Source organism: Methanoregula sp. PtaB.Bin085, from assembly GCF_002067035.1.
Taxonomy (GTDB): domain Archaea; phylum Halobacteriota; class Methanomicrobia; order Methanomicrobiales; family Methanospirillaceae; genus Methanoregula.
Genome location: NZ_MVQB01000047.1, coordinates 1 through 40,652 on the forward strand (window position 1 = coordinate 1; position 40,652 = coordinate 40,652).

The window sequence follows — 40,652 nt, forward strand, 5'->3', positions numbered from 1 at the left end:
GAAGGACTCCGCAAAAAACTCAAATTTGTTACGGTCGTTTCGGCTCTTCGTTCTTTCAGCTGACCACGGGTTGGTTTTGTTGTTGACTATCCAAAGTTCATGGAGGAATATTTAGAGAAGTACTGAGATTAGGAATGACGAAAAAGGTAATCATCGAAATAATAAAACACAATTAAGCGACACTTCGTCGGAAAAATTTCGCATTCTCAAAAGTTCATACGTATATTCAAAAAATATTTTTTATTAACACGTACTAACGTCGTGAGATTTCATACGTATATGACAAACCAGTGCACGTAAAAGATGGGGAAATTCAGCCAGACAATACAAATGTGATACTCAGACAATGCACACGCCCCAGTGCTCAGAATCATATCAAAACATGCCTATCCTTGCCAGGAACAACAAATGTATGCTGTGAGTAAGTTGGAAGCCATATATGACCGAAAAGAATGTATGTACAAAATTTTTGTTTATATATCCATATACGTACTTCGACGTAAAATTTCATATTTATAAACAAGTTCATGTTTTATATGCACGTATTCATCTTTACACATTTTTGTTGCCGTGTGTTATGATTATACTAAAACATGATGTATGATCTCTTTGGTGTATTCTAGTATCGCTACAATACATTACTTTTGATTTTAAAAGACCATCTCATAATGGCAAAAAAGATGTGGAATAAGTAAGTCAAAATTCCTTTAAGCGGATGTTTAAAAATAAATTTTTCAAAATTTTTAATCATAACGATTTTTCTGGTAAAAAGGTTATATTAAATTTAATGAGTCTATATCCACAAGGATTTGATGTTCAGCAAATTTGTCTAAATGGTCATATGATTACAGATTCTTATCAGAATGATCCATCGTCACGCAAACAATTTTGTCCTCTCTGTGGTGCAAAAAAAATAACTTCATGTCCAAAATGTAATTCAAAAATTAAAGGAAGAGAGTATTTCTTAGAAAAGGGAAATTATGGGGTTGATGTAACTTCAATTGGAGCAATAGTTCCAACATTTTGTGAAAGTTGTGGAGATCCATTCCCATGGAGCGAGAAAATAAAAGAGGTAGAAACTGATTCAAGAAATATTCCAATAATCTTACCTGCAATTCAAGATAGTTTAAAAAGATACAAACAACTCTATCCCCCTCCAGAAAAAACGGCTTTCATAATGATGCGATTTGGAGCAACTGCCCAACATAGGGAAATTCTCGACGTAATCACAACAGCATTGAAAAATAATAAAATAAGTGGGCTTCGAGCAGATTCCTTGATTTTTCATGAGGATTTGTATTACAATATATTGACTTACCTACACGGTTGCGACTTTGGAGTCGCTGTTTTTGAAGTCATTGAAGATCCCGAATATAATCCCAATGTCGCATTTGAAGTTGGATTTTTAAAAGCACTTGGTAAACCGGTTTGTCTATTAAAAGAGAAATCACTAGAGAAGTTACCGACTGATCTTATTGGTAAAAATTATAACGAATTTGATATCAACGACTGCGAAAAATCGATTCAAGATGAATTGAATTATTGGATAATTAGTAATGGATTCTGATGATTGAAGAACAATTATCTGAAAATATCTCTAATGCTATTCTAACTGTAATTGGTTACATTAACATTTATCGATAAATTATCTGAGACTATTGGAGATACAAGAGCCACTCCTTTATATTTCGGGAATAGTGGGAGCGGTTCATAGCTTCCAATTAAGACATATTGTTTATCTGAATTTAATATCGTTGAAAATTGTCCATTTTGATCAGTCACTCCTTTAGAAACTAGGGGATCATTACCGTATTTGACTGCAAAGACCTCGATAGTTACTCCCTTTATAGGTTTACCATCCCACACACTTCCTGGTGCTTCCGCATACGACGTTATTGTAATATTACTCTGATTAAATCCATGTTGTCTCAGCAGAGATGTGTTTTCAGAAATAGGGTACATGTATGCAATTTTTTCACTGTCGTTTTTTGAAATGTAACTGGCAAGATCATTAGAACGAACAGGTTTTTCTTGTGTAAGATATCCCAAATCAAAAACCCACCATTGGTCATCGATTTCAATTTCAGGCATCATATGATCAAGCCCTTCAAAGATAACCATACGAGTGGGAAATTTTGTCGTGTCATTTAATAAGAATGCAATAGATTGGGTGAATTCTCCGCAATTGCCTTTTTGTTGAACAATAATCATTTTTTGATAACCGTCGAGGGAGTTCATATAGAACTCATATAAAGGAAGAGAGAAGGGTAGACATCCGGCATTTCTATTGGGTATATAAGATCCAACCTTACCATATGTCTTAATTAAAAGTTGATAATATTGTTTTGTTAAAGACCAAGATGCCGTTAGCTTATCATTAGAATGAGTTTCTAGTAGATTGGTGTATGTTTTCGAATAATAGTCTTGAGTTTTTGCGTATTCAAAATGTAATCCAGATATAAGTGAAATTTGGAAAACTAACCAAATCACTAAGAAAAGAATAAACACTTTAATGATCGCCGTCGGTTTATTTTCATTCTTGGAGATGTAGTTGAATCCAACGTATGCCCAGATACATATTATCAATGTGAAAATTGCTGTAATAATCTGAAAAATTAATGAGATCTCGAAAAATGGGATTGCTACTGCTATCATGTTCGAAAAAAGATATGCAAATAAGAACAAACCAATAACGGGTAAAAATCGGAACCATTTTTTTTTGTTCTTCTCATCCATCGACAACATTTTTTCTTGTGAAACAATATAGTTAACCGATTTTAACATCCCTCCAATGTTCTATGTATCTTTTATACACATTTTCCGGAAGGAATTGTTTGTAACTTGTCCAACTGATGGAGCATGTTCCATGTGACATAATAAAATTCTTGTTAGCGTCTATAAATCCTAACTCGTCACTCTTTTGCTCGAAAAATTTTCTTAAATCTCTTTGCTGAAGATTTCCTGCTGTGTGTTTCATGGTTATTGGATGATGCTTGAACCATCTCTGTAAGCCGAGATAATCAAAGACCAAATCGGTATCTGTTTTTCCATCGATTTCCTTCTCAATCAGTGGAATTATCACAGGATGCAACGGCACATAATGAGCCATTCGGATCTTATCTTGTTCTGCATTCACTGTTAGAACAGGTGGGTTTTGCTCTAATGCCATCTTGAATTGATTAACTGTTAAGCGCGACGCTGTTATGGTTCTTTGACCTGAATACGAAAGGAAAAGGATCAAAGACCGATAGTTTAGTTTCTTGGCATCGGATAACACTGAATCATTTTCTATCTCGCCTAATGCCTTTTGAATATCTTCCTGAACGATGATACGGGAGGTTAGCAATTTGATTGGATGTCTGTTTTTTGGCTTTTCAAATATTGAATGATAAGATAGAATCTTTGAATCCATCTTGAGTTTATAGAGGTAATTAAAGAAAGCGCGCGTGTAATTGAAACACTTTTCCAATGCCGAAATACTCTTACATTTGGATGTGAAGTATTCTGATAAATTCTCAAGGGTTTGTGTATTGATTACTCCATTAAGAGTTGACCATACCTCCGAACCTACTTTTTTGATGATGTTTACACTATTCCTTGTGATTCCCCTAGAGCGATACCTAACAAAACTGTTTAATTCCTCACGGGTAAAATAAACAGAATTTGGGTCTTGATTGTCAAGCCTGTCACGCAATCGACTCGGATTCGAATTCCGACCTGGGCGTAAAAGCGTTTTTCTGATTCATTTTTCCAAATCCTCTGTTGTCGTCGACAACGTGCGCTGTCCTTTGCATGACCTTGTCTCCAGATCGTGGTGCTGCGAAAACGTTACCGGATACCGGACAGGAATATCAGCACAAAGAGAATGACACAGCCGAATGCTGCAACGAGCCTCAGTCTCTCGTGATACGAGGCGAAGAATCCTGCGAGCCCACCCGTGAGAATAAGACCGGAATAGTATACTGCTGCATCCTTCAGCCAATCCCGGGACGCAGCGAATGAACCGGTATTGACAATTACGAGAATTACCAGGAGGAGCGGTGGCAGTATTCCGGTGACGATCGCCGTGATCCTGTTCTTCGTGAACCAGCCCGCGGCAGCAGCAGATACGGGAAATATGGCGACGAGTAATAAATGTCCAAGACTGGTCAGGAATTGCATGGGTTCCATGTTCAATCTCTCCCGTACAGCAGTTTGGTCAGCGTCAGGGGGTACCATCCTGTTTTATGAAGGGCACTCTCCCGGTTTCCGGGTTTTCATAGGATCCGAAAAAGGATGACATTCGTTATGCCAGTTTCCACGCCGACGTATGCTCGGGATCGAGCACAACCACCATGGCTGCCTTCGACAGGTCGATCGTTGCCGGAACCTCATAGATGAGGAACCCGTCGGCTGCATTGCTCTGGCCCGGCTGGAGGGACCCGGCAACACCGCCACGCCCGATCTGGTAGTCGTACTGGCCGACCCTGACGCTACTCACCGTCACATCCGATCCTCCAACGGAACCGTACGGGTAGGTCTTTCCGTCATAGTGGAGGATGAACTGGCCGGGTGAAGGTACAACGATATTCTCTTTTCCGGTATTTTCGAGCCGGACATACACGAAAACGAAGGTATTTCCTTCGCTGGCTTTCCGGGTATTGTAGCCATGCTGGGTGGCAAAGAGGGATTCGCCGGCCTCCTGCTGTGCCCGGGGACTGTTGTAGGTGGGTGAAGACCACTGGTAGCTCGAGCGGAGTTCTGCCTTGTACACGGTTGCCGTGCCGTTCCGGCCGGCAATGCCGAAGGGAACCTGTTCGTTCAGGGAAAGGGCGCCCGGATACAGCGTCGGTTCCGGGACAGGAGTGGTGGTCGTGGTGATGATGAGCGGCGCAGGTGTTGTCGGCCGGGGTTCCGGAGTGGTGCAGCCGCTGACGATGACAAGGAATGCAGCGATACAAAAAAGACTGACGGCAAATACTGGTTTCATACTCTGCCGGTGGATTTATAAGGGTAAAATTATTTTGGATCAGTTCCCGAAAAAACCGGACCTTTGCTTCTTTTACGGCACCTGGATACCGTAAATGCCGCCGCCTATCCACCACGTATCGTCAACTGGTTTCATGTACACGAGTTTCGGTACTGCCATGGAACTGTTTGCCGAGGTGTCCGGGAACATCACATGGGTGAACCCCGTCCCGCTCCGGACAGCGTTGATACTGACCTGCGTTATCTTTGCCCCGTTGGGATCGGTTTCGTTGAAGTAGTTCTTCCCGATCCCTTCCTTCCAGTACGGGTCTGCTAGGATTGTTCCGCTGAAGTCCTCTGCCCAGACAAAGAGGTCGCCATTGACAAACGATCCTTCCGGGTTGTTGATCTCGGCAAGCGTCTTCTCCTTCCCGTTGGTGTGTGCATAGGTGACCGCACGGTTCACCAGGTCGTAGAGTTCCGTGCGGGTATGGTTCCGGACAACAATCCCCGTGAGGTTGCCGTCGCGGAGCTGCTCGTACTCCGGCATGATGATCCCCGAGAAGATCCAGTACGTATCGTCCACGGGTTCTGCATAATCGATCCTGGGTGCATAGTATGTCTTCCCGTCTTTTGTCACTGCTGCAACCGTGTAGGAGAATCCCCCGCCGTTCCGTACCAGGTCGCGCATCTCCCGGATCGTACGTACGCCGTCAGGATCATGGTAATTGATCAGGTTGATGTGCTCGTTTGCCGTCTGCGGGCTGATGCCGTTTGCAAGGACCGTGCCATTGTAGTCGGCGGCGATCATGCTCAGTTCCCCGTCAATAAACTGCCCTTCCGGATCGTTGAAGGCCGGCAGGGCTTTTTCCCTGCCGTTTGCCCGGGCATACGCGACACCGTTCTTCACAAACGAGGTCAGGTCGCTGATCGTGTACTTCCGGGTTGCCGGCCCAATGACGGTCGAGGGATAGACCATGCCGGAGCCGGCGTATCCGCCGGCACCGATGTAATACGTTCCGTCGGCATCGGCAACAACCGAGAGCTTGGGCTCAATGACGTTGTTGTTGTTTGGGTTCGGGTAATCGTAGCTGACAAACCCGATCCCGTATCCCGCGGTCTCCTGCAGGTTGCGCACAAGGGTGATGCCATACCGGTCGGTCATGTTCCCGATATTCGTCCCGACGATCCCGTGCTCGAAGGGTTCGGCAAGAGCGGTTCCGGTGTAGTCTTCGGCGAAAATATAAACACCATCCTTCACGAACCCGCCTTCCGGGTTGTTGAAGGCGGCGACAGCCTTTTCCCTCCCGTTTGCACGGGCATGGGCAACTGCGTTCTTCACCAGTACTGTCAGGTCAGCAGGTGAGATCTTCCCGGCAGGTGCCGCAGGGGTGACCGGTGCTCCCGTCGTGACAACAGGCAGGGCGGCAGAACCATCCTTCTGTACTGGCCGGCTGCATCCGGCGGCGAGGAGAAGGCAGGCAGCAATCAGCAAAAGAGAGTATACATCCCTCGTTCTCATGGACGGATCATCTCGGCCCAATCGCATAAAAACGTGCCGGATTTCTCCTGAACCTGCCCCGGTACCCTGATGATATCCGTCCGTCAGTGTCGGAAGGTTCTCCCCGGACTACTGAAGGATTTATCGTCTATCCGTCGCAATCATTGTGCCATGATACCGAATCTCTGCATGTATGGCTGGGCAGGGTTCCTCATCCTTGCTGTTGTCATCGGTTCCGGATGCACCCAGTCCGCCCCAGGATCGGCAACAACGACTGTTCCGGTCATGACAGTGGCAGCACCTGAAACGGCTGTGACGGCGATACCAACGCCTTCCCCGCAGACTGCAACGAAAGAAGAGATGGTTGCGTTTGTGAAGGAAGCCGTTGCGTATGCAAAAGCGAACGGGAAGGAGAAAGCCCTTTCAGAATTTTCCGACAGGAACGGGTCGTTCTTCCGCGGGGTGCTGTATATTTATGCATATGATTATAATGGCACAACCATCGCCCATCCGGTGAACCCGGAGAAGATCGGGGTCAACCGCCTGCAGGAGCCGGATGCGGACGGCACCTGGTTCATCACGAATCTGCGGGAGGCGGCCTATAACGGCACGGGTTTTGCAACCTATACCTACGTCAATCCCGTCCACAACAATACGGTCGAGAGGAAACTCGGGTACGTGGAGAAGGTGGATGACACCTGGTGGCTCGGTTCCGGCATCTACTACGGGCCTGCGCACACCCCGTCAGTTGTCCCAACGCTCTGAAATCCGGAAATACTCCCCCTTTTCGGACAGGCTGCCGGTTATTCCACCCGGTATCCCTTTCGTTTCAGGAATGCCGCGATCCATGCTTCGGCCTCCCCGTCATCTTTCGGCCGTTCTTTCACCACCTGCTCCCAGACGGCCCGGAGGGCCGGGTCATCGGAATGGAGATCGAGCGTCCCGCGTACGGTCCCCCGGAGGCAACCTTCCGTATCCAGGATCCGCATCACCACGCAGCGGTAGAACTTGCACTGCGGCGGGCTGTCGCGGTGGATCGTGCAGCGGAGGAGGTTTCCGTCAGGGCGGAGGAAACGGCAGGCATGCGGATGCTGCCCCGGGAACGAATCGTCGAGGAAGATCGCCCGCTTGTCCTCATCGACCTGCGCCCGGAACGGGGTCCCGGTGGAGACCGATTCGCAGTCGAACGAGAACGGGCCGGTCTGGCGCTCGATCACGATATAATCGCCAAGGAACATGCAGCACGAACCACACTGCCGGCAGGTAAACGTCATGACCACCGGGTACTATGTGCGCCGGATGACTAAAATGAAGAGGGAACCGGTTTTCACGCGATAAGGGCCTCTGCCCGCAGCACCAGTCGTTTCAGGGTCTCGTAATCGGTATTGGTCCCGGACATGGTGATCTTCTCGAATACGTTCTTTTTCGTGAAGATGACGGTATACGTCACCGGATGTTCGGTATCGAACGGGCTGGTTTCCCGGAACGCGATACTCCGATCCCCGACCTGCGGGAACGGGATCTCGTACCGCGATCCCGGGGTCAGTTTTTGTTCTTTAAGATCCTCCTTTGCGAGCAGGTATATCCCGTTGATATCTTCGGACCGGAAGATGCTGACCGACTGCCGGATTCTCGTAATCTCGTTATTGTTGGCATTCCTGCGGTAATAAGAGACATAGTATCCCTGCCGCCAGCCGAGCTCGCGTGCGATCTGAGAAACATCATGGAGCGCCATAACCGTCCGATCCTGAAGGACATAATCGGAAGGAAGGTCGGATGGCTGGAGCGCCATGTCGGATGACTGTTCCGGTGGTACCCACGTTGGCTGCACGGTCGTGATCACGGTTGTTGGGACCGGCGTCGCGGCCGGCGTCTGTGGTTCGCCGGACAGGGTATCCAGGCAGCCAGCGGAACAGAGAAGGAATGTCACGACGAGGAATACAGTCCACGGGTGTTCCATACCGTACACCATTGCACAGGGTGTTTAAATTGTTACCGGTACCTCCCGGTTCGTATCATGCGGCCTGCCTGTCATCCGGTCCAAAAAAATGAAATCCGCCTCACCGGAAATCTGATAAATATCTTTTTCATAATCAAGGACAAACCACTACCGGAGAGCAGGCAGGACGTTGTATCATGGGCGACCCAGAACTCCGCAGTGATGAAAAAGTGCTTGTAAGGACGCCGGGGGTTTATGTCAAGTCTATCCCCTTCGAGGGTATCCTCACGAACAAGCGGATCATCCTGATCGACCGGGCAAAAAACCTCCTTCCCCCCAAGGAAATTCCCCTTGTCACGATACGGGAAGTTGAACCGGGAGAGAACGCGATCCGGGACCAGATCATGACCCTTTCGGTCATGGCCAAGACCGGGGAAACCCGGCAGATGATCCTGACGTTCTCCCGGCAGGCCGGCGGGAACCGTATCAAGGAGCGGGATGCATGGATAAAAATAATCCGGGAGCATGCCTCGTCTTCCTATGACCAGGTCATCCGCAAGGTGATCCCCGTATCAGAACCTGCCCCGAGAAAAGCCGAGCCTGCACCCTCTCCCCGGTATGAGGTTGTCCACACGCCAGTCCAGCAGACGCCGCCAACTCCGGCCTATGACCGCCTTGCCGGCAGCGGACTTGACGATATCAGCCCTCTCCGGAGGGTTGTTGCAACCGGTCCGGCAACCCCGGCCCCGGCACCTGCAGCACGGCAGCCCGAACCCCCGGCATCTTCGCTATTCTGTCCGAAATGCGGGAACCGCGTCCCGGCGGAATCTGTCTTCTGCAACCGCTGCGGATCGCCTGTCGCCAGGACTGCCCCTGCACCTTCTCCAGCGCCGGCAGCGCCTGCCATCCCTTCCATCCATACCACCCCCGTTTCCCGGATGCCGTCAACCCGGCCGATCGACGAGGAAATCCGGTCTATTGAACCGCTCATCGAGCGCTCCACGGAACGGGTGCCTGCCGATGCCCTCCGGATCACTCCGATAGAGCCCCGCATGAAGCACCCGCTGTCCTGGGACGACGAAGAAGAATCTGTGTCACCCTTCGAAGAACCCGCAGCACAGAGTAAACCGCCCGGCCTCAGTCCTGTTCCACCGACAGCCCCGGTCAAATCCTCTGAGGCAGCCGCCCCTTCACCGCTTCCTCAGTACAGTGATGCAGGTGACACCCCTCCCCCGCCAAAACCCCCCAGCCGGAGTTACATGCCTGGCAGGCAGACTATCCTCACCGCCGCAGGTGCCGTGGTGGTCATCCTGATCGTTGCGGCAGCAGCCTTCTTCGTCCTTCCAATGCTGAACAGCGGCGGGCTGCCCGGTACCGATGGATCAGGGCATGGTACACCCACGCCGACTTCATCCTCCTCGACCATCCTGAAACCCGGTACAGTTGTCGTCAAAGAGACGATTACTGCATCAATCCCGCCAAAAGGTATCTATGTCCATATCAATTATCTCGGAGGTTTCAAGGGCAGTTACGGCGCAACGGATTTCATAACTACGGTCCCGGGTAATTCCGGCGACCGGGTGTGGGAGGTTGAGAACGCGACCAACAGTACGGTGACTGCATCGTTCGAGAAACTTGACGGTTCCGGTCACCCGATCCTTGTCGAGATCTACCGGGACGGAACACTCCTCTCAAAGGGAAGTACCACGGTGGGACATGGCTCGGTAAGCCTGTCTGTGGACATGGTGACCGGCACAGCAGCAGAACCCGTAACCAGTGGTATCGGCAGCAGCACCTCAACGGTAACTGCTACCATCGCCACCACTCAGACGACCGTAGATGCATCTGTGTACGAAGCAGGACCGGCACCCGCGTCTCCGGCTGCCACGGCAACAACGGCAGCCACGTAATTTTTTTTTGAACATCCCGTACTGTATTCTGTCTATCTGCCCGAACCGGCATTGATCAGGTTGCGCACGTGTTTCAACCTGACCCTCTCACACGGAATCCGTTGTTCAGGCCAATCGCTCCTGACTCTCACTTCCCTCCATATTTGTCATTATCCTGGTTATCGCAGAGAGCGCCCGGCCAGGTTGCATATCCACAACCATGGCTTCAAGCTCGGCAGACTGACCCGGATACCCGTATGCCGGTCGGGGCCCCAAGCGATCCAACTGTTGGCGCGCCCTTGCATATTCTTGGTGTGCCGGATTCCCAGTACGGAAGATCGCTGACAATCCTGGAAAAAAGAGTATCTGCCGGAACAGCAGAGGAAAAAAGATTATTTCTTTTCAGAAGGTTCTGCCGGCGCGGTTACCGGCTGCCTGCCTTTTCTCCAGCGGTAGATACCGTACACGACTGCACCGAAGATGATGAGCGGGAGCAGGGTCAGGGCTATGACGATCATTCCGTAGATCATGCCAAAGAAGCCGGAGATCCCTTCATTGAGTGCGCTGATGAAGGACGGGCCCGACTCCCCGCCCAGCGGCTCGGGCTCCTGCAGGCTGACCGTGATGGTCGACAGGTCGATGCGGCTGTTCAGGTACCTGAGCCGGCCCTCAAGCTGGTTCAGTTGTGTCTGAACACGATCGATCTGCTGCTGGATCTCGATGACGTCGCTCACGTTGGTCGCCCTCTTCATAATCTGGTTGTACTGGGCCAGCTGGTTCTCGTACGAGGTCTTCTGTGCCTGGAGATCGACATACTCTTCGGTCACGTCCTGCCCCTGCGTGGAGACCGACTTGACGGTGCCTATTGCCTTGACACCGGCCAGTGTTGCATCAAATTCAGCAGCGGGAACCCGGAGTACGACCGATCCCGAAAGCCGTTTGTTGTACCCTTCCGATATGCTTGACGAAGAAACATACCCGTTCTTCGATACGACCAGGCTCTTGAGCGCCTCGACCGAACCGGTTACATCCTTCACTTCGATTGTGACGTACCCGGTCTTGATGATCTTCGTGTCAATGGCGCCACCGGCAACTCCGGATCCTGCAGACTCCACCTTTACGGAATCTGTAACAGAGCGACCCTCTTCGCTGACGAAAATGCTGTTCCCGCCTGCACGGGCATCCACACCCTTGTAGTAATCGGGTGCTGCCTGGGGGACCGGGACGGATTTCATTGCCCCGTTCGATGATGTGGATGTGCAGCCGGCTGCAAGTACAACCGCGATGCACATGACCACGAGTGCGATGACCTTGTAATTCATAGATAGAGCATCGCTCTTCGGAATATAAAAATAACATCTTGACTGCGAAGATTTTGGGAGTGAAAACCCGGGAAGGCTGCCGGTCCCGCAACTCCTGTTGCTGTAACCAGAAGGTTCTATCAACAAACCGTCGCGATTTTACACATTTAATATCGTCTCCACCGATCGTCTATGCAGTGTTCCGTTACCAGGTATATCGAAAAAGAGATTCCCTGAGGTTTCACGAGAATGCCTGACAAAAAAACTATACTCCTGTTTGTATCCTGCTGGCTGCTCCTCGCAGTCCTTACCCTCCCTTCCGGTGCATCGGCGGCTCCTGTTCCGCAGGTTGCTGTTGATGGGCCCGGATCCTCCGATGTGTTTCCCATCATGGAGAACCAGCCTGCGGTCCGGCAGGCACACCTTGTCTACCTCGCCGTCAAGGAAGAGGTCGGGATGCAGGCAACGATCCGGTATATCGCGGCCCGGAATGGATCGACAGGTACCTTATCTGACCTGATGGTGAAGACCGATACCTCGGTCCACACGCTCGGTTCTGCCGGTTCAGATGCAATGCTCGATGCGGAACTGGAGAACCTTCGAAGGATCACCCGCATGTTCCGCGAGGAGACCGACCGGCAGATGAATACAGTCGGGGGAAACCCGGTTGCCCTCAGGGCGGACATTGCATCTGCTGTAGCAGGCAGTCCTGAACTGCCACTCCTGATGGACAGGTACTGGACAATCCGTGAAAATACCGAACTTGCTGATTTTGACCTGCGGGTGAGCCGGGCCCGGGGAACACTTTCAACCCTATCGGAGAATGGACATGAAATTGCCCCAGCACAGAAGAAACTCGAGGAGATCGTCACCATGCGTACAGAACTTGCAGCAGCACTCCGGTCCAGGAATGATGCCGGTATCGAACTGGCACATAAAAAGATCCACACTGCATCAGTCGAATACGCCCGGATAATCAGCAGCACGAAAAGTACCGCTGCAGGTGATACCCGGACTGCCAGCATTATCGACCAGTGCAGCGGTGTGATGACCCGCTCCGGCATGATGAATGTCAACCTGGGGAACAACGGGGTCGATACAGCCCGTGCCGATGAACTGGTCATGCAGGGAAAGATCCAGATCCTTGAGGCCCAGAACCGGTCCCGTGTCAACAACAATACCGGCGCAAAGGAAACACTCATGGAATTCCGGAAGACCCTGCAGGCTCTGCGGGACACGTACCGGATGATCCTTGCACAGGAAGATCTCCCCCAGGCGACAGCCCAGGGTGTCCTCTCCGTGGCACAGTCGCTGGATATTACTGCAGCCGGAATCGCGGAACTGTAATACCCAGATCTGTATGAACTGACGGAGGTCATCGCGAGCCCGTGAGCGAGGGCATGGCAGATAAGGATTGTCCGGCAACACATTGTATCCGCATCAACGCAGCATTGCGGTAGATACCTGTCTTCATATATCATGGCGGCAGACCTTCCTCCTGCCGCCCCCGGTTACCCGATTCTTATTTTCCCGGTTCCACGAATCGTGGTTCAGGTTTTTTCCCGCCTGTTTCCAGGCAGGTGATCGCTCTTAAATACGGAAACAGGTGATAATTCAGTGAGAATATATGGCTGACAACAATGTCCCGAAAAGACCTGAAAATGCGGACGAACTGGAGAAGCAGGGGCTTTCCGAACTGGTCAGGACGCTCCATGAACACATGGACCCGGAGGTCCGGCAGTATGCAGCATACCTCCTTGGAAAGGCAAAGAATCCCCGGGCCATCCAGCCCCTCATCGAATCTCTTGCGGATTTCGACAAGTCCGTCCGCGAACAGGCAACGCTTGCCCTCTCCAATATCGGCAAGGCTGCAATCGAACCTCTTGCGGAGGCCATGAAGGAGCCGAAGTGGGAAACCCGGTATCGTGCAGCCGAGGCACTGGGAAGGATCGCTGACGAGAAAGCTGTCAGGCCGCTCATTGCCGGTCTCAAGGACAGCCGTGACCATGTCCGGTACATGGCAGCAAAAGGACTCCACCAGATCGGGGACTCGGACGCGGTCGAACCCCTGATCATCCTCCTGAAAGATGAGAATACCTATGTGCGGACCATGGCAGCTCATACCCTCGGTGCCCTCGGGGGAAAGAAAGTGAAAGCTGCCCTTCAGGAGGCACTTGAAACCGAACAGGACGAGAAAGTGAGAGCAGCCCTCTCCTCTGCACTGGAGTAATGACGGGACAGCCCGTGCCCCCGCTCCTGTGCAGTCTTTCCGGCCGGCATCTCCTTTCCCGGCACCTTTTTTCCGGCAAAAGAGATCCCTTTTTTAATAATAGGCATAATATCAGAATTACAGACCCGGAGATCTCATGAGTTTTGACCAGATGCTCTATCGTTCGGAAGATATGCAGCTGATGGAGGCGATAGAACACAACAATCTTGAATCCGTCCGCATGCATGTCTCCCGGGGTGCTGACATCAACTACAGGGGACAGCACGGTGAGACCCCCCTGATCAAGGCCATGTTCTGCGATGACTCGCGTATCATCCGCTTTCTTCTCGATGCCGGAGCTGATGTCAACCTTGCCACGGTCAACGGGTACTCCCCGCTCATGTTTGCATGCCTGCAGAATAATTTCGAGCTGGTCCGTCTGCTTTGCGGGCATCATGCCACGATCTCCTCCCATACCCAGGAAGGCTGGACCCCGCTGATTCTCGCATCCACGAACTCATCGGTGTTCTTCGAAAACATGGACCACCCGTTCTTCCACAACCTGATCGAGATCGTATTCAAGTACGCCCGCTACCATCCCGATTTCAACCCGGTCCATATCGTGAACCTGCTCCTCGACTGTGGGGCTGATCCCAACGAGTCGAATATTTTCGGCACAACCCCCCTGATGGCAGCGGCAAGCATGGCAAATTACCCGATCATCAAGTCCCTGCTCGCAAAAAAGACGGCTGTTGACCTGCAGGATACGGAAGGGAAGACCGCTCTGATGTACGCGGTGATGGCAACCATCGACGAACTGATCGACAGCCTGATCCATATGCGGCTTGTCAGCCACACGGTCACGTTGTCGGACTTCATGACCCCCCAGATGCTTGCCCAGATCCGGCCTCATTTCGAGCCCCAGAAAGAATTGTGCGTTAATTACCTGATCAATAATGGAGCGGATATCCGTGCGAAGGACAAGCGCGGGATCTCTGTCCTGACCCATGCAGCCCGGGCAGGGAACCTCAACGTTGTCAAGAACCTTGTCGGCAACGGCGCCAACATCCATGTAAAATCCCCGCGGGGAATCACTGCTCTGTATGCGGCATCGATCAATGGTCATAACGATATCGTGGAATTCCTGCTGTCACAGGGTGCCGAGATCGATGTCAAGCTTATCGATGGCGAGACTCCCCTCATGGCTGCGGTCTGGAGCGGGCAGGTCGAGACGGTGGCGCTTCTCATCCACAGGGGGGCCGACGTGAATGCAAAGAAGTTCACGGCATACAAGCCTTCCGGAGAGTCCAGCCTCGTCTGGGCAGCCCATCGTGAGCGGACCGAAAAGAACGAAAATTACGATAAGATATTCCAGTTACTCGCCCAGGCCGGAGCGGTCTGAACCTGCCGGTATGTCAGGGAATGGAACCGCAATTCTGCCTGCCACCAGTATTCCGGGGGACAATCGATGGATCCAGATATCAGGAACAGGACAACCAAACGCTCATTCTCGTTTTACCTGCTCTGCTCGATGATCATCCTGATCCTGTGTATCGTCGGGTTCCTGACAGTCAATGACTACCTGTACACCAAGGATAATTTCGAGCGTGAATCCCGTCTCCTGCAGGTACAGACCGAACAGAATATACGCGGGGCGCTCTTCTATAAGGACGCGACATCCACCCTTTTTGACAATATTCTGAATGACAAAATGGAGAACGGTCTGAGGTCCCTCGTGCAGGAATATGAACGGGCCGGACATGACCCGGACCTCATGAACCTGACCGCGATCCGCGACAAGCTCGGGCCGGATTACGATATTTATGTCATTGATGATGCCGGTGTTATTATCAAAACCACGTATGCACCCGAACTGGGTATGGATTTCAAAACCATACCGTCCTTTTACCAGTACCTGACCCGGATACGGGGCCAGGAGGGATTCTTTCCCGATCGGATCGTGCGTGAGATCGGGAGTGCCGGCAAATACCGGAAATACGCGTACATGCCCACCCCTGACCACCGGTATATTCTCGAGCTCGGGTTGCAGGGAAAGAACCTCATCATGATAACACCGGATGCTGACGAACAGAGCACCATTGCCCAGATAACCGCGGTCAACCCGTATATTGAAAATTTCCGTGTGTTCAATGCGGTGGGACGGAAGACCGATGACAATACGGTTCCCCGGGAGCCCGCACTGACCTACGTCAGAGAAGCGATCCGGTCACGTTCGAGCATCGAGGTACCCGACCCGGAGAACGCTCGGATCACCCGGTATCTCTTTGTCGATTTATACAACCAGCACTACGGATCCGATACCAGCCGGATCGTGGAGATCACGTACAGTACGAGGATGATTGACCAGGCACTTGCCCGTCTTGTGCTGTTCCACATCATCGTTGCGGTTTTTGCCATCCTCCTCGGGTGTATGCTGGCACTGTTCATCTCCCGGTGGGTAACCCGGCCGATCCAGGAGATCGTATCTGACGCAGACAGTATCGCACACGGGAACCTGGATCACCATATCAGGCCCATGGACAACAGCGATTTTGCCGTACTTGGTACGAGTATCAACACGATGGTGGATTCCCTGAATTCCGCGTCGCGCAAGATGAAGGACGACGCGATCTTCCAGAAAGAGATGATAACGCAACTGCCGGTCGGGATCTTCATCAAGACCGCCATGGATGGCAGGTATGTGTTCTGGAATAATGCCTGTGCCGAACTTTACCGCCTGCCCGCAAAAGATGTGCTCGGCAAGACCGACCGGGAACTTTTCCCTGAGGACCTTATTGCCACAATCGAGAAGGAGGACCGGCAGATCTTCCTGAACCGGAGCGAGATAAAAAACAAGATCATCTCGAACAAGTACCTGGGGGACCGCATCATCCACATGATCATCGTCCCGATCTTTGACTCGGGCGGTATACCGCTGTACATCCTCGGGATCTCCAAGGATGTCAGCCACGAGAATATCAATCTCAAGATGGACCTCCTCTTCAGCATCACCCGGCAGGATATCCTCGAGAACCTGGCCGTTATCATGAGCCACCTTGAACGGGCGCAGCTCAAGAACACGCACGATGATATGCAGAACTTCTTTAACAAGACCATCGACTCAATCGAATCCATACGCAACCAGATCGCGTACATGCGTGCCCTCCAGGAACTGGGGCTAGTCTCCCCCAAATGGCAGCTGGTCAGGCAGGCGTTCAACGATGCGGTCAGGCTCCTTCCCGACAACAACCTTGTCATCCGGGCGGAGGTGGGGGACCTGGAGATCTTTTCAGATCCTCTCCTGCCGAGGGTCTTTTTCACGCTCCTTGAGAACTCCCTCAGGAATGGAGGGAAAAAGGTATCCTCCATCAGCCTCTCGCTCCGGAAGGAAGACTGCACCCTCTTCATTGTATACGAGGACGACGGGTACGGTATCCCGGCACCGGAAAAGGAGAAGGTTTTTTCAACCGGGTATGAAGGCGGTTCCTGGCACGGTTTGTACCTGGTCAGGGAGATCCTCGGGTTTACCCGGATCACCATCCGGGAGAATGGTATCTTTGGCGGCGGTGTGCGGTTCGAGATCGAGGTTCCGGCTGACCGGTTCAGGTCCCCCCGGAATTAGCCCGTACCTTTTTCCGGTGCCTGTATACAATAGAACAAATAGAAGGACATCCCCATACGGATTATCCGATCACGGAGTTGTCAGAACCATGGCTGAAACCAAACTGTACGTGCTTGAAAAACTACCCTATGATCTCAGTGCGCTTGCGCCGGCGATTTCCGAACAGCAGCTGACGCTACACTACACAAAACACCACCAGGCTTACGTTACCGGGGCGAATGCAATCCTCGAGAAACTGGCAAAGGCACGCAGGGAGAACACGGACCTCGACATGAAGGCGACGCTGAAGGAGTTATCCTTCCATGTCGGGGGCTACCGTCTCCACGCCCTCTTCTGGGAGAACCTTGCCCCGGCAGGAAACGGGGGCGGGGGAGAACCGCAGGGTGCGCTTCTGAAGGCAATCAATGCAGAATTCGGATCGTCTGCCCGGTTTAAAAAAGAGTTCACCCAGGCTGCGCTGAGTACTGAAGGATCCGGGTGGGCTGTACTGACGTACTGCATGAAGACAAACCGTCTCCTCATCATGCAGATCGAAAAGCATAACGTCAATGTGATTCCGGGATACCGTATCCTCATGGCCCTTGATGTATGGGAACACGCGTATTATCTCGATTATAAAAACGATCGTGCAAAGTTCATCGAATCGTTCTGGACCATCGTGAACTGGGACGAAGTGAACAGGCGCCTTGTCTCGCACCTGAAACCGTAACAACAAAACGGCTGCCGGCAAAAAGAAACCGGTATTTTTTTATCGTGTCAACTGCCTTCCGATACTGACCGTGCGGAACCGGTTTTTGATGTTATCAGCATAGTAGATACCCGCAGACGATGCAGTCATCAGACCGGTATGGATCCGGGAGGGGACATTCTGGTACTGGTGAATGATACCGGAACGGAATTCTATTTCCAGGTTTTTCTTTGCCGCATCGTAACTGACCGAACGGAGGTTGCTGGACTGAACGAGTTGCCTTTCCAAAAAAGTCACCTATACTGGTAAGGCGGCTTCCATGATAAATGGGCGTGACAGATTTCGGACAATGACCGGACCTACGGGATCTCCCTTTGAACTCACCTGTTCACGGATCCAACCTTCAGGTATGCTTACCGTTCCCGGAATATTTTCTGAGTTTTCATCCATCCCGCAGGATAATATGTCCATTAATATCCAATTCGATGACCATCAGCAGTATGGCGGGAGGCTGTTCAGCCCGGTGAATGATTCCTCGAGAAGAGATCATTTGAAATTCTTCATGCCGATCCTTGCTGCAGATGCCGGAATTGTACGCTGTGTTTCCACTGCCGGTATACTGGCAGGGGAAAATCCCCGGTTCCCCGGGTATGTGCCCGAATTGGTCAATCCCAAACACCCGGCCGCCAATATCGGACTGGTCCGGTCAAACGACAGCCTGATCTCTGAATCAACCCGGATCAGCATGGATGTCCGGATCCCGGCACAGGAATACAAGTCAGGAAATAATCCTGCCGTTCCAGGCCGGTAAAATATCATTGTACTCCCGAGAATCGTGAATGCGATACCCGGTTACGATCCTCTCAGGCAGATCTTTGCAGGTTCGGGAAGCGATGAATCCGCCTTCCGCAACAATGCACTTGATCCCGCAGTCAGATCTATCGGAATGGGGGTGAGAGGGAATTTAAAAAAAACTGTTCCCTTGTCACGACGCGAGTAGAAGTGGAGGCTGTCTGGCTGACGACAGTGTTGCCGGTGCGAGAGGAGGCCGGGTGATGATCGCTGGAATACAATCCATGTACTCAGGCCTGCCTTTGTGCGGATGAAATGGCGGGAATCCTTGAAAACAAAACCTAAATAGAGATAACACTAACATCATGTAAGGATGCACGACGCTGCTGAGGTTGCCCGCCTGCTCGATATCCTCGGGAACCGGAACCGCAGGCGGATCATTGAACTGCTGAGGCAGAAGCCCTGTTTTGTCACCGAAATATCCGACACCCTGACCATTTCCCCCAAGGCGGTCATCGATCATCTTCAGATGATGGAACGGGAAGCTATCCTCGCAAGCCAGATCGATGAGCGGCGGAGGAAGTACTATTACCTGGCAAACGACATCCTTATCAATGTCAGTCTCAAGGAAGCACGTATTGTCAGTACGATGCCATCGGAGGATGACGAGGAAAACGAACAGCTGAGGAAGTCTGTCGGCATGCTCGGGCGCATGATACGTGCCCACGACCAGATCCTGGAAAACCTTGAACAGATCAATCACGACATTGAAATAAAAATCAACGATATTGCCCGCAACCATAAAGATTTATTCAGAAGCGAGCGAGAGATAACTGTGATAATTGCACTCTCCCATGACTCCCTGACGGTTCCGGAACTGGAACAGGCAACGGGAATTCCCGGAGGGGATCTCAGGCGGATACTCGCCCAGTTCGAACGTCGCGGGCTTGTGAAGAGGGTGCAGGATTCCTATACACTCCGAGGTGTTCATGCAGAATAATCCGAATGGCCCTTACGACGATGTATTCAGCAACCTTGCAAAGATTGTGGAAGACATTGTAAAGAGCATGCCGGAGAGCCAGCATGCCCGGATCATCGGGTATACCATCATCACCCGGCAACCTTCATCGGAAGACCCGCAGGTATTCCATTTCAATGCGCCGGACGACGATGACGAGATCCCGTACGAGGTGATGGAGTCCGACGACCAGATCTTCATCACCGCGACCCTGCCGGCAGACTTCAGGAATGCCCCGTATGCCGATATCGGGACCGATCATGTCAGAATATTCGTCGATGACCGGTCGGTAACCGTGATGCTGGACAGCATGGTCGACCGCATCCACAGCCATTATCGTATTCACCGCGGTATCATGGATATCACGTTAAAAAAGGTGAAAAATCCGGTTCAGTATACCCCCTCGGGAAATCCGGAATAATTCATTTTTTCAGAACTGGTAAGAAAATTGGATTTGATCAGGCCAGCTTCCAGATTCCGCTGTCCTGCGCATTGAAGGGTATGAGCACATAGGTCTCTTCCGGAACAAGCGACTGCGGGACCTGGTACACGATATAACCGTCGACAGCATTACTGGTCCCCGGGTAGAGGTAGGCAAGTTCCGTGCCATGCGAGAACCCGAAATCCTCCACGTACTCGTCGCCATTGAGCTTGTGATAATACATCACCTCTTTGACCTCGATGGGGGTTGCCTCCTCATCCGCACCCTTATCCGGCTTATAATGGCTCGTATCCTCGGTGTACGTTGCGCCGTTGTAATATACGGAGATCTTTCCCGAGTCAGGGAACCAGACCCGGTAATCGCCCTTGTTCTGCATCTGGACAAAGACAAAGAGGAATTTATTCCCGGTCCGGGGCTTTTCGACGTAATAACGGTTATCCTTGTCGTTATGCCATTCATACGTGTCGTTTATCCAGAATCTGTAGACCGTTGCTTCGCTGGCAACGCTGCCTGTACCGAATGCAAACCGTTCCTTCAGTTTCATCGCATTCGGGAACGGGTCTGGTTTCATGGTCGGTGGTACGGTCGTTGCCTGCGTTGCTACAGATGCAGCAGTTATCACGGGTGTCCTTGTTTCTGCCGTTGTTACCTGGCGTGGTGTGATGCCCGGGACAGCGCCGGTGCCGAAAAGGTTTGGAATGACAAAAACGTACACAACTGCCGCGATTATGAGGAGAATGATCCCTGCTGCAAGGATCGTTACCGGCACTTTTTTTCCAGCCGGGGGCGGCAAGGGAAGCGGTGGTGCTCCGGCGGCCGGGTTCTCCGGCAGAGCCGTGGCAGTTGTATTCGAAGGCGATGCCGGCTGAAGAATCGGTGCACCGCAGTTCTGGCAGAACCTGAGATCTTCGGATAGTGCTGCCCCGCAGGTTGTACAGAATTTTTGTCCCATGGTTTTCATCCCTGTACTGCATTGATTGGCAATGGATGTCCTGTATAAAGAACGTGAATGGTGTTATCCCAGTACCCAGACAGGCTTGCTCTGATCCGGCAGGCTGATGGTGACAAACGTGTTCTCTGGTCTGATGGATGCCGGAACCTCATAGATGATATACCCTTCAACCGCATTGCTCTCACCCGGGTTGATATATGCAAGCTTCTGGCCATGGGAGTACCCGTAGTCCTCGACAAGTTCGCTGCTGTAAACCTTCCTGGAGTACTCGATCTCAGCAATACGGGCTATCCTCGGTGTTGAATCGATGCTGTCCTTGGTGCCCTTCGGCAGCGGGTGGAGGGCATACGGCGAAATGAGGTCATTGCCGCTGATAACGTAGACATTCCCGTATGGCGGGAGAGGTGCCCGCTCCCTGCCCCGGTTGACCATGGCAAGGAATACGAAGAGGAACGTTTTCCCGGCCGGTGCTATCCGGGTATCATACTGCAGTTCGGCCGGGTTGTACCAGCGGTAGGTATCTTTGATCCAGATCCGCGTTATCGAAGCCTCGCTTGTCCAGGAAGTGTTCTTTCCAAACGTGAACGCCGCTTTCAGGGGAAGAGCATCCGGATATCGCGTGTCGCGTGCAGGTGTTGTCGGGAGGGGTGGGGTGGTGGTGACAACGGTTGTTGGTACTGTGGTCGTGATAACCGGGACTATTGGTGACGGGGTGGCTGCCGGCGCTGGTTTGCTCTGGTCAGCACACCCGGCACAAAAAAGCAGTGCAAGAACACAGACAACTGGAAGTATCCGAACCGGTTCCATACTTCAACCTTAACGCTCGTGGGTAAATAACGTGCTGGTCATAAAAAAGGATACCTGGATGCAGGAAGCCCCGCGGCACACAGGATATCAGGCTTTGACCGGCAAATCCGCTGGTGTCCACTGGGAGATGGCTTTTTTCCCGTCCCCCCGCTCGTGGAACTGCCGGAGCGATACGGTAATGTCCCGGGTAAAGGCGAAGTACCCGATCTGGGTATTCCTGCAGAGTTTCATGGCCATGTCCATCAGACCGCGGGGATCGGGACGGGCCTCGCCAAGCCAGATATGGAAGATATTGCCGCCATCGACAATGGGGAAGAATACGTGTTCGACTTCCATGCGTTTTGTGAGCGGGACGTTCGCGCCGGGCGCCACATGGGTACCGTTCGTATAATAGATCGGCAGGTCGCGGCTCCTGCCCAGCTGCGCAAGCCCCGCTTCCCGGTCACCCTTGACAACGGCCTTTGCAAAGTTGTGGTACCGCCGGTCGAGCAGGTCAGCGGTGGCAAACCGCTGGCCGGTTGTTTCGGCAGGAGTCCGGGCAAGCGCAATGGTCATGTTGTTCTTTTTCGAGAGTTCCTTCCCGTAGAGTTCCATCTCGATCATGGCCCTGACCGCGAGCTTGAAGGCGGCCTTGGATTCATGCATCTGTTTGCCGGTATGGTGCTGGACCATCTCGTTGACCCCGACAACACCGATAGTATACACCAGACCTTCGAGATCGACCGCCAGTGCCCCGCGTTCTCCGGTATTGGGATCCTTGGGGCGCTGCATGGCAAAGGGCATCCGGCTGTTGGCCCGGATCAGGTCCATCCAGCGCCGCTTGATCTTGAAGATCTCGACAGCAACATCCATCAGTTTCTTGAGTTCTGCGAAAAGGCGGGCATCGTCTCCCTCGGCATTGTACGCGGCCCGCGGGCAGTTTACCGAAACGACCTGCCAGGACCCCATGGAGAAGTGGCGGCCGTCTTCGAAGTACAGTTTCTTATCAAAGTCGGAATCCTTGTCAGCCACGGCAGAGAACTGGTAGGCACAGCACTGGTAACAGGAAATCCCCTTGCCTGCCCCCCGGTACACCGGGAGCTGGTTGTCGTAATACGGCGTGCCGAACTTGGATGCAAGTTCGAACGTCATCAGGTAGAGTTCCTGGTATGTAGGGAGATCAGGGTTATTCCGGTTGAACTCCTCGCGTTCATTCATGAAATCCGGCTCGATGGAGATCTCCGGTTTGGGGAAGTTGAAGGGCTTTCCCCAGTAGTCACCTTCCAGCATCACTTCCATGATGGCCTTGAAGAGTAACCGGACCTCGCGCTCGAATTCGCCATAGGTCCGTTTCGGTGCAGATTTGCCATCCCAGATCTTGCCCTTGTAGACACAGGGCTTGTCCTGCCAGAGCGTCGGAACACCCGGGCAGAGCTGGATGGATGAGAAGACCAGCTGGCCGCCGCGGGCCACCATCATCTGGGTCATCTCGTACACGAACATCTGGACCATCTGCTTGATCTCCTCGTAGGGCATTCCTTCCATGTAGGGCGCAAGGAAGGTGAGGAAGTTATAGTACCCCTGCCCGCCGGCAAAGTTTGTCTGGGCGGAGCCGAGGGCCTTGACCGCGTGAAGGATTGCCACTTCTGCCCGCTTTGCAGGCCCGGCAACCGATGCCTTGGTGCCGTTGCCGTCCGGCATAAGGCCGTAATAAAAGAAGTAGCGGAGATCCCAGTCCTGGCAGAAGGGGCGGGTCCCGAAGTATTCGAGGTCGTGGATATGCATCTCGCCGGAGAGGTGGTGGTCCGCGAGGTCGGGAGGCAGCTGGAGCAGGTACTGCTCCTTGGAGATCTTGTCTGCCTTTTTCTTGTGAGAGGTCTCGGCATTCTCCTGCAGGTTCGCATTGTCATGCGCTTCGAAGCCTTTACCCACATCGATCAGGTGCGCGTCATAGACAGGTGTACCGACACGGGTTGAGACATTGCGGTACTGAACCATACCTTTCTCGAGGAGTGTGATATTGACAATCTCGCGGATGAGGGGTCCGGAGAGTGACTTGAGGCCCATATTCTTGATACGGTTCTCGACATCGAGGGCGATCTCCTGCGCGACCTCCTCGGTCGCGCCGTCATACCCGTAAAAAGTCTCGACAAGCTTCGTTTCTTTCACAATCTGGTTAACAATCCGCTGGCGGTCCCATTCGACAATGTGGCCGTCGGTGGTCCGGACGTACGGGAGGGCAGGAACGGCAAGGCCGTCGAAGGTTACCTGTCTGGTTTCCCGTCGGGCCATCAGTCACCTGATATCAGCTTTGCGAGGTGTCCTTCATCCATTTTCCCGGAAGGGAAGAGGTCGGCAGACGTAAAAAAGTCGTCTTTCTTCTGGAGCACGGGGGCTTCGTTGACAAATACTCCGTTGATCCGTAATTCCGTCAGGGACTCAGCGCTGGACAGGTCGCGCTCGCTGTACTTGAGCCCGCTCTTTTTCAAAAAACCTTTCAGGAGCTCGCAGTTCGGACAGTGCTCAAGCGTATAGACAATCAGCTGTGGACCTTTCGGCACAAAAAACACCCTCTCTCTGTGATCCAATTGGAACTCTGTGAATAAAAAAATCTTGGTTCATGCATCCGTGATCCCTCCGTCGCTTATAAGCGATTACCATTAGTAGGGGAATGGAATAATAGTACCACAATGGTACGGGCGTTTATTGCACTCGAACTCCCGCATGAGATCCGGGACCGGCTGAAGGGAGCGCAGGATATCCTTCGCACCTGTCCGGCGCGCCTGACGTTTGTGAATCCCTCACTGATTCATATCACCCTGAAGTTCCTTGGAGAGGTGGCTGAGAAGGATATCCCTCGTCTGGAAAGTGCGCTCAGGGCTGTCTCCTTCCAGCCTTTTCCGGTTGTCGTCGGCACCGTTACGGTGAACAATCCCCGGCGCCCGTTCACGGTCTGGTGTTCCATCCTCGATAATGGCAGGGGCAGGGATCTTTTTAACAAGGTCGAGGATCGTCTCGAACCGCTCGGCTTTGCGCGGGAAACCCGCGGGTTCACCCCCCATGCCACGCTTGCGCGGATAAAAACACCTGACCCGGCGCTGATGAGTGTCATCCGATCCATGGAAGAGGCCACATATGGCGATTGCGTTATCAGTGGCATGAAACTCAAAAAGAGCACCCTCACACCGCGGGGTCCCGTGTACGAGGATCTGATGGAGGTTGTATGGTAAAACGGCTCCGTCATGAAGATGTGGTGCTTGCCTCCCTCCGGCCTACGAAAGAGGAACGCGACCACGTCTGCAGCATCGCCCGGCGCCTGCTGAAAATCATCGCGGAGAGCAAAAAAGCGGAGGGGATGGTGGTGGGTTCCATTGCCCGGAATACGTGGGTGCACGGTGATCGCGACCTTGACGTCTTCATGCTTTTCGATCCCACCCTTTCCCGCGAGGAACTCGAAGATCAGGGTCTGGCGCTTGCGCGGTCGGTTGCACGGGCCTGCACGGACACGTTCCATGAAAAATATGCCGAACACCCGTACATCAACGCGACAATCGACGACGTCGATGTCGACCTTGTCCCATGCTACAACGTCAGCAGCGCAACAAAAATCCAGAGCGCCGTGGACCGCACACCGTTCCATACCCGATACATCACTGATAAGATCAACGGCCTGATTGACGATGTTCTTCTCCTGAAACGGTTCACGAAAACCGGGGGGATCTACGGTTCCGACCAGATGACCGAAGGCTTTTCCGGGTATCTCTGTGAACTGCTCGTCCTCCATTACGGCGGTTTTACCCCGCTCCTACAAGCCGCCGCAACGTGGCGCCCGCAGACCGTGATTGATATCGAACGCCATGCTGCCAGGGAATTCCCCGAACCGCTGGTTGTTATCGATCCCGTTGATCCCAGGAGGAATGTGGCAGCCGCAGTGTCCCTTGACAAGATGGCGGGCTTTGTCGAACTTGCACGCGGCTATCTCGAATCACCATCCGAGGCTTTCTTTGCGTATCCCCCCGAGCGATGTATCCTGAAAAAGGAGCTTTCGGCCGTTATCCGTCAGCGGAAGACATTTGTATACGCGATCGTCTTTTCAACGCCCCCGTACATTCCCGAGGTTGTCGTCCCTCAGCTGAAGCGGAGCCTGCTCTCGGTACGCGAGTTGCTCGAGCGCAACGGGTTTGCCGTCCATCATGCGCATTACCATATGCAGCCCGAACAGTGCATGTTTCTGTTCGAACTGCTGGTAAAAGAGCTCCCGGCTATACGGCGGCATGCCGGCCCCCCGATCTGGAACAGGGTGAATGCGGACAAGTTCCGGGAAAAACACGTTGCCGAACGGGCAACAGGCCCCTATATCGACGACGGGAGGTACGAGATGGAAGTTCCGCGGGAATTTACAACCGCCAAAAGCCTGCTCTCGTCCCGGGAGGTCCTCCTGAATGCAAGCCACGGGAAGCATGTCCGCCAGTCGCTTGAAAACGGGTGGACTGTTCTTGAAGGGCCAGACTGCTGGCAGAAGGAATTTGCACCGTTTCTTGCAGGATTCTTTGATCGGTTGTCCCCGCTTGTCCGGATACTGCGGAAACGATAGGCGGGTTTCCGGGAAAGCGATCTGTTCTTCGTTGTTCTGTCAAAAATAACATTTCAGAATGTCTGATTACCCCCTTGCGCCAGCCCTGCCCCCGTTAGGGGCGGGGGCGCATTGCGATGCCTCGGCATTACCTAAACCGGAAATTTCTCCGCGATTGTACTATCGCAACCAGGGGATGCGTAGCGGAGGGGGCGAAGTCTGCATAATCCATCAGGACCATGCAGATTTGAAGAGCTCGAAGAGTTCTTCAAAGCCCCCGAGAGCGTCAACTTTTTTTTAACCCAATTACTTCTTGATGTTCTTCTTTATCTTCATCATTGCCAGCTTCTCGATTGCTGCGATATCAGCACCGGTGCCGGGAATCAGTTTCTGGTTCCTGACGGCGCTGTCCACGAATCCTTTCCCGACAGGATTCCTGATGATCAATGTCGTCATCCCGAATGGACTCCCGATCGCACCGGCGGAGATATCCGACATGACTGCAGTGAGATCCGTACAGGAATGGCAGCCGTTCCGGATACAGGTCTCCAGCTCGGCCAGCGGGACTGTTGCAGTACTGCCATCCTCTTTGAGGATCTCGAGTTTACCCTTGACATCCAGCTTGCGGATCTCGTGCGGCTCAAGCTTGTAATGAGTACGGAGTTTCCCGTGAATGAGTGCGGTATAATCGAAGGTTTCCGTACAGAAGAGGCCTATCACGAGGCGGATCGATTTTGCATAGGGTTTGAGGAGGTCGTTATCGCTTGCGCGGATCCTCCCGAGTGCCTGGACAGCGCAGGGAACCCCGACGACAGCGATATGCCGGAACTTCCGTTCCACAACTGCATTCTTGAGCGCTGCAAGAAGAGGCACCCACCAGCTGTACCGGCTCCCTGCCTGCTGAACAAGCACATCCGAGCGGGTGATGACAACCGACGAAGGTTTTTTCGTCCAGCGATCCTCGGTGACCGTGACAACGGCATCAACCAGCCCCTCATCAAGAGCATTTGCAAGAATTGCAGTCACCGCGCCGCCGCTCTGCCGGTGCGGGATCTCGAATGCTGCTTTCGCCGGTATAAGTTCGAGGTATGTGCCGAGGGTTTCGGCCGGTTGCTCACCCGTACGGGGACAGGCATCAAAACATGCTCCGCAACGCACATTATCCGTCGCCTGTTTGCAGTAACCGGTCGACCGGGGGCTTGTCACCATCTCTCCTTCAGCAAAGGAGAGTGCATCAGCAGGGCAGACGGCAATACATGCCCCGCAGCCGGAGCATTTCCCGGTGTCCCAGACACTGCTTTTCAAATCGAGATAACTTTTTTCTGCCATTTATCTCACTCCCACGTGTACTTGTTCGCAAACGGCCGTGCGCTTGCCGGGATAATCCTCGAATACTCTGCCGCCAGCAGGGGAGCCGGGTCGACCCGGAACGCTTTGGCGAAATCCTCGAGAATGGGTCTGATCGTCTCTTTCTGTTCTCCGGTGAGGGGCTGCTGTTTTGCGCCAACACCGAGATACCGTTCATCAGCTTTCCCACGGATAATTATCTCGCCTCCATGGATGCCGCTGCCGATTCCCCGTTCGCTGACCGGCTCGATCCCGTTCAGGCCGAGAACGATCAGGAGTCCTCCCGCCATATACTCGCCAAGGAATGCCCGCGCGGATCCCCCGACGACAAGGATTGGGCGTTTCTCCAGGTATTGTTTCATGTGGATTCCGCCGCGATACCCGATATTGTCTCGTACATACACGCGTCCGCCCCGCATACTGTGTGCAACTGCATCGCCGGCGCTGCCGTGGATGATGACCTTTCCCTTATCCATGGTGTTTCCCGGCGCATGGTCCGCATTTCCGTTGACGATAATGGTGGGGCCGCTCATGAACATGGCAAGGTCACCCCCCGGGACGCCGTTGATCGTGATCGTCACTCCTTCGCCCCGCAGGCCGTCGCCGATAAACCGCTGGCCGAGCACATTGTCAATGATGATCTCCTTTGCCCCGTTCGCCACGGCCGCCCGGATCTTCTGGTTCAGCGGTGTATACTGCAGATCCTTTGCATCGATCTTCACTGCCCTCATGCTCAGGCCCCCACCGTCTGCACATCGAGAACATTCAGCAACCCTTCGTCCAGCATGTATCCACGGAGCCGGTCCCGGTTGCCCCGCAGGCTTTCAATGCTGTTGATGCCGGCCGCCCCCATCAGTTCGGCCAGCTCATCGGTCCATCCATGGATCAGGTTCTCGACCTGCACGGCGTTCGTCTCCGGGTCGAGACGGGCAACGAGTTCCGGTTTCTGGGTTGCTATGCCCCACGCGCATGTACCCCGGTAACAGGTGCCGCAGACCCGGCAGCCCATTGCCACAAGTGCAGACGTTCCGATATAGACAGCATCGGCTCCGAGACAGATGATCTTGGCGACATCGGCACTCTCCCGGATACCGCCGCTCGCGATGATGGAGACCTCGTTCCGAATCCCCTGCTGGCGAAGTTTTGCATCGACGCTTGCAACGGCCGCTTCGACCGGGATACCCACGTTGTCCCGGAAGACACGGGGTGCGGCACCGGTACCTCCCCGGAATCCGTCGATAACAACTGCATCCGCGCCGGAACGGGCAATACCCGCGGCGATTGCTGCGGAATTATGGACTGCTGCAATCTTCACGAATACAGGCTTCTTCCACTCGGTTGCTTCCTTCAGGCTGCGGACCAGCTGCTTGAGGTCCTCGATACTGTAGATGTCATGGTGCGGTGCCGGGCTGATGGCATCGCTGCCTTCCGGAATCATACGGGTGCAGGATACATCTGCACAGACCTTCTCGCCCGGCAGGTGGCCGCCAATACCCGGCTTGGCGCCCTGCCCGATCTTGATTTCAATAGCGGCGCCGCGCTCGAGATAGTTGATATCCACGCCGAAACGGCCTGATGCAACCTGCACGATCATGTGGTCCTGGTACGGGTAGAGCGATTCGTGGAGCCCGCCTTCCCCGGTTCCCATGAAGGTGCCGATCCTGCTGACGGCTTTTGCCATAGCCGTCTGAGCGTTCAGGCTGATCGCGCCGTAACTCATGTGCCCTATCATGATCGGGGTCTCGATCTGGAGGTTGGGGGAGAGTTTTGTCCGTAGTTCGATATCGCCATTCGGCAGTTGTGTAAGGTCAAGCGACGAGGGCTTCTTGCCGATGTAGGTCCGGAGCTCCATGGGCTCGCGGAGGGGATCGATGCTGGGGTTGGTCACCTGGCATGCATCAAGGACAAGGTGATCGAAGATGATTGGGTACGGTTTGGCATTGCCCATGCCGGACAGGATGATCTTGCCGGTCCTTGCCTGGTTGAAGACGGCCTCGCGCACGTCCCGGGTCCAGACAGGATGGCTCCGGTAATCATTGGGTTTTTCCTCGATCTCGATGGCATCCCGCGGGCAGAATGCAATGCACCGGTGACAGGCAACGCAGTTCCGAGAATTGATCCGGATAGCGTCGCCTTCGCGGCGAAAGACGCCATACGAGCAGTTGTCGATGCAGCGGCCGCAATTCATGCATTGTTCCGGATCGATCCTCACCCGGAATTTCAGGGGAGTACTGCCGATGCTCATGTCCAGACCCTCCCTATCACCGGCTCGCCGGCCCTGGGCATCGCGATGTTTTCTACACCGGGATCGATCCTCCGAATCGCCGCCTCTTCGCTGGATATGAAGAGCCGGTCGCCACTCTCTCCGGAGACCAGGGGGCGGAGCTTGATCCGGTCCGTAAACCCGACAAGCGAGTTCTCATTGGCCACGCAGATCGCAAAGGGCCCGTTCATGAGAGCGGAACCGTAGGTAAGACGGAGTGCCCGGTTGAGCTCCTGCTCCTTCGCCGGCATACGGTCTATTTCTTCCCAGAACGGCGGGGCGAGTGCCCGGACCGCCATCTTCTCCGAGAGCCCGTGCTTCCTCACGAGCAGGTCGACGAGGTAGGCAACGACTTCCGTGTCGGTATACATCGTGCACTTGTACCCGTAACTTTCTATGTACCGGCGGTTGGTGCCATAGGAGGTGATCTCGCCGTTGTGGACAACACTCCAGTTGAGGAGGTTGAACGGATGGGCCCCGCCCCACCAGCCGGCTGTGTTCGTCGGGTATCGGTTATGTGCGAGCCAGAGGTATCCCTTGTAATCCTGGATCCGGTAAAAGTTCGCCACATCCTCTGGCCAGCCTGCTGCTTTGAAGACCCCCAGATTTTTGCCGGAAGAGAAGATCAGCGCCCCGTTCTTCTCGCTGTTGACTTTCATGACCAGGTGCGTGATTATATCCTCTTCAGGTGTGGTGCTTTTCGGCATGAGGGTCCGGTCCGGCCGGAAGAAGTACCGCCAGGGGGTGTGGACCTTGCGGAGTCCGGGCTGCTCGTAGGTCTTTATCTGCTCGTCATGGATGATGGTTCCCCACTTCTCCAGCTGGTTATCGAGTGCGGCCTTGTTCTCCCGGATATTATCGAAGAAAACATGGAGTGCATAGTATTCCTTATAGTCAGGATAGATCCCGTACGCAACATATCCCGCTCCTTCTCCGCTTCCCCGCTCATCCATTGATGCGAGAGCCTCTTTTATCCTGGAGCCGTCCATCAGCTGGCGACGCCGGTCAATGACACCAATAATACCACACATATTATCACAATGGAAACTGATCCAGTACTGTTGAACATCTGTTCATGGCGATATGAACATTCGTTCAGTTGTGCAGCTACATTGGCTCAATAGGTATAAATATGATTGGGTGGAACATGTCTTCCAATATGTCAGCAGACGTAACAAAAACGCTCAAAAAAATCGAGGCAGATAAAGTAAAATTCATCCGCCTCCAGTTTACAGATGTCCTTGGAATGCCGAAAAATGCCGCTATCCCGGTGGCACAGGCAGAAAAAGCACTGACGGATGGAACCTGGTTTGACGGGTCCTCGATTGAAGGGTTCACTCGTATTGAGGAATCCGATATGCTGCTGAAGGCCGATCCGGCATCGTATGCGCTACTGCCGTGGAGAACTGCGGAAGGAGACAGTGTTGCCCGGTTTGTCTGCGATGTCTATACGTATGGCAATAAACCGTTTGAAGGCGATCCGCGTTATGTTCTCAAGAAAACCATGGCCGAAGCTGCAAAGATGGGTTTTGTTTTCAATACGGGGCCCGAACTTGAGTTTTTCCTTTTCAATCTTGTCAATGGCAAGCCGACCACAGAATTTCCTGACCTTGGCGGGTATTTTGACCTGGCGCCAAACGATGCCGGGGAGAATGTCCGGCGTGAAATTGTTCAGTCGCTCACCCAGATGGGTTTTGAGATTGAGATGTCACACCACGAGGTTGCACCGAGTCAGCATGAGATTAATTTCAAGTATACTGATGCAGTCACGACTGCGGATCGCGTCATTACCCAAAAGTATGCTACACGGGCAATAGCCCTGAGACACGGACTCCATGCTTCATTTATGGCAAAACCCATTGCCGGTATAAACGGTAGTGGCATGCACACTCACTGTTCTCTCTCGAAGGGCGGGAAAAATGCTTTCTTTGATGCGGATTCTGAGAAAGGTCTCAGTCAGACCGCATTGTACTTCATCGGAGGTCTCCTGAAGCATGCCAAGGCTATCACCCGTCTTGCGAACCCGACCATCAACTCGTACAAGCGGCTTGTGCCCGGATATGAAGCACCTTGTTACATATCCTGGAGTACTACAAACCGTTCAGCCCTCATCCGTGTTCCCGCTGCTCGCGGTAATGGTACCCGGACGGAATTCCGCAGTCCCGATCCGATGTGCAATCCCTACCTGACGTTTGCGTGCATGCTTGCATCCGGTCTCGACGGAATTAAGAACAAGATTACTCCTCCCCCCAGCACCGATGTCAATATTTATCATCTTGACCAGAAGACGAGGAAGAAACTTCATATCGATATGCTTCCCGGCAGTCTCATGGAGTCGCACCAGGCATTGCTGAAGGATGAGATTCTCTGCAATGCCCTTGGCAGCCACATGGTGGAAACCCTTGACCGTATTGCAACAGCAGAAACCGATGCCTTCCGGCTCGCGGTCCACCCGTGGGAGCTGGACCGGTACCTGGCAACCTATTAATTGTAAAAATTTTTTGAACAACCGGTGATTTTCGGACTTGTAATCCCGCAAGGATCGCCAGGGCGTTCTGTCTGTATGATTTCATTCTGTACGACATAAGAAAAATATGTCCGTACCGGGCATCACCGTGCCGGAAACCGCATGGTGTGTGCGCAGAGTGGAACGGGACTGCCTGAAGCGATCACCGGATAGCGGTGATACAATGACGATGGATACAGGAGTTACCTGCTGGCTGATGGTCTCGGCACTGCTGGTCATGCTCATGACCCCCGGTGTCGGCCTTTTTTACGGCGGACTTGTACGGAAGAAGAATTTCATCTCCATGATAGCGCTGTCGTTTGTAAGTCTTGCTCTCGCGAGCATCCACTGGGTGCTGATCGGGTATTCGCTTGCATTCGGGCCAGATATCGGTGGAATTATCGGGGATCTGGATTTCCTGGGGCTCTCGGGGGTCAGTGCTGATGCCGGTTCCGGTATGTATCCCCAGCTCGTTTTCATGGTATTCCAGCTCTTCTTTGCAGCTGTGACCATCACGATTGTCACGTCCGCGGTTGCAGAACGGATCAAGCTCTCGTCCTATATTGTCTTCTGTCTTGCCTGGCTGACCGTTGTCTACTGCCCGCTGGCCCATTGGGCGTGGGGCGGGGGCTGGGCCCAGCAGATGGGGCTGATCGATTTTGCCGGGGGAACGGTTGTTGAGATTTGCTCCGGTTTTGCCGCACTGGGCCTTGCCTGCGTGATCGGGCGCCGGGCTGGCTATGGCAAATATGCCCTGGAACCGCATAACATCCCGATCGCGCTTGTCGGTGCCGCCCTGCTCTGGTTCGGCTGGTTTGGTTTCAATGCGGGCAGCGCCCTTGCGGTGAACAGCAGTGCAGCGGTTGCTTTTGTCAACACCAATTCGGCGGCTGCAGCAGGTACGCTTACCTGGATGTTTGCAAGCTGGTACCGCGGTAAGCCGAGTTCGCTCGGCATGGTGAGCGGGGCTATCGCCGGCATGGTTGCCATCACCCCGGCCGCCGGTTTCGTAACGCCGCTTGTCGCGATTTTTATCGGGGCTGTGGCCGGTGTGCTTTGTTATTTCATGATGCTTGTCAGGATCGGGCAGAAGTTTGACGAGAGTCTCGATGCCTGGGCAATTCATGGGATGGGTGGCCTGTGGGGCACCCTTGCCACGGGTCTCTTTGCCGTAGCCGCGTTCGGTGGATATACCGGGTTGTTTGGCGGAAATCCTCACCAGTTCTTTGTCAATGCACTTGCAGCCGGAGTAGCTGTAGCATACGCGTTCTGCATGACGTATCTGGTAGGATTTGCTATCGATCGTACCCTGGGACTGCGTGTTACCGAAGATGAAGAATATGTAGGACTGGATATCTGCCAGCATGGCGAACGGGCATAGTACCAGTGCGCGATAGTACCTGGTAGTTTCTTTCTCAATTTTTTTTAAAAACCCTGATCTGCTTATTCCAGATGATTCACGAAGATCCGGCCAGGATTTTGAGTTTTTGTTTCCTGATACCGGATGTAGTTCAATTAGTAATATTTTTAAATGTAGGAATACAACTTCCTTCCTACAACTATACAACACTGTAAACCCGAACTGACAGGAACCAGCACGGGGGCTGATGATTCGGCGATATACCGGATTTTTCCTCCGGTAAGTATCGTTACCTGGAATCAGTCACCACAGGTCTGGTTGGGGATAATTTAAGATGTGGAAGAATGCAGAACTCAAATTTATGGTGAAATGAATGGCAATTGATACAGGAGCAACAGCATGGATCCTCGCCTCAACGGCACTCGTCATGATCATGACGCCGGGCGTTGGTCTTTTCTACGGGGGTCTTGTCCGAAGGAAAAACTTCATCAACATGATCACCCTGTCGTTCGTTGCCTTTGCACTCGTCAGCATCCAGTGGGTGCTGTTCGGGTACTCGCTGGCATTCGGTACGGATATCGGCGGGTTCATTGGCAACCTGGAGTATATCGGTCTGAACAATGTGGGTATGGAACCCGGTGCATTCAGCTCGGTTATCCCGGGACTGCTGTACATGGTCTTCCAACTGGTCTTCGCGACTGTGACCATGGCGATCGTCACCTCAGGGTTTGCCGAGCGGATTAAGTTCAGCTCGTACCTTGTCTTTGCCCTGATCTGGACTACGATCGTGTACGATCCGCTGGCCCACTGGGTCTGGGGCGGCGGCTGGGCTGCGCAGTTCGGTGCGATCGACTTTGCCGGCGGCACGGTCGTCCACATCAGCTCCGGGTTCGCGGCACTAGCATTGGCACTCGTCATCGGCAAACGGGTCGGGTACGGCAAGTATGGTATGGAACCGGCTAACATTCCCTGGTCGATTCTCGGTGCAGCGCTCCTGTGGTTCGGCTGGTTCGGGTTCAACGCAGGCAGTGCTGTTGATGCAAACGGCCTTGCAGCACTGGCTTTCGTGACCACTAACACGGCCGCAGCAGCAGCTGCGATCTCATGGACGCTCGTTTCATGGGCGCATGGCGGCAAACCGAGCTCGCTCGGGTTTGTTTCCGGTGCAGTAGCCGGTCTTGTCGCGATCACTCCTGGTGCCGGTTTCGTCACCCCGATGGGGGCAATCGTCATCGGTGCAGTAGCCGGTGCGCTCTGCTACGGTATCATGCTCTGGCGGCAGGGGAAAGAGATCGACGAGAGCCTCGATGCCTGGGCAGTCCATGGCATGGGGGGCCTGTGGGGTGCCCTCGCAACGGGGATCTTTGCCGTGGCTGCGATCAACGGCAAATCGGGGCTCATTGAAGGCAACGTGAGCCAGTTTATTGCACAGGTTGCAGGTGCCGGCGCCGCGGTCGTATACGCTTTCGTAGTAACCTACGTGCTTGCGGTCGTCATCGACAAGACGATGGGGCTGCGTGTCACGGAAGAGGAAGAGTATGTCGGCCTTGATATCTCGCAGCACGGGGAGCGCTGCTGAAAGGAGGGAACATCATGAAACTGGTAAAAACCATCATCAAACCCGAGCGGTTCGAATTCGTCAAGAAAGCACTGGAAGACAAGGGATTTAAGGGCATGACCATCACGGAGGTCAAGGGACGCGGGGAACAGAAAGGGATCACCCTTGAGTACCGCGGCGGCCTGATGACCGTCGACCTCCTGCCCAAGATCCAGCTCGAGATCGTTGTCAGGGATAACGAGCTGGACACCCTGATTGGCACCCTCATGGAATCAGCCCGCACCGGGAAGATCGGGGACGGCAAGATCTTTATCATACCGGTCGAAAAGTCCATCAGGATCCGGACCGGGGAAACGGAAGTCTGAGGACTTCCGGAAAATATTCCGGTTTTTTATTATCCTTTTTTACCGTTCTGTTGCATGAAGAAACCATTCCGTGATAGAAATTTATTTATACGCAGGAACAATACTTCCTTCGTACCTTAGATCTGTACCGCACGTGCAGATCAGGGAAAGGAAGTGGGGGAATATGGCTACTGCGCAAAAAACCAGCGGTATCGAACCGATACCGCGCTATATCATGCCGGATGCATCAATTCCGGATTATGATGAGATCCTCGAGCAGCTCCAGGAATACCAGCGCTCGCTGATAGGATCGTCATACTACTATATCCGCGTTGAAAACGATCGGATGTTCCTGTGCCGGATCCTGCCCGGCGGGGGAAAGATCTTCTACCATGAGATCGTGGATCACGAGAAACACGGGATATCGGAGGATGATCTGGAGGAAGCCGTCTGTCTCGATACCGGCCAGTTATCCAAAGAAGGATATCACCAGATATCACCGCATATTGAGTCGAAGCTCCGGGTTGTCCTGGACTACCCGTAACCCGGGTGATAGCCGGATAACTACCATGAAATCGCCGACCCTCGGATACCTGCGATCAGCGATGAGAATCGTGAAGATTATCTTCATGACGATCTCTCTTCACCGGACCTGCCGGGTAACTATCCTTTTTCCCGGTACATCGAACAAAAATAACGCATACTCTTCACCGATCAGCGGATTTGTCCGTTGAGGTAAGCGTAAGGAACGGGTTTTTCTGGAGAATTTCCATGATCTCACAAAATTATCCGGGCGACGGTCCGGTCATGATTGCCGCACAGAAATCTTTTGAGACCGGTAATGCCAGCCACATCCTGGTTCTGGTACCGGAAGAATCAGGAAATACGGTAAGGAACCTTCTGGAAAAGGCATGCTGCCAATATCGTATCCGAAAGGATTCCCGCGACCCGGCGATAGTATCATACTTCAAAACGGTCATCCGTCTTTGTTCCACCTGTACAGGAACAGATCGGGAAAATGGTTAACGCCGCAGATCCGTTGCCCTCTCTGTGGATTGAGACTGTGTTCTCTGTCCCATGCAGACAGCACTACAGGAATTGTAAAAACATGCGGCATGACGGGAGTAAAAACCCGGGCAGCGGGGAATTATCCGTCATGGCAGAACATCAGGGAAAACCCGTGAGTATTCATGGGAGCTTGTATAACCGTTTTTTTTAATTCTCCATGTGTTCTGTTATAACCGGTCCCCTTCCTTCGGGATCAGGATTTCAAAACGGGCCCCTTTGCCCGGTCTCCCTGATGCCGGGCGTTGGAATGAGAGGATCTCTTCAGAAGTTTTATTACTTTTCCGGTAAGTGTCGCGGCCGCTCACTGATGGAAAATGCCTCGATAACCTGCAGCGTGATCCGCGTACCGAGCGTTGGCTGGATTGTTTCGAGCCAGAGGAAGAAGCCGACCTTAGGCGGTGTTGGCCGCTCGAACCTGAAGTGCCCGTCCTTCATCTGGATCATCTTGTGATATTCCTTTTTCTGTTTCGATCGCAGGTAAATAATCAGCTCATACCCCGGCAGATCCGTTGCTATAATTGCTTTCGAATAGAGTTTCGGGAAATCCTCCGGTGTGATGGTCCTGCCTTTCACGGTCATACCGTACGTATCGCAGACAGCTTTGATTGCCGGAGGGAATATGCCGCCGTAGAGCACTTTTTTCACCAGTTGCCCGGTCTGGTCCGTGATGGCCGGCCGGATCCGCCCGGTTGCCCGGGAGATCTCGGAAAAGAGCCGGTTCCTGACCTCATCGTGATATCGTTTGTAATCAAACGGGTGTTTCATCGGGATATCGGTGGCCCGGATCAGCTTGGGATGGTTCTGCGGCAGATTGTAGATGATACGCGGCCGGTAATGTTTTACCAGCGACTTGATCTGTTCGCAGGAGCTGGTGTGGATAATTGCATTTGTCCGGTCTTTTGCCAGTCGCTTGACAACGGTGTAATTGGACAGATCGAATGATGAAACCAGCAGGAACGGCGTGACCTTCTGGCCGTAGAGGTACCCGAGCAGTTTTTTCTTGTACGCGATCTCGATTTCAAACTCTTTCAGGTCCGAGGGGGAAGTGACAACTTCAGCAAACGCAACATGGTTGTCCGAATCGACGAGCAGCATGTCGAACTCGGCGAGGTCCTGCCCGTTTCCCCGTATCGTGATATCCCCGTACTTCGAGTAGAACAATCCGTTCTGCCCGATCTTCACGTTCTCCCGCCGGTCCGGCGCATCGGCCCCTTTCATCGCAAGGTATTTGATCGTATCGGACCTTTTCGAGATGTCGAGGAACATCTCGTACACGATCGCCTCGAACCATCGTCCCTCTGCAGTCCGCATCGGTTCAATGTCAGGGGAAAAGAGTTTTTTTCTTTCATGTTTGTTCATGTGCCGCGTAGCATTGATGGCGATTGCCGCAGTCGGTTTGAAATGCCGGAAATTTGTATTGAGCCACGGGATCATGATGTGTGTACACAAACTGCGCCGTAATAGTAATTAACAATCTGCACAAAAACCCGGGTCTCCCAGGACCGGACACTTTAAAAGAAAAAAAATATGGCCGGGGGAACTCCCGGCACAGACATAACGTACCAGTATGTCAGTAATGGTCGTTTCAGTCAAGCAGGGCGCCCATGGCCTCGTCATACCGTGCAGCCATAACATATGGGATGCCCGATACTTCGGATGCTTCCTCGGTCAGTGCCATCAGATCGTCGCGGCTGATGGTGGAGAGCCGGAAGTTCCTGCTGCCAGCCATAAGCTGCTGGAGGCCGGTGCGGAACTTGGATGCATGGGTGTAAATACCAACTGCACCCATCGGGATCTCCTTCATCTTGTTCCCATATTTCTCCTTGAGTTCTTCGTAGGCAACGAAGATCTCCGGAATGCTGCTGCCGTACTTGGATACGGACTTCGGGAGTTCTCCGTCCTTGATCCACTTCTCGATGTTCTTGCCCACGAATCCGGGGATCATGAGGGCACGGCCCATGCAGACCGCCTTGAAGTACGGGCTGCCCATAGCAAGTGCCTTGAAGACACCGGGCTCATCCGAGAACCCGCCGGCCATGGCGAGGTCGGGGACGCGGTATCCTTTCTTCTCGAGCTTCTGGGCGAAATCGTAGGTGAGCGACTGCAGGTAGAATGTCGGGATACCCCACTCGTTCATCATCGGCCACGGGCTCATGCCGGTACCGCCAGGAGCGCCGTCGATGGTCAGGAGGTCGATCCTGGCTTCGGAACAGTACCGGAGGGCCATCGCGAGCTCTACCATGGAGTACGCACCGGTCTTGAGCGTGACACGCTTGAACCCGATGTCGCGGAGCCGGTCGATCTCCTCAAGGAATCCTTCCTTGGTGACAAAGCCAAGGCGCGAGTGGCGCTCGAACTCCTTGATGGCGCCGGCCTTGAACGCAGCCTGGTTCTCCTTCACGGTCGGATCGGGAAGGACAATGTAGCCGCGCTTCTTGAGCTCGATGGCGCGCTCAAGGGTCTTGACCTTGATCTCGCCGCCGATGCACTTTGCGCCCTGTCCCCACTTGAGCTCGATGGTGTCGAGGTTGTGTTTTGAAGCAACGTACTCGGCAACGCCGAGGCGGGTGTCCTCGACGTTCATCTGGACAAGGATCTCGCCGTACTTGTTGTGGAATTTCTTATAGGTGTTGATCCGGCGATCCATCTCGGGAGATTCCTTGACCTTGTGCTTGGCGTCAAGCTTGAGGCCCGGGTCGATACCACAGACGTTCTCACCGCAGACAAGCGTAATACCGGAGATTGCTGCACCTACTGCGAAGTGCTCCCAGTTTGCCCGTGCGATCTCCGTTGAGCCGAGTGCGCCAGTGAAAATCGGAAGTTTCATGCGCACTTTCTTGTCCCAGCCGTATTCGGTCTCGGTGTCCACGGAAGAGAAAACCGCTGAGTCCGGACCGATCTCGGTTCCTTCGGGAAGTCCCTTTGCTCCTTCAGCATATCCCTGGATATTCAGGTGCGAATAATCGATCGGGTAGTTCTTGTCGGCACCGGCCGTGATCTCCCCGAACGGGCCGGGGTAGAGAACCTCGCGGCCGCGGAATGATGATAACCAGATCTCACAGCTGCCCTTGCAGCCGTCCATACACCGGGTACAGATACCGGAACACGGCACAACACTCCGTGACCTGTTGACAGTCCCCGTTGCTTCATTTGCATTTGGCTGTCGCAGATTCATGAAAACACTCCATGGAAATCGTACAATTTCCCTCGATAATACGAAGGTTTCGTCTGAGCGATAATACTTCTCAAACTAAAATTTATTAAAACTCGTTCGGTAATAAGCGCTTGCTTTCCACCCTATTATAAGCGTTTCGATTTGAATAGGTATTGGAAGCTGATTTTTTTACAATTTTCTTTCAAAATCGGTAAAAAAATTAAAATTGTATGCTGCAAAACTCAGGAAAACATTGGTATTTCCTATGGCAGTGAAAGCCGAAGGAGAATCCCGGTGGTTCTTCTTCAACAGACGACAGGTAGTGTCTCTATATTGCTGTAAAATCAGCAGCCTCAGTATCCAAGGATATCATGTCACTCTTCACAGATAAAT

At 53.0% G+C, this 40,652-nt stretch carries 38 protein-coding genes; 19 read left to right on the forward strand and 19 right to left on the reverse strand.

All coding sequences use genetic code 11. The features are described 5' to 3' along the window. Positions 1-787: 787 nt before the first annotated feature. Complete coding sequence (locus A4E33_RS10610) at positions 788-1,567, forward strand: DUF2321 domain-containing protein (protein WP_292347977.1); 780 nt, start codon at positions 788-790, stop codon at positions 1,565-1,567. A 41-nt stretch (positions 1,568-1,608) separates the two neighbouring features. Here the strand turns inward: A4E33_RS10610 and A4E33_RS10615 are convergent, their stop codons facing one another. The 5 genes from A4E33_RS10615 to A4E33_RS10635 form a co-directional block, all read right to left on the reverse strand. Next, entirely contained in the window at positions 1,609-2,736 is a 1,128-nt protein-coding gene (locus A4E33_RS10615; protein WP_292347979.1) for a hypothetical protein, read from the reverse strand. 31 nt (positions 2,737-2,767) lie between these two features. After that, positions 2,768-3,694 (reverse strand): hypothetical protein, encoded by a 927-nt coding sequence (locus A4E33_RS10620; RefSeq protein ID WP_292347981.1) that lies wholly within the window; start codon positions 3,692-3,694, stop codon positions 2,768-2,770. A gap of 134 nt (positions 3,695-3,828) precedes the next feature. Further along, positions 3,829-4,170 carry a hypothetical protein gene (locus A4E33_RS10625; RefSeq protein ID WP_292347983.1) on the reverse strand — a complete coding sequence of 114 codons (342 nt, stop codon included), beginning with the start codon at positions 4,168-4,170 and terminating at the stop codon, positions 3,829-3,831. A gap of 115 nt (positions 4,171-4,285) precedes the next feature. After that, complete coding sequence (locus A4E33_RS10630; RefSeq protein WP_292347984.1) at positions 4,286-4,969, reverse strand: DUF4352 domain-containing protein; 684 nt, start codon at positions 4,967-4,969, stop codon at positions 4,286-4,288. A 72-nt stretch (positions 4,970-5,041) separates the two neighbouring features. Further along, positions 5,042-6,469: a cache domain-containing protein gene (locus A4E33_RS10635; protein WP_292347986.1), complete on the reverse strand. Its 1,428-nt coding sequence runs from the start codon at positions 6,467-6,469 to the stop codon at positions 5,042-5,044. 150 nt (positions 6,470-6,619) lie between these two features. Between A4E33_RS10635 and A4E33_RS10640 the strand changes: the two genes are divergently transcribed. After that, entirely contained in the window at positions 6,620-7,213 is a 594-nt protein-coding gene (locus A4E33_RS10640) for a cache domain-containing protein (RefSeq protein WP_292347988.1), read from the forward strand. A gap of 38 nt (positions 7,214-7,251) precedes the next feature. Here the strand turns inward: A4E33_RS10640 and A4E33_RS10645 are convergent, their stop codons facing one another. Beyond that, complete coding sequence (locus tag A4E33_RS10645; RefSeq protein ID WP_292347990.1) at positions 7,252-7,722, reverse strand: YkgJ family cysteine cluster protein; 471 nt, start codon at positions 7,720-7,722, stop codon at positions 7,252-7,254. A gap of 53 nt (positions 7,723-7,775) precedes the next feature. Further along, the gene (locus A4E33_RS10650; protein WP_292347992.1) at positions 7,776-8,408 is read right to left on the reverse strand and encodes a hypothetical protein; all 633 of its coding nucleotides are present in this window, start codon (positions 8,406-8,408) and stop codon (positions 7,776-7,778) included. 176 nt (positions 8,409-8,584) lie between these two features. Between A4E33_RS10650 and A4E33_RS10655 the strand changes: the two genes are divergently transcribed. Further along, a complete protein-coding gene (locus A4E33_RS10655; RefSeq protein ID WP_292347993.1) occupies positions 8,585-10,297 on the forward strand; it encodes a zinc ribbon domain-containing protein in 1,713 nt (570 codons plus the stop codon). Positions 10,298-10,668: 371 nt separating this feature from the next. Here A4E33_RS10655 and A4E33_RS10660 read toward each other — a convergent pair whose 3' ends face one another. Beyond that, positions 10,669-11,598 carry a DUF4349 domain-containing protein gene (locus A4E33_RS10660; RefSeq protein WP_292347995.1) on the reverse strand — a complete coding sequence of 310 codons (930 nt, stop codon included), beginning with the start codon at positions 11,596-11,598 and terminating at the stop codon, positions 10,669-10,671. A 228-nt stretch (positions 11,599-11,826) separates the two neighbouring features. On the opposite strand from A4E33_RS10660, the gene A4E33_RS10665 reads away from it, so the two are divergent. From A4E33_RS10665 to A4E33_RS10685, 5 genes are all read left to right on the forward strand, one after another. Further along, on the forward strand, positions 11,827-12,924 hold the full coding sequence (locus A4E33_RS10665; RefSeq protein ID WP_292347997.1) for a hypothetical protein: 1,098 nt from the start codon (positions 11,827-11,829) through the stop codon (positions 12,922-12,924). A 280-nt stretch (positions 12,925-13,204) separates the two neighbouring features. Continuing rightward, positions 13,205-13,807: a HEAT repeat domain-containing protein gene (locus tag A4E33_RS10670; protein ID WP_292347999.1), complete on the forward strand. Its 603-nt coding sequence runs from the start codon at positions 13,205-13,207 to the stop codon at positions 13,805-13,807. A 136-nt stretch (positions 13,808-13,943) separates the two neighbouring features. Continuing rightward, positions 13,944-15,188, forward strand: a complete 1,245-nt coding sequence (locus A4E33_RS10675) for an ankyrin repeat domain-containing protein (protein ID WP_292348001.1) — start codon at positions 13,944-13,946, stop codon at positions 15,186-15,188. 66 nt (positions 15,189-15,254) lie between these two features. Next, positions 15,255-17,408: a PAS domain-containing protein gene (locus A4E33_RS10680; protein WP_292348003.1), complete on the forward strand. Its 2,154-nt coding sequence runs from the start codon at positions 15,255-15,257 to the stop codon at positions 17,406-17,408. 88 nt (positions 17,409-17,496) lie between these two features. After that, the gene (locus A4E33_RS10685; protein WP_292348005.1) at positions 17,497-18,117 is read left to right on the forward strand and encodes a superoxide dismutase; all 621 of its coding nucleotides are present in this window, start codon (positions 17,497-17,499) and stop codon (positions 18,115-18,117) included. Between the two features lie 39 nt (positions 18,118-18,156). On the opposite strand, the gene A4E33_RS10690 is transcribed toward A4E33_RS10685, so the two are convergent. Continuing rightward, entirely contained in the window at positions 18,157-18,393 is a 237-nt protein-coding gene (locus A4E33_RS10690; protein WP_292348007.1) for a KTSC domain-containing protein, read from the reverse strand. A gap of 166 nt (positions 18,394-18,559) precedes the next feature. Between A4E33_RS10690 and A4E33_RS10695 the strand changes: the two genes are divergently transcribed. The 3 genes from A4E33_RS10695 to A4E33_RS10705 all read left to right on the forward strand — a co-directional run bounded on the left by A4E33_RS10695 (position 18,560) and on the right by A4E33_RS10705 (position 20,327). Continuing rightward, positions 18,560-18,907, forward strand: coding sequence for a hypothetical protein (locus A4E33_RS10695; RefSeq protein WP_292348009.1), 348 nt, complete (start codon positions 18,560-18,562; stop codon positions 18,905-18,907). A 354-nt stretch (positions 18,908-19,261) separates the two neighbouring features. Then, on the forward strand, positions 19,262-19,888 hold the full coding sequence (locus tag A4E33_RS10700; protein ID WP_292348010.1) for an ArsR family transcriptional regulator: 627 nt from the start codon (positions 19,262-19,264) through the stop codon (positions 19,886-19,888). After that, the gene (locus A4E33_RS10705) at positions 19,878-20,327 is read left to right on the forward strand and encodes a hypothetical protein (protein ID WP_292348012.1); all 450 of its coding nucleotides are present in this window, start codon (positions 19,878-19,880) and stop codon (positions 20,325-20,327) included. The genes A4E33_RS10700 and A4E33_RS10705 overlap by 11 nt, the downstream gene beginning before the upstream one ends. A 37-nt stretch (positions 20,328-20,364) precedes the next feature. Here A4E33_RS10705 and A4E33_RS10710 read toward each other — a convergent pair whose 3' ends face one another. From A4E33_RS10710 to A4E33_RS10725, 4 genes are all read right to left on the reverse strand, one after another. Then, positions 20,365-21,300 (reverse strand): zinc-ribbon domain-containing protein, encoded by a 936-nt coding sequence (locus A4E33_RS10710; protein WP_292348013.1) that lies wholly within the window; start codon positions 21,298-21,300, stop codon positions 20,365-20,367. 63 nt (positions 21,301-21,363) lie between these two features. Next, positions 21,364-22,107: a hypothetical protein gene (locus A4E33_RS10715; protein ID WP_292348015.1), complete on the reverse strand. Its 744-nt coding sequence runs from the start codon at positions 22,105-22,107 to the stop codon at positions 21,364-21,366. A gap of 87 nt (positions 22,108-22,194) precedes the next feature. Next, on the reverse strand, positions 22,195-24,378 hold the full coding sequence (gene nrdD / locus A4E33_RS10720) for an anaerobic ribonucleoside-triphosphate reductase (protein ID WP_292348017.1): 2,184 nt from the start codon (positions 24,376-24,378) through the stop codon (positions 22,195-22,197). Beyond that, positions 24,378-24,647: a glutaredoxin domain-containing protein gene (locus tag A4E33_RS10725; protein ID WP_292348019.1), complete on the reverse strand. Its 270-nt coding sequence runs from the start codon at positions 24,645-24,647 to the stop codon at positions 24,378-24,380. Before A4E33_RS10725 ends, nrdD begins: the two co-directional genes overlap by 1 nt. Positions 24,648-24,776: 129 nt before the next feature. On the opposite strand from A4E33_RS10725, the gene thpR reads away from it, so the two are divergent. Further along, on the forward strand, positions 24,777-25,316 hold the full coding sequence (thpR, locus tag A4E33_RS10730) for an RNA 2',3'-cyclic phosphodiesterase (protein WP_292348021.1): 540 nt from the start codon (positions 24,777-24,779) through the stop codon (positions 25,314-25,316). Then, positions 25,310-26,680 (forward strand): CCA tRNA nucleotidyltransferase, encoded by a 1,371-nt coding sequence (cca, locus tag A4E33_RS10735; RefSeq protein ID WP_292348023.1) that lies wholly within the window; start codon positions 25,310-25,312, stop codon positions 26,678-26,680. Before thpR ends, cca begins: the two co-directional genes overlap by 7 nt. Before the next feature lie 285 nt (positions 26,681-26,965). On the opposite strand, the gene A4E33_RS10740 is transcribed toward cca, so the two are convergent. Genes A4E33_RS10740 through A4E33_RS10755 form a run of 4 tightly spaced genes read right to left on the reverse strand, consistent with a single transcriptional unit; the run spans position 26,966 to position 31,300 of the window. Next, positions 26,966-27,988: a Coenzyme F420 hydrogenase/dehydrogenase, beta subunit C-terminal domain gene (locus tag A4E33_RS10740; RefSeq protein ID WP_292348025.1), complete on the reverse strand. Its 1,023-nt coding sequence runs from the start codon at positions 27,986-27,988 to the stop codon at positions 26,966-26,968. Between the two features lie 5 nt (positions 27,989-27,993). Continuing rightward, complete coding sequence (locus tag A4E33_RS10745) at positions 27,994-28,737, reverse strand: hypothetical protein (protein WP_292348027.1); 744 nt, start codon at positions 28,735-28,737, stop codon at positions 27,994-27,996. A gap of 2 nt (positions 28,738-28,739) precedes the next feature. Beyond that, positions 28,740-30,251 carry a glutamate synthase-related protein gene (locus A4E33_RS10750; protein ID WP_292348029.1) on the reverse strand — a complete coding sequence of 504 codons (1,512 nt, stop codon included), beginning with the start codon at positions 30,249-30,251 and terminating at the stop codon, positions 28,740-28,742. Further along, positions 30,248-31,300 (reverse strand): glutamine amidotransferase family protein, encoded by a 1,053-nt coding sequence (locus A4E33_RS10755; protein ID WP_292348031.1) that lies wholly within the window; start codon positions 31,298-31,300, stop codon positions 30,248-30,250. Before A4E33_RS10755 ends, A4E33_RS10750 begins: the two co-directional genes overlap by 4 nt. A gap of 128 nt (positions 31,301-31,428) precedes the next feature. On the opposite strand from A4E33_RS10755, the gene glnA reads away from it, so the two are divergent. The 6 genes from glnA (at position 31,429) to A4E33_RS14755 (ending at position 37,063) form a co-directional block, all read left to right on the forward strand. After that, entirely contained in the window at positions 31,429-32,757 is a 1,329-nt protein-coding gene (glnA, locus tag A4E33_RS10760; protein ID WP_292348032.1) for a type I glutamate--ammonia ligase, read from the forward strand. 202 nt (positions 32,758-32,959) lie between these two features. After that, a complete protein-coding gene (locus A4E33_RS10765) occupies positions 32,960-34,156 on the forward strand; it encodes an ammonium transporter (protein WP_292348034.1) in 1,197 nt (398 codons plus the stop codon). A 352-nt stretch (positions 34,157-34,508) separates the two neighbouring features. Further along, entirely contained in the window at positions 34,509-35,714 is a 1,206-nt protein-coding gene (locus A4E33_RS10770) for an ammonium transporter (RefSeq protein ID WP_292348035.1), read from the forward strand. A gap of 14 nt (positions 35,715-35,728) precedes the next feature. Beyond that, positions 35,729-36,058: a P-II family nitrogen regulator gene (locus tag A4E33_RS10775; RefSeq protein ID WP_292348036.1), complete on the forward strand. Its 330-nt coding sequence runs from the start codon at positions 35,729-35,731 to the stop codon at positions 36,056-36,058. Positions 36,059-36,221: 163 nt separating this feature from the next. Continuing rightward, a complete protein-coding gene (locus A4E33_RS10780) occupies positions 36,222-36,581 on the forward strand; it encodes a hypothetical protein (protein ID WP_292348037.1) in 360 nt (119 codons plus the stop codon). Positions 36,582-36,844: 263 nt separating this feature from the next. Then, entirely contained in the window at positions 36,845-37,063 is a 219-nt protein-coding gene (locus A4E33_RS14755) for a hypothetical protein (RefSeq protein WP_363054249.1), read from the forward strand. A 315-nt stretch (positions 37,064-37,378) separates the two neighbouring features. Here A4E33_RS14755 and A4E33_RS10785 read toward each other — a convergent pair whose 3' ends face one another. Further along, entirely contained in the window at positions 37,379-38,539 is a 1,161-nt protein-coding gene (locus A4E33_RS10785) for a hypothetical protein (RefSeq protein ID WP_292348038.1), read from the reverse strand. Positions 38,540-38,690: 151 nt separating this feature from the next. Then, on the reverse strand, positions 38,691-40,280 hold the full coding sequence (locus A4E33_RS10790; RefSeq protein WP_363054247.1) for an FMN-binding glutamate synthase family protein: 1,590 nt from the start codon (positions 40,278-40,280) through the stop codon (positions 38,691-38,693). Between the last annotated feature and the right edge of the window lie 372 nt (positions 40,281-40,652).

Coding starts and splice junctions, on each gene's coding strand:
- A4E33_RS10680 (WP_292348003.1), top strand. CDS start 15,255: ATGGATCCAGATATCAGGAACAGGACAACCAAACGCTCATTCTCGTTT.
- A4E33_RS10705 (WP_292348012.1), top strand. CDS start 19,878: ATGCAGAATAATCCGAATGGCCCTTACGACGATGTATTCAGCAACCTT.
- A4E33_RS10655 (WP_292347993.1), top strand. CDS start 8,585: ATGGGCGACCCAGAACTCCGCAGTGATGAAAAAGTGCTTGTAAGGACG.
- A4E33_RS14755 (WP_363054249.1), top strand. CDS start 36,845: ATGATTGCCGCACAGAAATCTTTTGAGACCGGTAATGCCAGCCACATC.
- A4E33_RS10785 (WP_292348038.1), bottom strand. CDS start 38,539: ATGATCCCGTGGCTCAATACAAATTTCCGGCATTTCAAACCGACTGCG.
- A4E33_RS10640 (WP_292347988.1), top strand. CDS start 6,620: ATGATACCGAATCTCTGCATGTATGGCTGGGCAGGGTTCCTCATCCTT.
- A4E33_RS10790 (WP_363054247.1), bottom strand. CDS start 40,280: ATGAATCTGCGACAGCCAAATGCAAATGAAGCAACGGGGACTGTCAAC.
- A4E33_RS10615 (WP_292347979.1), bottom strand. CDS start 2,736: ATGGATGAGAAGAACAAAAAAAAATGGTTCCGATTTTTACCCGTTATT.
- A4E33_RS10610 (WP_292347977.1), top strand. CDS start 788: ATGAGTCTATATCCACAAGGATTTGATGTTCAGCAAATTTGTCTAAAT.
- A4E33_RS10675 (WP_292348001.1), top strand. CDS start 13,944: ATGAGTTTTGACCAGATGCTCTATCGTTCGGAAGATATGCAGCTGATG.
- A4E33_RS10750 (WP_292348029.1), bottom strand. CDS start 30,251: ATGAGCATCGGCAGTACTCCCCTGAAATTCCGGGTGAGGATCGATCCG.
- A4E33_RS10755 (WP_292348031.1), bottom strand. CDS start 31,300: ATGTGTGGTATTATTGGTGTCATTGACCGGCGTCGCCAGCTGATGGAC.
- A4E33_RS10765 (WP_292348034.1), top strand. CDS start 32,960: ATGACGATGGATACAGGAGTTACCTGCTGGCTGATGGTCTCGGCACTG.
- A4E33_RS10625 (WP_292347983.1), bottom strand. CDS start 4,170: ATGGAACCCATGCAATTCCTGACCAGTCTTGGACATTTATTACTCGTC.
- A4E33_RS10670 (WP_292347999.1), top strand. CDS start 13,205: ATGGCTGACAACAATGTCCCGAAAAGACCTGAAAATGCGGACGAACTG.
- cca (WP_292348023.1), top strand. CDS start 25,310: ATGGTAAAACGGCTCCGTCATGAAGATGTGGTGCTTGCCTCCCTCCGG.
- A4E33_RS10715 (WP_292348015.1), bottom strand. CDS start 22,107: ATGGAACCGGTTCGGATACTTCCAGTTGTCTGTGTTCTTGCACTGCTT.
- A4E33_RS10740 (WP_292348025.1), bottom strand. CDS start 27,988: ATGGCAGAAAAAAGTTATCTCGATTTGAAAAGCAGTGTCTGGGACACC.
- A4E33_RS10780 (WP_292348037.1), top strand. CDS start 36,222: ATGGCTACTGCGCAAAAAACCAGCGGTATCGAACCGATACCGCGCTAT.
- A4E33_RS10710 (WP_292348013.1), bottom strand. CDS start 21,300: ATGGGACAAAAATTCTGTACAACCTGCGGGGCAGCACTATCCGAAGAT.
- A4E33_RS10770 (WP_292348035.1), top strand. CDS start 34,509: ATGGCAATTGATACAGGAGCAACAGCATGGATCCTCGCCTCAACGGCA.
- A4E33_RS10685 (WP_292348005.1), top strand. CDS start 17,497: ATGGCTGAAACCAAACTGTACGTGCTTGAAAAACTACCCTATGATCTC.
- A4E33_RS10700 (WP_292348010.1), top strand. CDS start 19,262: ATGCACGACGCTGCTGAGGTTGCCCGCCTGCTCGATATCCTCGGGAAC.
- A4E33_RS10630 (WP_292347984.1), bottom strand. CDS start 4,969: ATGAAACCAGTATTTGCCGTCAGTCTTTTTTGTATCGCTGCATTCCTT.
- A4E33_RS10775 (WP_292348036.1), top strand. CDS start 35,729: ATGAAACTGGTAAAAACCATCATCAAACCCGAGCGGTTCGAATTCGTC.
- nrdD (WP_292348017.1), bottom strand. CDS start 24,378: ATGGCCCGACGGGAAACCAGACAGGTAACCTTCGACGGCCTTGCCGTT.
- thpR (WP_292348021.1), top strand. CDS start 24,777: ATGGTACGGGCGTTTATTGCACTCGAACTCCCGCATGAGATCCGGGAC.
- A4E33_RS10665 (WP_292347997.1), top strand. CDS start 11,827: ATGCCTGACAAAAAAACTATACTCCTGTTTGTATCCTGCTGGCTGCTC.
- A4E33_RS10660 (WP_292347995.1), bottom strand. CDS start 11,598: ATGAATTACAAGGTCATCGCACTCGTGGTCATGTGCATCGCGGTTGTA.
- A4E33_RS10650 (WP_292347992.1), bottom strand. CDS start 8,408: ATGGAACACCCGTGGACTGTATTCCTCGTCGTGACATTCCTTCTCTGT.
- A4E33_RS10645 (WP_292347990.1), bottom strand. CDS start 7,722: ATGACGTTTACCTGCCGGCAGTGTGGTTCGTGCTGCATGTTCCTTGGC.
- glnA (WP_292348032.1), top strand. CDS start 31,429: ATGTCAGCAGACGTAACAAAAACGCTCAAAAAAATCGAGGCAGATAAA.
- A4E33_RS10695 (WP_292348009.1), top strand. CDS start 18,560: ATGTCCATTAATATCCAATTCGATGACCATCAGCAGTATGGCGGGAGG.
- A4E33_RS10635 (WP_292347986.1), bottom strand. CDS start 6,469: ATGAGAACGAGGGATGTATACTCTCTTTTGCTGATTGCTGCCTGCCTT.
- A4E33_RS10745 (WP_292348027.1), bottom strand. CDS start 28,737: ATGAGGGCAGTGAAGATCGATGCAAAGGATCTGCAGTATACACCGCTG.